Genomic DNA, 55,600 nt, shown 5'->3' on the forward strand with positions numbered 1-55,600 from the left:
GCTGCACCGCATGGACATCAGCACGAGCATGCTCACCGGCGACAATCCGCGCACCGCCGCCCACCTGGCCGCCGCCGCCGGGATCGACGATGTGCACGCGGAGCTGCGCCCGGAGGACAAGGCCACCCTCGTCGAGCGACTGGGCCGCCGCGGCCGGGTCGCGATGGTCGGCGACGGCATCAACGACGCCCCCGCGCTGGCCACCGCCGACGTCGGCATCGCGATGGGTGCGATGGGCGCCGACGTGGCGATCGAGACCGCCGACGTCGCACTAATGGGCGAGGACCTGCGCCAACTCCCCCGCACCCTGGCCCACGCCCGCCGGGCGCGGCGGATCATGCTGCAGAGCCTGCTGCTGTCCGGAGCGATCCTGGTCGTGCTCATCCCGCTGGCCGCCTTCGGCGTCCTGGGCCTGGGCACGGTCATCGTCACCCACGAACTGGCCGAGGTCCTCGTCATCGCCAACGGCGTCCGCGCCGGCCGGCTGAAGGCATCCCCTCGGCCGGCCAGCCAGGAGCCCGCGCTCCAGCCGCCGGCCACCGCGGATCACCAAAGGCAGCCGCTGGGCGCAGGCACTCGCCGGTGACCCGTACGCCTGGCCGAAGAACCGCCCCTTGCTCTCGCGCTGCGGTATCCAACCTCCTCACCACCGGCCGCCGTCATGTTGATCGGCACCGGCGAGTGGGGAAGCCCGTCGGCACCGGACACCGGCAGCGGATCCGAGACCGGCTCTGGCTCCCTCCATCGACGGCGCCTGCGCCCGCTCGAGTTCAGCGGCGCCCTTTCTCGTCCTCACCGCCGCTGGACACAAGTCCGTGACTACCGTCCCGTCCAGGTGCGGACGGCGGCGGCAGTGACTCCCGGGCCGACCCGCCGCGCGCTGCTCACGGTCGCGACCGCGGCGGCCTTCAGCGTTCTGGTCGGTTGCTCGGCCGGCGGCGGCGACCGGACGACGCCGGGCGCGCAGTACGAGTTCACCGGCGCCACGCCGACGGCCACCGTCCTTGATGCAGCGGCTCGAGCTCCGGCACCCACCTTCGACGGTGAACTGCTGGACGGCAGCCGGTTCGAGTCCTCCTCGCTGACCGGCGACATCGCCGTCATCAACTTCTGGGGCTCGTGGTGCGCACCGTGTCGGGTGGAGACCCCCGAGTTCCAGGCCGTCTACGCCGACGTCGCCGACCAGGGCGTGCAGTTCCTGAGCATCGACGTCAAGGACCAGCGCCAACTGGCCATCGCCTTCGTCGACAGCGTCGACGCGACCTACCCGTCGCTGTTCGACCCCCGCGGGGAGGTCGCCCTGGCCTTCCGCGGCTTCCCGGCCAACGTGGTCCCCTCCACCATCCTGCTGGACCGGGCGGGCCGGGTCGCCGCCGTCTGCACCGGCGCGGTCCGCGGCGATGACCTCCGCACGGCCATCGACCTGCTGCTCATGGAAGGGACGTAGTGAGCGACCTCGGGGCCACCTTCGCCGGCATCGTCACCGACGGATCGCTGTTGCTGGCGATGGCCGTCGCCGCGCTCGTGGGGCTGATCAGCTTCGCCTCCCCCTGCTGCCTGCCGCTCATTCCCGGTTACGTCGGTTACGTCGCCGGACTGGCCGGCGCTGATGTCACCGCTGAGAACCGCCCGACGGCGAACGCCACCGCCGAAGGCGCTCCCGGCACAGCCACGGTCGGTGTCTCTACACCGACCACAGCGGCGGCGACGACCCCCAGCCGGACGATGGCCGTGCCCAGCCGCCGCCGACTGCTGGCCGGCTCACTGCTGTTCGTTTCCGGCTTCAGCGCGGTGTTCATCTCCTTCGGCGCCCTCTTCGGTGGCCTTGGCCGGCTGCTCTACGAGTGGGCGCCCACCCTGACCCGGGTGGCCGGGGTCGTCACCATCGTCATGGGGCTGTCGTTCCTCGGAGCCTTGACCTGGTTCCAGCGGGAACGCCGCATCCACCGCCGGCCGCCGGCCGGCCTCGCCGGCGCGCCCGTTCTCGGCGTCGTCTTCGGCCTGGGCTGGACCCCCTGCCTGGGGCCGACCCTCGCCGCGGTCAACACCCTGGCCTACACCGAGGCCTCGGCTCTGCGCGGCGCCATCCTGGGCCTGGCCTACTGCCTGGGCCTCGGCGTCCCCTTCGTGCTGGTGGCCCTGGGCACGCGACGCGCGTTGCGGTTCTCCGCCTTCGCCCGGCGGCACGCCCGGACGGTCATGCGGGTGGGCGGGGTGGTGCTCATCGTCCTCGGGACCCTGCTGCTGACCGGCTGGTGGGACGCCATGATGATCTGGCTGCGGGCATGGCTGGCCACCACCGGGCTCGGCACGTCCTCGCTCTGATCCAGGCGATCGAACAGCATCGGACACCGGCCGCGCCGGGCTCCACGGACCTGCCGCCGATCGTCGCCCATCTCACGTGCCGTGGCCGCCGCTCGGACCGGCCACCAAACGGCCACTGGAGACCACTCCCCTCTTCAAGATCACGACCCGACACACCTCCTGCACCGAGGCTGAGCGAGAGGCGTCACGAGCACCGCCGTCCTGCTGGTACACACCCGGTACACGACAGGTCCGTACGGAAGCAATCCTGTCCAACGCCGATCAACGCCGGCTTCATCGACTGACCTGCGTATTCAGCGTCTGCCAACCTCAATCATGCTGCTTCGGAGGGCTCTCCGGAGGCGGGTGCGCAGGTTCGAATCCTGCCGGGGGCACCCACGCGAGAACGGCCCGGACGGTCCTCCGTCCGGGCCGTTCTCGGTTCCTGGTCTCCAGGCGACCGCGTCAGCGGTCCGGCGCCGTCTCGAGCGCCGGGGAGGCCGCCGGAGCGGCCCCCGTGACGGGTGCCTGCGCCGCCGGCTCCCGGTCGCGCAGGCTGCGCTGCGCCCGCGCCGCGCGGAAGCGCGACAGCGCGGCCCGCTGCCCGAACGCCCCGGTCAGCCGGTCGAGGAAGATCGCCAGCAGCACGACGGCGAGGCCGCCCTCGAAGCCGGCGGCGACGTCGAGCTGGGTCACCGCCCGCACCACCACCGCGCCGAGCCCCGCGGCCCCGAGCAGGCCCGCGGTGACCACCATCGACAGCGCCAGCATGATCACCTGGTTGACGCCCGCCATGATCGACGGCAGGGCCAGGGGCAGCTGCACCTCGCGCAGCACCTGCCCGGGCCGGGCACCGAACGCCCGCGCGGCCTCGACGACCTCGCGGTCGACCTGCCGGATGCCGAGCTCGGTGAGCCGGACCCCGGGTGGGATGGCGAACAGGATCGTGGCCACCACGCCCGGCACCACCCCGACGCCGAAGAAGAAGACGGCGGGGATCAGGTAGACGAAGACCGGTGTCGTCTGCATGAAGTCCAGGACCGGCCGGACGACGACGCTCACCGCACGGTTGCGGGCCGCGAGGATGCCCAGCGGGACCCCGATCGCCGCCGCGATGACTGCCGCGACGAGGACCAGCGCCAGGGTCTGCATCGTCTCGGCCCACAGCTCGAGCGACACCACCAGGAGGAACGCCAGCACGGTGTAGAGCGCCAGCCAGGGTCCGCGCAGGAGCAGCGCGACGACGGCGAAGACGACGATCCAGACCACCGGCGGCGGGGTGACCAGCAGGTCGGTCAGGCCCTCGACGAGCGCCGACATCACCGCCGAGACGGCGTCGAACAGCCACGGCACCGTGGCCAGCAGCCAGTCGATGAGGTCCGACACCCACCGGCCGAGCGGGACGTGTGGCATCAGGACCGCCTCCCCCGGGCCGGGACGGCCGACAGGGCGTCGAGCACCGCCGCCCGCGGGACGACGCCGAGCAGCCGGCCGTCGTCGTCGAGGACGCCCAGGGGCACCGTGTGCCGCCCGACCAGGTGCACGAAGTCCACGACGGGCCGGTCGGCGCCGATCGTCGCGTAATCGGGGACGAGCTCGCGCGGGCCGAGCGCGTCGCGGCCCTCCTGCACGGCGCGGGCCAGCAGGTCGTCCCGGGCGACGCCGGCCACCCGCCGGTCGCCGTCGAGGACGTAGACGCCGTTGGCCTCCGCAGCGCCCAGCCGCCGCAGCACCTCCCCCGGCGGGTCGCCGAGCCGGGCGGTCATCCGCGGCTCGCGCACCAGGTCACCGGCGGTCAGCACCCGGGTGCGGTCGACGTCGGAGGTGAAATCGGCGACGTAGTCGTCCGCGGGCGCGGAGATGATCTCCGGACCGGTGCCCAGCTGGACGGTGCGGCCGTCCTTGAGCATCAGGATCCGGTCACCGAGCCGCATGGCCTCGTTGAGGTCGTGCGTGATGAACACGATCGTCTTGGCCAGCTCCGACTGCAGCCGCTCGAGCAGGTCCTGCATGTCCCGGCGGATCAGCGGGTCGAGTGCGGAGAACGGCTCGTCCATGAGCAGCACCTCCGAGTCGGCCGCCAGCGCCCGGGCCAGCCCGACCCGCTGCCGCATGCCACCGGAGAGCTCCTCGGGCCGGGCACCGGCGCGGTCGATGAGGCCGACGGTCTCCAGTGCCCAGTCCGCGCGCTCGCGCTGCACGGCCGCGGGCGCCCCGCGGACCTTGAGCGCGTAGGCGGCGTTCTCCCGGACCGTCCGGTGCGGCAGCAGCGCGAAGTGCTGGAAGACCATGCTGATCTTCTCGTTGCGCACCGTCCGCAGCTCGGCGTCGTCGAGCGCGCGCAGGTCGCGGCCCTCGACCTCGACGGTGCCGGCGCTCGGCTCGATCAACCGGTTGAGCAGCCGCACCAGCGTCGACTTGCCCGAGCCCGACAGGCCCATCACGACGAACAGCTCACCGCGCTCGACGGCGAAGCCGACGTCGTGCACGGCGAGCGTCGCGCCGGTCCGGCGCAGGATCTCGTCGCGCCCGAGCCCCTCGCCGGCCAGCCGCAGCGCCTCCTGCTCCCGCGCGCCGAAGACCTTCGTCAGGCCCGTGACCCGCAGCACCGGGGCCGTCACGTCAGCCGATCCACTCGTCGATCTGGTCGGCGTTCGCGTCCACCCACTCGCGCGCCACCGCGGCCACGTCCTCGCCGTCGACGTCGACCCGCTTCTGCATCTCCTCCATCTCCTCGACGGAGATGCGGAAGTCCGTCAGCAGGTCGACGAACGCCGGCGCCTGCTCGCGCAGCTCGTCGCTGGCGGCGATGTTGGCGCTGTAGGAGGGCATCGCGCAGGCGCCGTCGCCGGTGGTCAGGCACCCGTCGCTGTAGGGCGTGGGCTCCTCGAGCTGCACCATGTCGTACTGCGCGAAGACCGCGTGCGGGTGGTACAGGTACAGCACGATCGGCTCCTCGCGGCTGTAGCTGTTCGCCAGCTGCGCGAGCTCGGCGGCCTCGCTGGACACCACGTGCTCGAGCCCGATGCCGTAGCCCTCGAGGCGCTTGGCGTTCTGCTCGGTGGTGATGTAGCCGGGGTCGGCGTCGTAGAACTTGTTCCCGAGCTGGTCGGCGTACTCGTCGAGCTGCGTGACGCTGGTCAGCCCCTCGAGCGGACCGCCCGGCTCCAGCGCGTACGCGGGGACGAACCAGCCCTGCGAGGCGTCCCCGTAGGTCTCCGACACGATCTCGACGCGGTCGGCGGCGGAGTCGGCGAGCTCCTGCTGGTTGGGCAGGGCGACCTCGGTGAGCAGGTCGATGTCCCCGCGCTGGGCGCCCGCCCACGCGGCGGCCGGGTCGAGCTGGGTGGTGGCGAGCGACGCGACCCCGAGGTCGGGGTTGTCGGCGGCGATCTCGCCGAGGATGCCGGTGGTCAGGCCGGCCGCGGTCCAGCTGAACTGCGCGGTCTGGACGGTGATCCCGTCGCCGCTGCCGGAACCGGCGCCCGAGTCGGGCTGCTCGCTGGTGCAGCCGGCGACGGCGGCGGCCAGGACGGCGGTGAGGGCCACCGCGGAGGCGCGGGGCCGGAGGGTCGTGCGCTGCATGGGGTCTCTTCCCTGGAGGTCGTCGGGCCCGGGAGGCCGCGGCGGACGGAGGCGCGCGCGACGAGGCGCAGGCCCCTCCCTGGGAAGAGCCTGCGCCTGAGGCGGCGGTCGTGCTGGGCGGGGGTGTCCCGCCGTCACCCGGCGGAGGGACCGACCGGGGCGTCGCCGCGCAGCGTGATGCGGTGCATGACACGGCGCTGGTCGCCGTAGTCGCGGTTGGCGTAGTGCACCGTCGAGCGGTTGTCCCACATCACGACGTCGCCGACCGACCAGCGGTGCCGGACGACGTGCTCCGGCTTGGTGATGTGCGCGTAGAAGAGGTCGAGGAGGTACCGGCTCTCGGCGTCGGACACGCCCTCGATGTGCGACACGAAGCCCGGGTTGACGAACAGCCCCTTGCGGCCGGTCTCGGGGTGCACGCGGACGACCGGGTGGGCGACCGGGACGAGGGCGCGGTACTCCTCGCCCTCCCACTTCGTGCGCTCCTCGCGCTGGGCGATGTAGTAGCCGAACTCGCGGGTGCCGTCGTGCACCGCGACGAGCTGGTCGGCCAGCCGCTGCACCGGCTCGGACAGGGAGCGGTAGGCCAGCTCCAGGTCGGCCCACTGGGTGTCGCCACCGGTGGGCGGGAGGACGACGGCGCGCAGCACCGACCCGAGCGGGGGCCGGCGGACGAAGGTGACGTCGGTGTGCCAGATGTCGGCGAACCCGCCGGTGGCGCTGTCGAGCGCGTAGATCTCGGGGTGCTCCTGGTCGACGCCCGGGACGACGGGGTGCGACTCGGTGACCTCGCCGAGCCGGCGGCCCAGCGCGATCTGGCTGTCGGGGTGCAGGTCGTGCTGGCCGGCGAAGAACAGCACCTTGTACTCGGCGAGCGCGGCCCGGACGGCCCGGACCTGCTCGTCGGTGGCGCGGGCGAGGTCGAGGCCGTGGACGCGGGCGCCGATGGTGGGCTCGAGGCGCTCGAGCTCGAGGGTGGCGACGTCACCGTGGACGTCGGCGGGCTGGGTCGGGGCTGCGGCGAGCAGGGTCATGCGAGGACTCCGGGGGATGCGGCGGGACGGGACGGGGGACGGTCCTCAGGCCCGACAGAGCGCGCTCGCGCACCGCAGCAGGTCGACGTGCCGGCGCTCGACGAGCGCCAACCGCACAATCCCGACCGACTGCATGGGGATTACCGTAGCGGTCGATCGGGTCCGGCGACACGCGGGTGCCCTCGTCCCGCCCCCTGGAGGACCCGTGCCCACCACCGTCCGCGCCTACGCCGCCACGTCGCCCACCGATCCGCTGGCGCCGACGACGATCGAGCTGCGGGACGTCGGCCCCCGCGACGTGCGCATCGACATCCGGTACGTCGGCATCTGCCACTCCGACATCCACACCGCGCGCAGCGAGTGGGGCGCCACGCGCTACCCCGTCGTCCTCGGTCACGAGATCGCCGGGGTGGTGGCCGAGGTCGGCGCCGAGGTGAGCCGGTTCCGCGTCGGCGACCGCGTCGGCGTCGGCTGTCTCGTCGACTCCTGCCGGGAGTGCCGCTACTGCCGGCGCGGGGACGAGCAGTTCTGCACCGAGGGCTACGTCGAGACCTACTCGAGCACCGGGCGGGACGGGCGGCCCACCCAGGGCGGCTACGCCGAGGGCATCGTCGTCACGGAGGACTTCGTCCTGCGCATCCCCGACGGCCTGGCGCTCGACGTGGCCGCCCCGCTGCTGTGCGCGGGAGTCACCGTCTACTCCCCGCTGCGCCACTGGGGAGCGGGCCCGGGGACCCGGGTCGCCGTCGTCGGGCTGGGCGGGCTGGGGCACGTGGCCGTCCAGGTCGCCGCCGCGCTCGGTGCCGAGGTCACGGTGCTGTCCCAGTCCCTGCGGAAGCAGGAGGACGGCCTGCGCCTGGGGGCGGGCCACTACGCCGCCACGAGCGCCCCGGACACCTTCGCCCGCCTGGCGGGCTCGTTCGACCTCGTCCTCAACACCGTCAGCGCGTCGGTCGACGTCGACGCGTACCTGTCGCTGCTCGACGTGGACGGCACGCTGGTCAACCTCGGGATCCCCGAGCACCCGCAGTCGCTGGACGTCGCCTCGCTGCTCATGCGGCGCCTGTCCTACGCCGCGTCGAACATCGGCGGCATCCGCGAGACCCAGGAGATGCTCGACTTCTGCGCCGCGCACGGCATCGCCGCGGAGGTCGAGACGATCGGCGTGGACCGCGTGGACGAGGCCTTCGACCGGGTGGTGGCCTCCGACGTGCGCTACCGCTTCGTGATCGACACGACCACCCTGGCGTGACGCGCCGGTAGCGGCCGGCACCGGGGGGTTGCCGATCTCCGGGACGGGGAACACCGGTATCGGACGACGCCGACCGGAACGAGCCGATGACCGCACGGAACTGGCCACGACGGCCCTGCCCCGAGACCACGGGGTCCCGCTACGACTACGAACTCGCCACCGCGGCACAGCTGCGCACCATGCGCGCCGGGCTGCGGGAGTGGCTGCCCGCCGTGACCAGCGACCCCGACCTGCTCGACGAGCTGCTCCTGACCCTCGACGAGCTGGCGTCGAACGGCCTGCGGCACGGGCTCCCGCCCGTGCGGGTCAGCGTCGCGCCCTCGGCGGGCGACCTGCTGCTCGCCGTCAGCGACGCCGTGCCCGAGTGCGCGCCGGAGCCGGCGACGGGGCGGGACCCCGCGCAGGGCGGGATGGGCCTCAACCTGGTGGCCGACCTGTCGATCGCCTGCGGCTGGGACGTCCACGACGGCCGCAAGCACGTCTGGGCCTGCCTGTCCCGGGGCTGACCGGAGGGCCGGCACCCCTCGGGAGGAGGACCCGCGGCGGGCCAGGAACGCGGGACGCCCGGCCCGGCGTTGTGCTCCCTGGACGACGCGCCCGCCCCCGGTGCGCGCCCGAGGAGGGGACATGGACTACCTCAACCGCCTGCGCTCCGAGCGCCCGGTGCTCTACTGGCTCGTCCTGCTGGTCGGGTTCTGGCTGGCCTTCCAGCTCCTCCTCGGCGTCGCGCAGCTGCTGCTGGGCGGCTTCGCCCTGCCGGCGTGGGCGCCCCTGGCGCTGGTGCTCGGCGTGCTCGTGCTCGTCGCCCGGCGCCAACAGGGACGCTGACCCACCGGTCAGGACACGGCGGCCGCCGGGGCCTCCGCCGGGAGGGCCGTCCGGCGGCGCGGGCGCAGCTGCACGACCACCACGGACGCCAGCACCAGCAGGCCGCCGGCGAGCTGGACCGGCGTCAGCGACTCCCCCAGCGTCACGGCGGCCAGCGCCGCGGTGACGAGGGGCTCGGCGGTGGACAGGATGGCCGCGGTCGACGGGCCGGTGCGACGCAGCCCGGCGAAGAAGGCCAGCATCGCGACGACGGTCGAGACGACGGCGATGCAGCCGACCCACAGCCACCCGGCCCGGCCGAAGCCGAGGTCCAGCCCGCCGCCGGCGACCGCCCGGCCGGTGAGCGCCACGGCGGCGCCGGCCATGACCAGCGCGGACAGCACCACCGGCGCCAGCCGGTGCACCACCGTGTCGGCCACGAGGATGTAGCAGGTGTAGGTGACGGCGGCGCCGAAGGCGAGGGCCACGCCCGTGCCGTCGAACCGCACGCCGCCCGCGCCGAGCAGGACCAGCAGCGTCCCGCCGGACGCGACCAGCAGCGCCGCGGCGCGCGCCGGGGTCAGCCGGTCGCGGCCGAGCAGCACCGCGGCCAGCGTGACGAGCGCCGGATAGGTGTAGAGCACGAGCGCCACCAGCGAGGCGTCGATCCGCTCGAGTGCGGTGAAGTAGAGGGTGGCCTGGGTGGCGTACCCGACGGCGCCGAGCGCCAGGGCGGTCAGCAGGAGCCGCCGGCCGAGCGGCCGCCGCGGCCCCGGGCCGCCCGACCGCAGCCCGGGCCGCAGCGCGAGCACGCCGGCCAGCAGCAGGGCGGCGAGGAGGAACCGCAGCGCGAGGAGCGCCTCGGGCCCGACCCCGGCGGCGTAGGCGAGCTTGCCGAACACCCCCATCGCGCCGAAGCAGGCCGCCGACAGCAGGCACAGTGCGAGACCCACGCCGGACAGCCTCGCCCGCACGTCCCGTCAGCTCCAGCGACGGTTCGTGGACCGCACTGGTTAGCGTCCCTGCATGGTCGAGTTCGATCTCCGCCGGCTGCGCGTGCTGCGGGAGCTGGAGCTGCGCGGCACCCTCGGCGCCGTGGCCGCCGGGCTCGGCTACACGCCGTCGGCGATCTCGCAGCAGCTGGCGGTCCTGGAGCGGGAGGCCGGGACGCCGCTGCTGGAGAGGGCGGGCCGGGGCGTGCGCCTCACCGACGCCGGGCGCCTGCTCGCCCGGCACGCCGGGGTCCTGCTCGCCGCGGCCGAGGCGGCGCGCGCGGACCTCGCGGCGCTCGGCGGCGAGGTCCGCGGCACGGTCCGGGCGGGCGGCCTGCAGTCGGCCACCCGCCGCCTGCTCGTCCCCGCGGTGGCCGGCATGCGCGGCGAGCACCCGCGGGTGCGGGTCGAGGTGTCGGAGCTGGAGCTCGAGCAGGCGCTGCCGGAGCTGCGGTCGGGCGGCCTCGACGTCGTCGTCAGCGACGAGTACGACGGCCACCCGCGCCCGCGGCCGGCGGGGCTGCGGTTCGCCGTGCTGCACGAGGAGCCGCTGCACCTCGTCCTGCCCGCCGACCACCCCGCGGCCGTCCCGGGAGGCCCGGTCGCCCTGGCGGACCTGCGCGACGACGCCTGGGCGGCCTCCGGCGCCGGGACCGGGCACACGGCGCTGGTCGTCGGCGCCTGCCGCTCCCTGGGCGGGTTCGAGCCGGACCTGCGGCACCGGTCCGACGACGCCGACGTCCAGCTGGAGCTCGTGCGCCGCGCCGGCGCCGTCGCCCTGCTGCCCGCGCTCACCCTGCCCGGGGGCGACCCGGCGCTGGCCGTGCGCGACGTCGCCGGGGCCGCCGTCCGGCGCCGGCTCGTGCTGCTCACCCGCGACCAGCCCGCTCCCCCGGCCCTGGCCGCCTTCCTCGACGCGGTGCGCGGCCGGGCGGAGCAGCTCGGCTGAGCGGGCCGACGGCGGTCAGCCCGGGTAGGCGACCCAGCCGCCCGGGAAGGCGTCGGGCGGGGCGAGCCCGGGCCGCGGGCCGCCGTCGAGGTCGTCGGCCGCCGCGACGACCTCCTCGGCGCCCACGCCGAGCAGCACCCGGGTGACCTGCTGGGTGGAGTCGAGCAGGTCGTCGAGGGCGCGGTCCACGTGCGCCCCGGTGACCACCTCGACCGGGTCCTGCTCGTGCAGCGCCTCGAGCACCGCGCGGCGCAGCAGCTCCTTGAGGAACGACGCCGTCACCCCGTCGGTGCGCTCGACGGCCCGCTCGACGTCGTCGCCGGTGAGCCGCAGTGGCACCGCCCGGCCGTAGAGCCGCAGCAGGTCGCGGCGGGCGGCGGCGTCGGGCAGGCCGACCTCGACCGCGACGTCGATGCGCCCAGGCCGCGCGGCGAGGGCGGGCTCGAGCAGGTCGGCCCGGTTGGTGGTCAGCACGAACAGCAGGTCGGCGTCGGGGGCGGCGCCGTCCATCGCGTCGAGCAGGTCGAACAGCACCGGGCTGCCGCCGGGACCGAACGAGCGCTCGGCGGCCACCAGGTCGACGTCCTCCAGGACGACGACGGCCGGCTGCAGCTCGCGGGCGAGCTCGGCGACCGCGCCGATCGCCCCGAGGGAGCGGCCGGTGAGCAGCAGCCGGGTGTAGTCGTCCATCCGGCCGAGCAGCCACCGCACGGTGTGCGTCTTGCCGGTGCCGGGCGGGCCGTAGAGCAGCAGGCCGCGCTTGAGGTGCTGGCCGGCGGCGCGCAGGCCCGCGCGGTGCTCGGCGACCCCGACGGCGTGCCGCTCGACCCGGTCCAGGACGACGGCGGGCAGCACGACGTCGTCGCGGGTCAGGCCCGGCGGCTCGAGGAAGGTGAGCTCGACGCCGCCCATCGGCGTCGGCGTCACCTCGACCAGCTGCCCGCGGTAGACGTTGCGCTCGCGGCGCAGCCGGTCGAGTTGGGCCAGCACCTCCTGCGCCGCGCGGACCGGCAGCCCCGCCACCTCCACCGACAGGGTGGGCCGGTGCTCGCCGGGGCCCTGCACGAGGAGCACGTAGTGCCCGCTGGCGTCGGTGACCAGCAGCAGCGCGAGCCGCAGGCAGGCGAGCGTCGAGTCGGGGCCGTCGGGCAGGTCGACCACCGCCGGGGCGGACAGCCGCACCGGCGGCAGCGCCTCGCCGGTCATCAGCTGCTGCAGCGAGATGTCGCCGTAGTGCGGCGGGAGGACGACGCCGTGCACCTCGACCGTGCGCCCCTCGGCGGCCGTCCAGGCGTCCAGCGCCGTCTGCAGGTTGACGTGCTCGAAGCCCGACAGCGTCCGGGAGACGACGGACTCCGCCAGCCCCGCCGCGCCGAGCGCCCCCCGCACGAGGGCCACGACCTCGTTGGCCCCCTGCGCCGGCGCGTGCAGCCAGTTCAGCAGCGACTGCAGGCCCTCGGCGAACCGCCGCGCCTCGTCGTCCGACGCTCCCGCCACGCTTCCCCCGCTCCGTCGGCCCGGCCGTGCCGGCGGAGCGTAGCGATCACCGGCCTGTGGCGCCTCAGCCCGCGGCGGGCAGCCGCACCAGGTCGAGCACCGCCCGGGCCGCGCTGCCCGGCGGCGCGAGCAGCACGAGCTCGCGGCCGTGCCCGGCGAGCTGATCGCGCACCCGGTGCAGGACCTGCACGCCCGCACTGGCCAGCAGGGTGACCGCGGACAGGTTGAGGGTCAGCGACAGCACGCCGCCGCGGGTGGCGGCCGCCACCGTGCGGTCGAGCTCGTCGACGCTGGTGACGTCGACCGGCCCGCTCACCCGCAACCGCACCGCGCCGGGGGCGCCGTCGGGCTCCTCGGGCACCACGCCGAAGGGCTCACGGGGCGGCGCGGCGGCGCCCGGGCCGGCGTCGGCGCCGAGCATCGCCGGCCGGTGGAGCCGGTGCCGGAGCGTGACCACGGTCCCCGCGCCGCCGTCGGAGCGCTGCACGTGCAGGGAGTCGGTGAGCTGCTGGGCGAGCAGCAGCCCGCGCCCGCGGTGCGAGGCGCCCGGGTCGGGGTCGCGCCACCGCCCCTCGTCGGCGACGCGGCACTCGAGCACGCCGTCGGGCAACAGCACCGCGTCGAGCCGGACCGGGCCGGTCTCCCCGCGCGGGTAGGCGTGGTCGACGGCGTTGGCCACCGCCTCCCACACGGCGAGCTCGACCGCGCCCCGGTCGTCGGCGGCCGGGTCCAGCTCGTCGAGCCACGCGTCGACGGTCCGCCGCAGCCGGCGCACCTCGTCGCGGGCCGTGCCGGAGTCGGCGTGCAGGGGCGGCACGGGCACCGGGAGGCGGTGCGCGGCCAGCGTGGTGACGTCGTCGTCGTAGCCGGTGCGGGTGAGCAGCTCGACGGTCAGCCGGCACAGCCGCTCGTCGGGGGTGCCCGGCGCGCCGAGCGGGAGGGCCCGGTTGGCGGCCGCGTCGGAGGCGACGCCGGCGAGCTCGGCCATGCCGTCGGCGATGCTGCGGAACGGCCGCTCGATGAGCCCGTCGCTGTACAGGAGCACCGTCTCGCCGGGCGCGAGGACGTCGTCGGTGATCTCGGGGACGGAGCCCGGGGCGGCGGTGCCCAGCGGTCCCGCCGCCCCGGGGGCGAGGAAGCGGGTCGTCCCCTCCCCGTCGACCACGAGGGGCGGCGGCTGGCCGCAGCAGGCGTAGCGGAGGGCGCCGGTCACCGGGTCCAGGACGACGAGCGCCACCGTCGCGGCGTGCAGCCGGGGGTTGCGCGCGGCGAAGGCGTCGGCCCGGGCGAGCGCCTCGGCGGGCCCGAGGCCGGCGAGCAGCGCGTCGCCGAGGACCGCGCGCAGCTGGCCCATGGCCGCCGAGGCCGCCACCCCGTGCCCGACGACGTCGCCGACGACGAGCGCCACGGTCCCCGCGGGCAGCGGGATCGCGTCGAACCAGTCGCCGCCGGCCACCTGGTCGCCCGCGGCCACCAGGTACCGGGCGGAGATCCGGGCGCCGGGCAGCACCGGCAGGGTGGCCGGCAGTAGTGCCTCCTGCAGCGTCGTGACCAGGGCCCGCGCGTCCCGGAAGCGCCGCTCGGCGTCGGCGGCCTGCTCCTGCGCCGCCTGCCGGGCGAGCACCTGCTCGGTGACGTCGTGGGCGAAGGTGGCCACGCCGTCGACCTCGCCGTCGGCCGAGCGGGTCGGCGCGAGGTGGAAGTCGAGGAAGACCTCCTGCAGCTCCCCGGTGCCGCCGGGGTCCACCTGCAGCCGCCACTCCCGGGCCACCCGGTCGCGGCCGGTCGTGAACACCTCGTCGAGCAGCTCGAAGATGTGCTGGCCCTCCAGCTCGGGCAGGGCGTCGCGGATCGGCAGGCCGACCAGGTCGTCGCGGCCGAAGAACGCCCGCATCGCGCCGTTCGCCGCGACGACGGCGTGCTCCGGGCCGCCGTAGACGCACAGGATCAGCGGCATCTGGTCGTAGGCGACGCGGACGGCGGAGGCGTCGCCGACCAGCCGGTCGGCGTCTGCTCCGCCGCGCTGCACCACTCGCCCACCCGCCCCGCGGTCCTCCGGCGCGAGCGCGCCGCGGCGCCCCCCTACCCCCCGGACCTGCGGGTCCATGCACCGTGCCGGTGCGCGGCACCCTGGCGGGCGGTCCTCCTGGCCCTGCGGCCCCCGGTGGTCGATGATCGGGTGATGACGGTCACCGCACTGCCCTCGCGCGGGAGGTGGGTCTGGGACGCGCGCGACCGGACGCGCGCGGTCCGCGTCTCGGCGCACGCCGCCCAGGGGCTGCTCAACCTGAGCATCTGGCGCGACGACGTGTGCGTCGGCACCGTGAAGCTGCGGCCCGACGAGGCCGCCGACCTGGTGTCCGGCCTGTCGGAGGGGCTCGCCCAGCTGGCCGCGGCACCGGCCCGCCCGGTCCCGGTCGACGCGCGGGTGCTCGACCTGGAGGCGCGCCTGGCCGCCGTCGAGTCCGCCGTCGGGGCACCGGGGGCCGCCCGCCGGTACCGCAGCGAGCCGCCAGCGCTGCGGGTGGCCCGCGCGCTGGCCCGCCGGGTGCAGCAGCGCCTCGCGCCCGGCCCCCGGGCCCGCTGACACCGGGCCGACCCGTGCGGGTCGTCTCCCTGCTCCCGTCGGCGACCGAGATCGTCTACGCCCTGGGCCTCGGCGAGCAGCTCGTCGGCGTGACGTTCGAGTGCGACGAGCCGCCGCGGGCCCGCGCCGAGAAGGCCGTCCTCGTCGGCGGGCTGGACACCGCGGGGATGACGCCGGCGGACGTCGACGCCGCCGTCCGCGCCCGCGTCGCCGCCGGGGAGGACCTCTACACGCTGGACGCCGGCGCCCTCGCGGCGCTGGACCCCGACGTCGTCCTCACCCAGGACCTCTGCCGCGTCTGCGCGCTGCCCGCGGGCTCCGTCGACGACGCGCTGGCCCACCTGGGCTGCCGCGCCGACGTGGTGACCCTCGACCCGCACACCCTCGAGGACGTCCTGGCCACCATCACCACCGTCGGCGAGCGCACCGGCACCGCACCGCGGGCCGCGGAGCTGGTGGCGTCGCTGCGCGCCCGGCTGGATGCCGTCGCGCGCCGGGTGGCCGGGCGGCCCCGTCCGCGGGTGGCCGTCGTCGAGTGGGTGGACCCGCCGTTCCCGGCCGGGCACTGGGTCCCCGACCTGGTCACCGCCGCGGGCGGGCAGCCGGTGGCGTGCCGCCCCGGGCAGCGGTCGGCGCCGGTCCCGTGGGCCGAGTTCACCGCCGCCCGCCCCGACGTCGTCGTGGTCGCGCCCTGCGGCTTCGGCCTGGACGGGGCCGCCGGGCAGGCGGCCGACGTCGCGGGCCGGCTGCCCGGCGTGCCGGTGTGGGCGGTCGACGGCAACGCGGTGGTCGTCCGCCCCGGCCCCCGGCTGGTCGACGGCGTCGAGGCCCTCGCCGCGCTCCTGCACGGCGGGGATCCACCACCGCACCTGGCGGTCCGGGTCGCCTGAGCGGCGGCCCCCAGGAGGAGGGCCGCCGCGCCGGTTCAGGCGGGAGGGGTGCGCCGGCGCGTGGTCCAGGCGAGCGCCAGGCCGGCGACGCCGGTGACCGCGCCGACGACACCGAGCACCAGCGCGGTCGTGGCGGTGCCGGAGCCGCCGTCCCCGCTCGCCGAGGCCTCGGCGACGTCGGTGGTCGCGGTGTCCCCACCGTCGGCGGCCGCGGCACCGGACAGCGTCAGCACCGGCGCCGGGTACTCGGGCTCCTCGCCGCCGACCGTGGGCTCGATCCAGGCGGCTTCCGTGCCGTCGCTGTAGGTCTGCACGGCCGGGTAGCTCACCTCGTCGGCGTCCGGGAACGGGCCGCCGGACAGCGCGAACTCCAGGAACTCACCGGGGCCGATGCCCTGGCCCTCCTCGGCGCGGAACTCGACGACGGAGACGTACTCGGTGATCTCCTGGCCGTGGGACTCCAGCGGCTCGGCCAGCTGCGCCCGGGTGGTCGACACCGTCCAGCCGGGCACCGGCATGGCCCGCAGCGAGGCCATCGCGGCCTCCTCCGGGACGGAGATGCGGACGGCCACGGTGCTGGCGGTGTCGCTCTCGTTCGGCACGCGGAAGGTCAGCTTCCCGTAGCCGCCGGCGGCCGCGTCCTGCGACGAGACGGTCACGTGCGCCGAGGCGACCCCGGCGGTCGTCAGGAGCGCGGCCAGGCCGGCCGCCAGGACGACGGCCAGCCGGTGGATGGTGCGGGACACGGTTCTCCTCGGGTCGGTGGTCGGGTGCGGCGGGCCGCACCTCTCCCCCCTCTGGTCGTCGCGCGCGCCGCCGCGGTTCCCGTGTGCCCGGTCACGCCCGGCTCCCCGAGCCCGCCGCCGGTCCCCCGCGCTGCCGCACTAGCGTGCGCGGCATGGAGCACACCGGGGTGCAGACCACCCGCGCCGGCGACGTCGAGATCGCCTACGAGACCTTCGGCTCGGCCGAGGACACACCGCTGCTGCTGGTCATGGGCCTGGCCACCCAGATGGTCGGCTGGCCCGACGGGTTCTGCCGGATGCTCGCCGACCGCGGCCTGTACGTCGTCCGGTTCGACAACCGCGACATCGGCCTGTCCACGCACCTCCACGACGCCGGCGCGCCCGACGTGCTCGCCGTCATGGGCGGCGACCACAGCCGCGTCGCCTACCGGCTGGCCGACATGGCCGACGACACCGCGGGCCTGCTCGACGCGCTCGGCCTCGACAGCGCGCACGTCGTCGGCGCCTCGATGGGCGGGATGATCGCCCAGACGCTGGCCATCCGGTACCCGCAGCGGGTGCGCAGCCTGACCTCGATCATGTCGACGACCGGCGACCCCGCCGTCGGCTCCCCCGCCGAGGCCGCGATGGGCGTGCTGCTCGCCCCGCCGGCCACCGACCGGGAGTCCGCGCTGCAGCGCGCCGTCGACACCTACCGCGTCATCGGGTCGCCGGGCTTCGAGTTCGACGAGGCCGGCCTGCGCGAGCGCGCCGGGCTGTCCTTCGACCGCGCCCACGACCCGGCCGGCGTCGCCCGCCAGCTCGCCGCGATCCTCGCCAGCCCGGACCGCACGGCCGACCTGGCGTCGGTCGCCGTCCCGACCCTGGTCGTGCACGGCGAGCAGGACGCGCTGGTCAACGTGTCCGGCGGCCGCGCGACGGCGGCGGCGATCCCCGGCGCCGAGCTGCTCGTCGTCGACGGGATGGGCCACGACCTGCCGCGCGAGGTGTGGCCGCGGATCGTCGACCGGGTCGCCGCGCTGGTCGACCGGGTCGAGCGGGCCTGACCTCCCGGGGCCCCGCCGCACGGCGGGGCCCCGGCCGGGCTCAGCTGGTGAGCATGCCGCCCTCCACCGGGATCGTCGTCCCGGTGACGTAGCCGCCGGCCTCGCTGACGAGGAAGACGAGGGCGGCCGCGAGCTCCATCGGGTCGCCGGCGCGGCCGGCGAGCACCCGGCCCATCTGCTGGTCGAGGTAGCCCTCGGGGTACTGGTCGGTCATCTCCGAGGCGAAGAAACCCGGCGCCAGCGCGTTGACCCGGATGCCCTTGCGTCCGGTCCACTGCTGCGCGAGGTCGCGGGTCAGGCCGATCAGCCCGGCCTTGCTGGCCGCGTACGCCGCCTGCGGCAGCCCGGCGGTGGTCAGCCCCAGCACGCTGGAGATGTTGACGATCGAGCTGCCCGGCTGCATGACGCGCCCGCACGCCTGCGCCATCCAGTAGCAGCCGTTGAGGTTCACGTCGATGACCGACCGGAAGTCCTCGGGCCTCTCCCGGGTGGCCGGCGCGGCGGTGCCGATGCCGGCGTTGTTGACCAGCACGTCGACACGCCCGAACTCCGCCATCGTCGCGTCGACCAGCGCCTGGCAGTCCTCCACCCGCGCGACGTCGGTGCGCACGGTGATCGCCCGCCGGCCCTCCGCCTCGACCGCCTCCCGCGTCGCGGCCATGCGGTCCTCGCGACGGGCACCCAGCGCCACGTCGGCCCCGGCCTGCGCCAGGGCCCGGGCGAACACCACGCCCAGCCCCGAGGACGCCCCCGTCACGATCGCCACCCTGCCGTCGAGCCGGAACATGTCCAGGACGCTCTTGTCCGCCACCGCGCACTCCCCTCGCCGCCATCCCGTCCCCGGGACCGTATCCGGACTGTGCGGTACATCACCGGCCGGGCGGGTAGGGGGTGCTGCGCGGGCAGCAGGACCCGCGGGGAGGGAGTCGGCATGACGTCGGCACAGCCACCGGGCACGCCGCTGTGGCGGCAGGCGTTCGACGCCGCCGAGAAGGCGGTGACCCCGCACGCGGAGAACCTGGTGCGGACCCCCGGGTTCGCCACCGGCGTCACGCTGCTGCGCCGCGCGCAGACGATGGCGCGCGACACCGCGCGCGGGGTGTCCGCCCGCGCCTGGCACCTGGTCAACCTGCCCGCCGGCAGCGACCTGGCCCGGCTGCGGGCGCAGATCGGCGCGCTGGACCGCGAGGTGCGCCGGCTGACCGTGCAGCTGGAGAACGAACGACGTGCCCGTGCCGCCGACCCCACCCCGGAGGAGCCCGATGCCGACGGTCCCCAGTCCCCAGGCGGTGCTCGACCGCGTGCGCCGCGACGTCGAGCGCAACGCCCTCCGCGCACGTAACGGGATCAAGCTCGCCGCCGGCGTCGACCGGCCCGGCGTCGGGCTCACGCCCAAGGACGTCGTCTGGCAGCGCGGCCGCACCCAGCTGTGGCACTACCGCAGCGAGAAGGTGCGGTACTCACCGCCGCTGCTCATCGTGTTCAGCCTGATCAGCCGCAGCTACATCCTCGACCTGACGCCGGGGAACTCCTTCGTCGAGCAGCTGCTCGACGCCGGCTTCGACGTCTACATGGTCGACTGGGGCGAGCCCGACGAGCGCGACGCCGAGAACCGCCTCGAGGACTACGTCGACGACTACGTCCCCGCGGCCGTCGACCGGGTGCGGGAGATCTCCGGCGCCGACGAGGTCAACCTGTTCGGCTACTGCTTCGGCGGCGACCTCTCGCTCCTCTACGCCGCGCACCACCCCGACGCCCCGGTGCGCAGCCTGAGCGTCCTCGCCACCCCCGTCGACTTCACGGAGATGGGGCCGATGGCCGACATCTTCCGCGGTGGCGGGATGGAGGTCGACGACGTCGTCGACGAGAACGGCAACGTCCCGCCGCGCATCGTCGTCCAGGGCTTCCGCACCCTCACCCCCACCGCCGAGGTCACCCGCTACGTGACGCTGTGGGAGCGGCTCTGGAACGACGAGTACGTGGCGGCCTACCAGGCGATGACCGGCTGGTCCGACGACCACATCCCGTTCCCCGGCGCTGCCGCGCGGGAGACCGTGCAGATGCTCGTGCGCGACAACGGCATGGTCACCGACCGGCTGACCGTCGGCGGGGACCGCGTGCACCTGTCCGACATCCGGCTGCCGTTCCTCACCGTGCGCGCCGACCGCGACCACATCGTCCCGCCGGCGGCCACGGCGCCCCTGATCGACCTGGTCGGGTCGGAGGACAAGCACGAGCTGCGGCTGCCCGCGGGGCACATGGGGCTGGTGGTCGGCCGGACGGCGGCCAAGACCACCGTGCCGGAGATCATCGGGTTCCTGCGCCAGCGCAGCGACGAGCACACGCCCGGCCGCGCCGCCGGGCAGGAGGGGTGAGCGTGGACGTCGTCGAGCTCGGCGAGGCGCACTGCGACGCGCTGCTGCGGTTCTTCCGGTCGCTGCCGGAGGAGGACCTCACCTTCATCGAGGAGGAGGTCACCGACCCCGACGTCGTCCGGTCCTGGGCGTCCGGCGGCGGGAGCGCCCGGCGGTTCGTCACCGTCGACGGCGACGACCCGGGGGGCGACGTCGCCGGCTACGTCGCGATCCGGCGGCTGACGGGCTGGTCCTCCCACGTCGGCGAGGTCCGGCTCGTGGTCTCCCCCACCCGCCGCGGCTCGGGCCTCGGCCGGGCGCTGGCCCGGCACGCCCTGGTGACGGCGGTCGGCGACGGGCTGACCAAGCTCGTCGTCGAGGTGGTCGCCGAGCAGGGCAGCGCGCTGGCGCTGTTCACCGGCCTGGGCTTCACCGGGGAGGCGCTGCTGCGCGACCACGTCCGCGACCGGGAGGGGCAGCTGCGCGACCTCATGGTGCTGGCCCACCACGTCGACGAGACGTGGTCGGGCATGGCCACCGTCGGCCTCGACGAGGCGCTCGGCCACGATCTGAGCTGACTCCCGCTCCCGTTTCCCGGCCTCCCTGCAGGGTCCCGCTCGCGAGCTCGCGAGCGGTGGGGGGCAGGGAGGTCCTTCGACTGAGCTGAGGTTCAGGACTCCGTGACCCGGCCGTCCTCGACGGCGAACCGGCGGGTGGTGGCCACCGCGTCGAGCATCCGGCGGTCGTGGGTGACCAGCAGCAGCGTGCCCGGGTAGGCGGCGAGGGCGGACTCCAGCTGCTCGATGGCCGGCAGGTCGAGGTGGTTGGTCGGCTCGTCGAGCACGAGCACGTTCACCCCGCGGGCCTGCAGGAGGGCCAGCGCCGCGCGGGTGCGCTCCCCCGGCGAGAGCGTCGCGGCCGGGCGCAGCACGTGCTCGGCGGTCAGGCCGAACTTGGCCAGCAGCGTGCGCACCTCGGCGGTGGGCCAGTCGGGCACCTCCGCGCCGAAGGCGTCCAGCAGCAGCCGGTCGCCGGTGAACAGCCCGCGCGCCTGGTCGACCTCACCCAGCCGCACCGCCGGGCCCAGCGAGGCGCTGCCGGAGTCCAGCGGCACCCGGCCCAGCAGCGCGCCGAGCAGCGTCGTCTTGCCCGAGCCGTTGGGGCCGGTGATGGCCACCCGGTCGCCCCAGTCGACCTGCAGGCTCACCGGCCCGAGGGCGAACCCGCCGCGGCGGACGACGGCGGCGCGCAGCGTGGCGACGACGGCGCCGGCGCGCGGGGCCGCGGCGATCGTCATCCGCAGCTCCCACTCCTTGCGGGGCTCCTCGACCACCTCCAGCCGCTCGATCCGCCGCTCGGTCTGCTTGACCTTGGCGCCCTGCTTCTCCGCCGTCGACCGGTTGTGCGCGGTGATGTGCTTGTCCGGGTCCTTCTTCTTCTTGACCGCGTCGCGCACGCCCTTGGCCAGCCAGTTGCGCTGCATGCGGGCGCGGGCCTCGAGGTCGGCCCGGGTCTCCGCGTACTCCTCGTACTCCTCGCGCGCGTGCCGCCGGGCCACCTCCCGCTCGACGAGGTAGGCCTCGTACCCGCCGTCGACCACCCGGACCAGCTGCTGGGCGAGGTCGAGCTCGACGACGCGGGTGACGGTGCGGGCGAGGAACTCCCGGTCGTGGCTGACCACGACGATGCCGGCGCGGTTGCCGGTGACGAACCGCTCGAGCTGGTCGAGCCCGGTGAGGTCGAGGTCGTTGGTCGGCTCGTCGAGCAGCAGCAGGTCGTAGCGGGACAGCAGCAGCGAGGCCAGCCCCACGCGGGCGGCCTGCCCCCCGGACAGCGCGGGCATCGGCGCGTCCGGCGCGACGCCGGGGGCCACCTCGGCGAGCACCGCGTCGAGCCGGTCGTCGAGGTCGGCGCCGCCCAGCGCCAGCCACCGCTCCAGCGCCTCGCCGTAGGCGTCGTCGGCACCGGGGCGCCCCTCGGCGAGGTCGGCGGTGGCGGTGTCGAGGGCGGCCTGCGCGGCGGCCACGCCGGTGCGCCGGGCGACGGCCGCGGCGACGGTCTCGCCCTCGCGGCGGTCGCGCTCCTGCGGCAGGTGCCCGACGGTCGCCGCCGGCGGGCTGAGCGACACCGAGCCGCCGCCGGCGGGCAGCTCGCCGGCCAGGGTGCGCAGCAGCGTGGACTTGCCGGCGCCGTTGACGCCGACCAGGCCGACGACGTCGCCGGGCGCCACGACGAGGTCGAGGCCGGAGAACAGGACGCGGGCGCCGTGGCCGGCGGAGAGGGCGCGCGCGACGAGGGTGGCGCTCATGGGGTGCTCCCGGGAGGACGGTCGGAGGAGGGACGACGTCGGGTCCGCGGGTCACAGCACGCCACCACGGTAGCGCGGGGGCGCTCAGCCGTCGTGCGGGTTCCCGGCGCCGTCCTCCCGGGCGTCGTCCTCGGCGTCGTTCTCGGCGTCGTCCACCGTGTCGTCCCCGGCGTCGTCCTCGGCGTCCTCGCCGGCGAGGACGTCGTCGGCCATCTCGTCGAGCATCGACTCCAGTGCGTTGTCCTCCTCCCCCGGCGGCCGGCGGCGCACCAGCCAGGGCTGCAGGTGGTCGTAGCCGCGCACCGACACCCGCCGGAGCGGGCGCACCCGGTACTGCCGCAGGCCGCGCAGGTGCCCGGCCAGCACGCGGTCGGCGAGCAGCGTGCCGGGCCGGGCCAGCGAGGTGAGCCGGCTGGCCAGGTTGACCACCGGCGAGTAGACGTCGCCGAGCCGCGTGAGCACGCGCCCGTACGCGACGCCCACCCGCAGCGGCGGGCGGTCCTCGGCGTCCCAGGCACCGGGCAGGGTCAGGCCGATCTCGACGGCGTCGACGGCGTCGACGGCGGTGTAGAGGACCCCGTCGCCGACGGTCTTGACCACCCGGCCCCGGTGCCGGGCGATGACCTCCGTCGCGGTGGCCTCGAACGCCTCCACCATCGCGCCGAGCTCGCGCCCGCCCATGCCGCGGGAGCGCGAGGTGTAGCCGACGAGGTCGGCGAACCCGACGGCGAGCTCGCGGCGGTCGCCGGGCGCCCCGGCCGACATCAGCCGGTCGACGTTGGCCGCCAGGTGCCGGCGCCACACGTAGTCCTGCGTGCGGGCCAGCAGCGGCAGCAGCGTCTCGGCCGCGGCGACGACGTCGACCGGCCCCTCCGCGTCCCGCCCCTGGCGCAGCAGCGCGGCGGCGAGCAGGTCGGTCTGCCAGTCGGCCAACCGCGACAGCGCCTGCCCGGTGGCCCGGGCGATCGACGCCTCGGTCCCGGGCTCGACGAAGCCGGAGTCGATGAGCGCCGAGACGGTCGCCAGCGCGCCGACGTCGGCGAGGGTGAAGGCCGGGTCGTCGTCGGCGACGTCGGGGAAGCCGAGCGCGCGCCACAGCCGCTGGGTCCGCTCCGGCGGCATGCCGGCCGCCGCCGCGACCTCCAGGCGCGTCAGCCGGCGCGGCCCGCCCAGCAGCAGGCGCTCCAGCGACTCCCGGACGTCGGGATCGGGGCCGGCGGGGTCCACGTCCGGCTCCGGGTCAGCCCGTCGTGTGGACGACGAGGACGTCGCAGGCCGAGCGCCGGGTGGCGTCGGCGGGGACCGAGCCCAGCAGCCGCCCCCTGATGCCGGCGAGCCCCCGGTTGCCGACGACGAGCAGGTCGGCGTCCTCGCGGCGGACCACGTCGAGCAGCGCCTCCACCGGCGAGCCGACGACGGCGACCGTGCGCACCTCCCCCGCGCCCGCGGCCAGCGCCGCCTCCCCCGCCCGGCGGACGGTGTCCTCGGCGGGGTGCGAGCCGACCACCTGGTAGGCCTCGTCGCGCAGCACGTCCCGGGCCCGCGCGAGCTCCCGGTCGTCCTCCTCCGTCGGCAGGTACGCGCAGGCCACCACGAGAGCGGCACCGCACGCGCCGGCCAGGGCGCCCGCGCGCGCGACGGCGCGCAGGGAGGAGTCCGAGCCGTCGGTGCCGACGACGACCGTCCGGTACGCGCTCACGGCCGCACTGTAGTGACCGGCCGGGCCGGCTGTGCCCGCGGTCACGGCCGCGCACCCGATCGGGGCCGCGGGGAAACGGCTGGTGGACGGCGGGTGGCCGGCCGGGGCGGGCCGCCGCGCCCCGCGGCCGGAGGGGTCGGAACCGTCGGCCGGGTGCGCTTGGATGACTGCCGTACGGGGAGCACGCACAGACGAGGAGGACCGATGCCCACCGGCACCACCGCCGGACCACGGCCGGTGCGGATCGAGGTCGCCGGCCTGACCAAGACGTTCGGCTCGGTCCGGGCGGTGTCCGACCTCGGGTTCACCGTCGAGCCCGGCGCCGTCACCGGCTTCCTCGGCCCCAACGGCGCGGGCAAGACGACGACGCTGCGGATGGTCCTCGGCCTGGTCACCCCCGACAGCGGCCGCGCCACCTTCGACGGCGTCCCCTACGCGGCGCTGCCCGACCCGGTGCGCACCGTCGGCGCGGTGCTCGAGACCGCCTTCCACCCGGCCCGCTCCGGCCGCGACCACCTGCGCGTCTACTGCCGCGCCGCGGGCCTGCCCGTCGCCCGCGCCGACGAGGCGCTCGAGCGGGTGGGCCTCACCGCCGCCGGGCGGCGCCGCGCCGGCGGCTACTCCCTCGGCATGCGGCAGCGGCTCGCGCTGGCCACCGCGCTGCTCGGCGACCCGCCGGTGCTGGTCCTCGACGAGCCGGCCAACGGCCTGGACCCCGAGGGCATCCTCTGGCTGCGCGGCTTCCTCCGGCACCTGGCCCACGACGAGGGCCGCACCGTGCTGGTGTCCAGCCACCTGCTCGCCGAGATGGAGCAGACCGCCGACCGGGTGGTCATCGTCGGCGCCGGCCGGCTGGTGCGGCAGGGCTCGATCGCCGAGCTGCGCTCGGGCACGCAGGGTGCGGGCACCGTGCTCGTCCGCAGCCCCGAGGCCGACCGGCTCGCCGCCGTCCTCACCTCCGGCGGGCTGTCCGCCGCCCGCGGCGACGACGGGCTGGTCACCGTCGAGGGCGCGAGCCCCGCCGACGTCGGGGCCCGGGCGTTCGCCGCGCAGGTGGAGCTGCACGAGCTGCGCGCCGAGAGCACCGGCCTCGAGGAGCTCTACTTCCGGCTCACCGCGGGCCAGGAGCAGTTCGCCGCCACGCCCGACCGGACCGCGACCACCACCGAGGAGGCGGCGCGATGACCGCGCTCGTCCGCGCCGAGTGGACCAAGTTGTTCACCACCCGCGTCTGGATCGGCCTGGCGCTCGGGGCGTGCCTGATGGCCGGGGGGTTCGCCGCGCTGTTCACCGGCCTGGCCGGCGTCGAGCAGAACGGCCAGCCGGGCCTGCCGCCGGTCGGGACGCCGCAGTACGAGGAGGTCGTCTTCTCCGTCGCGGCCAACGCCAGCGTCTTCCTGCTCATCCTCGGGATCATCGGGATGACGCAGGAGTACCGGCACCGCACGGCGACGCCGACCTTCCTCACCACCCCGCGCCGCGGCCGGGTCGTCGTCGCCAAGCTGCTGGCCTACGCGGCGGCCGCGGTGCCGGTCGCGCTGGTCGTGCTCGTCGTCGACGTCGTCGTCGTGCTGCTCTACGCCGGCGCCCGGGGCGCGGCGCCGTCGCTGGACGCCGAGAACCTGCGCACGCTCGGCGCGGCGGGCCTGGTGCTGGTCGTGTTCGCGGTCATCGGCGTCGGGGTCGGGGCGCTGCTGCGCAACCAGGTCGGGGCGATCGTCGGATCGCTGGTCTACCTCTACGTCGTCGAGCCGATCATCTCCTCGATCGGCGCGGTCCAGGGCGCCTACAAGTGGCTGCCCGGTGGCGCGGTGCAGGCCGTCACCTCCGACTTCCAGGCCCCCGACCTGCTCGAACCGTGGCAGGGCGGCCTGCTGCTGCTCGGCTACGGTCTGGTGGCGGCGCTGCTGGGCACCCTGCTCGCCGTCCGCCGCGACGTCAGCTGAGCACCGGCCACCCGCACCGACGTCCCGAGCACCGGCGCCGCCCCGGCCACGGGCACGGCGCCGCTCCCGCACACCACTCCCGAGGACGGGGAACCCCTGCATGACCACGCGCATGACGGTGCAGCGACTCATCCGGCTGGTGGAGGCCGGCGACCTCGGGGCGGTCCGCGCGGCCGTGGCCGAGGCGCCCCGGCTGCTGGCCGGCACGGTGGAGCGCGCCGGGGAGAGCGGCTGGACGCCGCTGCACGTCGCCGTCGCCTGCGGGCAGGCCGTCGCCGTCCGCGACCTGGCCGCGGCCGGCGCCGACCTCGGGGCGCGCACCGAGTCCGGCCGCACGCCGCTGCACGTCGCCGTCCTGGAGGCGCCGGACCTCGTGCCGCTGCTCGGTGAGCTCGGCGCGCCGGTCGACGCCCCGGCCGCGGCCTACCTCGACGACACCGCGCGGCTGTCGGCCCTGCTCGACGGCGGCGCCGCGCTCACCGACCCGGTCACGGGCCTGGACCTGCTGACCGTGGCCGCCGCCGGCGGCGCGGCCGGGGCGCTCCGGCTGCTGCTCGAGCGCGGGGCCGACCCCGACGGCGGTGCGCTCGCCGCGGCGGCCGCCGCCCGCCGGCCGGACCTGGTGCGCGCGCTGCTCGACGCCGGGGCCCGCGCCGACCGCCGCGACCCCGACACCGGGCGCACCGCGCTGCACGACGCGGTGTCGGCCGGGACGCCGGCGGGCGCGCCGGCCGGGCCGGGGACCGGGCCGGAGAGCGACGCGCCCGAGGTCGTGCGGCTCCTGCTGGCCGCCGGGGCCGACGTCGACGCCACCACCAGCGACGGCGCCAGCGCCCTCGACATCAGCCGGGTCGCCGCGGCCCGCCACCGGCGCGACGACGCAGGTCGGGCCGGTGCCCGCGACGCCCTGGTGGACCTGCTGGTGGCCGCCGGCGCGAGCAGCTGAGGGAGGTCGCGCGGGCCCTGCCGCGGGCCCTGCCGCGGGCCCGGCACACCGGCTCCGCACTGCAGGTCGGCCGGGAGGGACGGGCGTAGAGTCAGTCCCCGGTCCAGAGACGCCCACCGACGACGAAGAAGGCACTCGACCCCGTGTCACGCGACAACGCATCCCGGCCGTCCACCACCGGCGCCTCCTCGGCCGTGGCGGGCTTCGGCACCAACGAGTGGCTGGTCGAGGAGATGTACCAGCAGTTCCTCGCCGACCCGTCCAGCGTGGACCAGGCGTGGCACGAGTTCTTCGCCGACTACCGGCCGGGCAGCCCGGTCGCCGCCAGCGACGACCGTGAGCAGGCCCCGGCGCCCGCGCAGGCCGCCGCCCCGGCACGACCGCAGGCCTCCTCCCAGGCCGCTGCCCCGGCCTCCCCCCGGGCCGCCGCGCCCGCGAACGGCGCCGCGCGCCCGGCCGCCGCCGACGCCGCCGCCTCGGCTCCCACCGCGGCCGCGCCCGCCGCCCCGGCCACCCCCGCCCCGGCCCGGTCCACCCCGGTGCCCGAGCGCACCGAGGCCACCGTCGTCGACCGCGCGGCCGACCGCGCCGACCAGCGGACCGCCGCCGCCCCCGCGCCGAAGCCGGCGGCCGCGGCCAAGCCGGCTTCGCCGGCCCAGCCGGCGGGCGAGGGCCCGAAGCGCACGCCGCTGCGCGGTGCGGCGGCCAGCGTCGTCAAGAACATGAACGCCTCGCTCACCGTGCCCACGGCGACGAGCGTGCGGGCGGTGCCGGCCAAGCTCCTGGCCGACAACCGCATCGTCATCAACAACCACCTCAAGCGCTCCCGCGGCGGCAAGGTCTCCTTCACCCACCTGATCGGCTACGCGCTGGTCCGGGCGCTGGACGACTTCCCGAACATGAACGCCGCGTTCGCCGAGGTCGACGGCAAGCCGACCCTGGTGCAGCCCGAGCACGTGAACTTCGGCCTGGCCATCGACCTGCCCAAGGCCGATGGCTCGCGCTCCCTCGTCGTCGCCTCGATCAAGGGCGCCGAGGAGATGGACTTCGCCGCGTTCTGGGGCGCCTACGAGGACGTCATCCGCCGCGCGCGGGCGAACAAGCTGACGCTGGAGGACTTCTCCGGCACCACGATCAGCCTGACCAACCCGGGCACCATCGGCACCGTCCACTCGGTGCCGCGACTGACCGCCGGCCAGGGCGCGATCATCGGCGTCGGCGCCATGGAGTACCCGGCCGAGTTCCAGGGGATGAGCCCCGAGGCGCTCACCGACCTCGGCATCTCCAAGATCATCACGTTGACGTCGACCTACGACCACCGGATCATCCAGGGCGCCGAGTCCGGCGACTTCCTGCGCCGGCTGCACCAGCTGCTCCTCGGCGAGGACGGCTTCTACGACGACGTCTTCCGGTCGCTGCGCATCCCCTACGAGCCGGTGCGCTGGATGCCCGACGTGCGGGTCAGCCGCGAGGGGCAGATCGACAAGGAAGCCCGCGTCATCGAGGTCATCGAGTCCTACCGGCGCAACGGCCACCTCATGGCCGACACGGACCCGCTCGAGTTCAAGGTCCGCAGCCACCCCGACCTCGACATCCTCCAGCACGGCCTCACCCTCTGGGACCTCGACCGCCCCTTCCCCGTCGGCGGGTTCGCCGGCGAGAAGGTCATGCCGCTGCGCGACATCCTCGGCGTCCTGCGCAACTCCTACTGCCGCACCGTCGGCGTGGAGTACATGCACATCACCGATCCCGAGGAGCGCGAGTGGCTCCAGGAGCGGATCGAGGTCAAGCACGAGCAGCCCGACCGGGAGAAGCAGAAGCACATCCTCGGCCGGCTCAACGCCGCGGAGGCGTTCGAGACCTTCCTGCAGACCAAGTACGTCGGCCAGAAGCGCTTCAGCCTCGAGGGCGGCGAGTCGGTCATCCCGATCCTCGACGAGGTGCTCATCGCCGGCACCGACCACGGCCTCGACGAGGTGGCGATCGGCATGGCGCACCGCGGCCGGCTCAACGTGCTGGCCAACGTGCTCGGCAAGAGCTACTCGAAGATCTTCGGCGAGTTCGAGGGCAACATCGACCCCGGCACCGTCCAGGGCTCCGGCGACGTCAAGTACCACCTCGGCGCCGAGGGCACCTTCGCCAACCCGTTCCAGCCGGGCGCGGAGATCGCCGTCTCGCTGGCCAGCAACCCCTCGCACCTGGAGACGGTCAACCCCGTCCTCGAGGGCATCGTCCGCGCCAAGCAGGACATGATCGACAAGGGCGAGCAGGGCTTCACCGTCCTGCCGGTCCTGCTGCACGGCGACTCCGCGTTCGCCGGCCAGGGCGTCGTCGCCGAGACGCTGAACCTCTCGCAGCTGCGCGGCTACCGCACCGGCGGCACCGTGCACGTCGTCATCAACAACCAGGTCGGCTTCACCACCAGCCCGGCCGCGGCCCGCTCGAGCCTCTACTCGACCGACGTCGCGCGGATGGTCAACGCGCCGGTCTTCCACGTGAACGGCGACGACCCCGAGGCGTGCGTGCGGGTGGCGCGGCTGGCCGTGGAGTACCGGCAGGCGTTCCGCAAGGACGTCGTCGTCGACCTGGTCTGCTACCGCCGGCGCGGGCACAACGAGGGCGACGACCCCTCGATGACCCAGCCGCTGATGTACGACATCATCGACCGCAAGCGCTCGGTCCGGAAGCTCTACACCGAGGCGCTGATCGGCCGCGGCGACATCACGCTGGGCGAGGCCGAGGAGGCCCTGAAGGACTACCGCGACCAGCTGGAGCGGGCCTTCGCCGAGACGCACGACGCCACGGAGACCCCGAAGCCGCAGCCGGTCATGGACCAGCCGGCCCAGCAGGTCAGCACGGTCGCCACCGCCATCACCCCCGAGGTGATGAAGGCGATCGGCGACGCGCACGTCTCGCTGCCGCAGAGCTTCACCGTGCACCCGAAGCTGCAGCGGCTGCTGGAGCGGCGGGCGGCGATGGTCAGCGAGGGCGGCATCGACTGGGCCATGGGCGAGCTGCTCGCCTTCGGGTCGCTGCTCATGCAGGGCGTCCCGGTGCGGCTGGCCGGCCAGGACTCCCGCCGCGGCACGTTCGTGCAGCGCCACTCGGTGCTCATCGACCGGGAGACCGCCGGCGAGTACACGCCGCTGGCGAACCTGTCCGAGGAGCAGGCGAAGTTCTTCGTCTACGACTCCCTGCTCTCCGAGTACGCCGCGCTCGGCTTCGAGTACGGCTACTCGGTGGCCAACCCGAAGGCGCTGGTCCTCTGGGAGGCGCAGTTCGGTGACTTCGTCGACGGCGCGCAGATGGTCATCGACGAGTTCATCTCCTCCGGCGAGGCCAAGTGGGGCCAGCGCTCGGGCGTGACGATGCTCCTGCCGCACGGCCTCGAGGGCCAGGGCCCCGACCACTCCAGCGGCCGCATCGAGCGGTTCCTGCAGCTGTGCGCCGAGAACAACATGACGGTCGCCAACTGCTCGACGCCGGGCAACTACTTCCACCTGCTCCGCCGCCAGGCGCTCTCCGACGTGCACCGGCCGCTGGTCGTGTTCACGCCGAAGTCGCTGCTGCGGGCCAAGGCGGCGGTCAGCCCGGTCGCGGACTTCACCGAGGAGTCCTTCCGGCCGGTGCTCGGCGACCCGGGCGTGGGCGGCGAGCCGCTCGACGACGCCGCGGTGCGCCGGGTGCTGCTGTGCAGCGGCAAGGTCGCCTACGACCTGGTCGCCCAGCGCGAGGCCGAGGGCCGCGCCGACACCGCGATCCTGCGGGTCGAGCAGCTCTACCCGCTGCCGGCCGAGCAGATCGCCGAGGCGGTCGGCCGGTACCCGAACGCGCCGGACCTCGTCTGGGTGCAGGAGGAGCCGGCGAACATGGGCGGCTGGTCGTTCATGGCGCTCGAGCTGCCCGAGCACCTCGGCGGCCGCACGCTGCGCCGGGTCAGCCGCCGGGCGTCGGCCAGCCCCGCCGTGGGCTCGGCCAAGGTGCACGAGAGCGAGCAGAAGGCGCTGGTCGCCGAGGCCTTCGCGAGCTGACGTGTACTCCACGAGAGGACGTCCCGGCCGTGTACTTCACTGACCGGGGCCTGGAGGAGCTGGCCGACCGGCGGGGCGGGGAGCAGGTGACCCTCGCCTGGCTGGCCGACCAGCTGCAGGCGTTCGTCGACCAGAACCCCGACTTCGAGGTGCCGATCGAGCGGCTCGCCACGTGGCTGGCGCGCGGCGGCACCGACGACGTCGACGACGACTGAGCGCCGGACGCACGATCAGGTGAGTTGATCGTGCTGCGTCCTGGCTCACCTCCCACGGTGAGCCAGGACGCACGCCGGTGATCCCGGCTGATCGTCGCTACGGAGCGCCTCCGCCGGCGGCGCCCCACCAGGCGGGACGCTGCGCACGTGCTCGGTCACTCCCACGCGCTCTCCGGCCTGGCCGCCGGCGCGGCGACGCTCCCCTGGGCCCCGGTCGACGGCACCGTCGCGCAGGTCGCATGGGTGGCCGCCGCCGGCGGGTTCGCCATGCTCCCCGACCTCGACCACTCCGGCTCGACCGTCTCGGACATGTGGGGCCCGCTGACCGACGTGCCCTCCGGCGCGATCGGCCGGCTGTCCGGCGGGCACCGCTGGGGCACCCACGACGCGCTGCTGGCGCCGATCGCGTTCGGCGCGGTCGCGCTGGCCGCGGCCGACCTGTACTGGTCGAGCCTCGTGGTCATGGCGCTGGCGATCGGGCTGGCGCTGCGGGCGCTGCACTTCGTCATCCCCGGCCGGGCGGAGAACACCGTCGTCGGCAACCTCGCACTGTCCTTCGGCGGCGCGTGGGTGCTGCTGGCCCACTCGCCGCAGCCGACCTGGCTGCCGTGGGCGGTGGCGCTCGGCGTGCTCACCCACGTCGCCGGCGACCTGATCACCAAGCAGGGCGTGCCGCTGCCGGTGCTGTGGCTGCTCAAGCGCAAGCGGGTGGCCCTGACCCCGATGCGGACGGGCACGACGCTGGAGAAGGCGGTGCTGGCGCCGGCGTTCCTGCTGGTCGCGGTCTGGTTCCTCTACAGCAACACCGCCGCCCGCGACGTCGTCGACCCCTACCTGCAGGGGTTGCTCAGCCTGGGCTGAGCAACCGGGCAGCGCTAGGTTGCGCTCGCCATGACCGTCCTCCACACCGCAGCGCGCTGGTCGCTGCCGCTGCTGCGCCCCGTGCCCGGCGCGGTCGCCGCCGCGCTGTGGACCGCCGTCGACAACGGCCGCCCGCCGTGGCGGCCCCGCAAGCGGCGCTGGGACCGCCTGCTGCTGCTCGTCGTCGCGCTCGCCGGCTACGTCACGTGGCTGACGGCGTCGGGGGCGGGCGCCTCGAGCAGGCTCTCCAGCGGCCTGTTCCTGCTCACCGCGGCGCCGCTGCTGGCCGGGTTCGTGCTCGCGGTGCGCCGCCCGCTCGACGGCTGGCGGCTGTCGCTGCTCGGCCTCGTGCTCGTCGGCTACGCGCTGCCCCCTCCCCCGGCGCCCGCGCCCGTCCTCGAGGGCTGGCAGTGGACGCTGTGGTGCCCGGTGCTGCTCGCCGTCGCCTGGGCCTGCGCCCGGCGGGTGGCGCTCGGCGTCGCGGTGGTCTCGCTGGTGCTCGTGGTCGTGCTCGGCGCGACGACACCGTGGCCGGTCGACCTGCTGCTCACCCTGCCCGTGGCGTTCCTCGGCGTGCTGGCCCCGCTGGTGGTCGGAGCGAGCCTGGGCGCCCGGTGGGACGCCCGGCGCGCGCTGGAGGCCGAGCAGGCCCGGACGGCGGAGGCGCAGGCCGCCCGCGGCGCGCTGGCCGAGCGGGCCCGGATCGCGCGGGAGATGCACGACGTCGTCGCCCACCACCTGTCGCTCATCGCGGTGCGCTGCGAGACCGCGCCCTACCGCCTGGCCCCGCTGGACGCGCGGGCCGGCGCGGAGCTCGCCGAGGTGGCCGGCACCGCCCGCACCGCGCTCACCGAGCTGCAGCGGCTGCTCGGTGTGCTGCGCGCCGAGGACCAGGACGCCGAGCGAGCGCCGCAGCCGGGCACCGCCGACCTCGACGCGCTGTTCGCCGGCGTCCGCGCGGCGGGCACCGACCTGCGGGTGGAGGTCGCGGACCTCGACCTGCCCGCGGGCCTGGGCCTGAGCGTCTTCCGCATCGCGCAGCAGGCGCTGTCCAACGCCGCCCAGCACGCCCCGGGGGCGCCGGTGCGGGTGACGGTGCGGCAGGACGGCGGCGCCGTGCGGGTCGAGGTGGTCAACGGCCGCGGCGCCGCGCCGGGCACCCCCGGCGCCGGCAACGGCCTGACCGGCATGCGGGAGCGGGCCGAGCTCCATGGCGGGCACCTCGACGCCGGCCCCACCGCCGACGGCGGCTTCCGGGTGCTCGCCGAGCTGCCGCTGGAGGTCGCGCGCCGGTGATCCGGGTGATGCTGGTCGACGACCAGGAGATGGTCCGCGAGGGCTTCGCCGCGCTGCTCGGCGCCCAGCCCGACGTCGACGTCGTGGGCACCGCCGGTGACGGCGCGGCCGCGCTGGCCACCCACGCGGGCCTGGCCGCGGCCGGGCGGGCGCCCGACGTCGTGCTCATGGACGTGCGGATGCCGGTGCTCGACGGGCTGGAGGCCACCCGCGCGCTGCTGTCGGGCGACCCGCCGCACCCGCGGGTGCTGGTGCTCACCACCTTCGACCTCGACGACTACGTCTACGACGCGCTGCGCGCCGGGGCCAGCGGCTTCCTGCTCAAGCACGCGCCGGCCGCCGAGCTGCTGCACGCGGTGCGGGTGGTCGCGGCCGGGGACGCGCTGCTCGCGCCCGCGGTCACCCGCCGGCTCATCGCCGACTTCGTGGCCGCCCGCCCGGCCGCCGCGCCCGCCCCCCGCCCGCAGGTGCTGGCCGCGCTGACCGAGCGCGAGGCGGAGGTGCTCGCCCTGGTGGCGCGCGGGCTGTCCAACACCGAGATCGCCGCGCACCTGGTGCTCGCCGAGCAGACGGTGAAGACCCACGTGAGCCGCGTGTTCACCAAGCTGGGGCTGCGCGACCGCGCGCAGGCGGTGGTACTGGCGTACGAGACGGGGCTGGTCTCCCCCGGCTCCTGAGTACCCCGGTAGCACCCGCAGGTGGGCTCCCCGGTGTGACGATCCGGGAGCGCGATCTGCCTAGCGTCGGGCAGCGTGAGAAACCGGTGGACCGCCTCGTTCCTGCTGCTCAGCGTCCTGTGGACGGCGTCCGCGCAGCCGTCGGAGGCCGCCGTCCCGCCGCCCGTGCGGCTCGACGCCGCATGCGCCGCCGACCTCGCCGCGCGGCTCGGGCCGGTGGGCGTCCTCGGCTGCGACCCGGCCGGCCGGGGCCTCGCCGTCGTCGTCCTCGGCGACCTCGCGACGGCCCGGTCGGTGGCGGTGCTGGTGCCCGGGTCCGACACCGACCTCGCCCGGCTGCACGACCCCGCCTCCCCGCAGCGGCGCCCGTTCGGCTGGGCCCGCGCGCTCGCCGACGCCGGCGGCCCGGGCCTCGCCGTCGTCCTCTGGGTGGGCTACGTGACGCCGGACGGGCTGGGCGTGGACGCCGCGAGCGGGCGCCTCGCCCGCGCCGGGGCCACCGCGCTGGTGCGGTTCGTCGACGACCTGCGGGCCGGCCCGTCGGCGGCGGCGCACGTGACGGTGGTCGGGCACAGCTACGGCGCCGTCGTCGCGGCGCTGGCCGCGCCGGACCTCGCCGCGGAGGACGTGGTGCTCGTGGGCAGCCCCGGGGCGCGCGCCGGGTCGGTGGCGGACCTGGACACCCGCGCCCGGGTGTGGGCCGGGCGGGCGGACGCCGACTGGATCGGCCGGGTGCCGGGCGTGCGGATCGGCGACCTCGGGCACGGCCGAGACCCGGCCGGCCCCGGCTTCGGCGCCCGTCCGCTGCCGGTCGACGGCGTGCGCGGGCACGACGGCTACCTCGCACCCGGGACGGCGTCGCTGGACGCGATCGCCCGGATCGCCACCGCGCCCGCGGGCGGTGCGGCGTGACCCGCGACCGCGGCCCGGATCTGCTGCGCGCCCTGGCGCTCGCCGGCGTCGTCCTCGGGCACTGGCTGGTCACCGCGCCGGGGGCGCCCGGGGCGGTGGACGGGCGGGTGGTCACCGGCAGCCCGCTCGCGGAGATGCCCGCGCTGGCGCCGGTCAGCTGGCTGCTGCAGACGCTCGCCCTGTTCTTCCTCGTCGCGGGCTGGGCGGCGGCCCGCGGGACCGGGGCGCGGCGGTGGTCGCGGACGCTGCGCCGGGCCGCCGGGCCGGTGGTCGTCCTCGTGGCCGCGGTGGCGGCCCTCGCGACAGCGCTGGCCGTGGCCGGGGCGTCGCAGGGCGTCGTGCGGACCGTCGTCACGCTGTCGCTGCGGCCGCTGTGGTTCCTCGGCGTGTACCTCGTGCTGTCGCTGGCGACGCCGCTGGTGGTGCGGCTGGACGCCCGCCTCGGCGCCGCGGCCGCCGTCCTCCCGCTCGGGCTCGCGCTGGCCGCGCCGCTGGTGCCGGGGACCGCCGGGACGGTCGTCACCCCGCTGGCCGCGTGGTGGGTGCCGTGGCAGCTGGGCGTGGCGGCCGCCCGGCGCGAGCCCGGCCGGGGCACCTGCGCGGCGCTGCTGGCCGGCGGGGTGCTCGCCGTCGTCCTGCTGGTGACCGCCGGCGGGCTGCAGGCGACGGCGGTCGGCGTCCCGGGGGCCGGGGCCTCCAACCTGGACCCGCCGTCGGCGGCCGCGCTCGCCCTGGGGCTGGCGCAGGCCGGCGCGGCCGGGCTGCTGCTGCCGTTGCTGCGCCGGGCCCGCGGGCCGCTGGCCGACGCCGCGGTCGCCGCCGGGCGGTCGGCGCTGCCGGTGTTCCTGCTGCACCAGCCGCTGTTCGTGCTCCTGTGGCTCGGCACGCTGCCCGCCGCGCCACTGCCCGGCCTGCACGACCTGCCGGACGACCCCGCCTGGCTGGTCGCCCGCGCCGGCTGGGTGCTGGTCCTGGCCGGGCTGCTGACCGCGGCGGTGCGGGCGGTCGGGGCGCGCCCGGCCGCCGGCCGCTACGGTGCCCCGCTGTGACCGCCGTCGCACCGCGCCTGTCCCGGGGTACGCACCTGGGCTACGCCGTGGGCTCCATCGGCACCGCCGCGTTCGGCACCGTGCCCGGCCTGCTCCTCCTGTACTACCTGACCGACGAGCTCGGCGTGGCCGCCGGGCTGGCCGGCCTGGTCGTGTTCGCCCCCAAGGCGTGGGACGTGCTGCTCAACCCGTGGATCGGCAGCCGCTCGGACCGCACGACCGGCCGCTGGGGGCCGCGCCGGCCGTGGATGCTCGCCGGCGGGCTGGCCCTGCCGCCGCTGTTCGTGCTCGTCTTCGCCGGTCCCGGCGAGCCACCGGCGCTGGCCGCGGCCTGGGCGGCGGTCGCCTTCCTGCTCGCCGCCACCGCCTACGGCTGCTTCCAGGTGCCCTACGTCGCGCAGCCCGCCGAGATCACCGACGACCCGGGCGAGCGCGCCACGCTCATGTCGTGGCGGGTGGCCGCCCTCGCGCTCGGCATCCTGCTCGCGGGCGCCGGCGCCCCGGCGGTGGTCGACGCGTTCGGCGGCGGGCGCGGCGGCCACCTGGCGATGGCCGTGTTCGTCGCGCTGCTGCTGGCCGGCGGGATGCTCGGCGCGGTCGCCGGCACCCGCCACGCGCCCACCCTTACCCGCGTCACGAGCGAGGGCCGGCTCGGCGCCACGCTGGTGCTGGCCTGGCGGTCCCGGCCGTTCCGGGTGCTGCTCACCGGCTTCGTCGTCCAGGCGCTCGGCATCGGCGTGATGCTCGCCGGCGTCCCGTACTTCTCCGAGCAGGTGCTCGGCGACGCCGCCGCGGGGTCGCTGCTGTTCGCCGCGCTGGTCGGCCCGGCGATCGTCGTCATGCCGCTGTGGCTGCGGGTGAGCCGCCGGCTGGGCAAGCGCACCGGGCTGCTGGCGTCCTCGGCGCTGTTCACCGCGGGCGCGGCGGCCCTCGCGCTGGTCGGCCCGGGCGGCACCGGGGCCGCGCTGGCCCTCGTCGTCCTGGTCGGCGTCGGCTACGCCGGCATGCAGATGTTCCCGCTGGCGATGCTGCCCGACGTCGTGGCCGCCGACGAGGCCGCCTCCGGACAGCGGCGCGCGGGCGTGTTCACCGGCGTCTGGACGGCGGCCGAGACGCTCGGCCTCGCCGTCGGGCCCGGCCTGCTCGGGCTGCTGCTCGCGGCGGCCGGCTACGTCTCCTCCGCCGGCGGCGACGCCGTGCAGTCCGACGGCGCGGTGCTCGCCGTGCGGTTGGGTTTCTCCGTCCTCCCGGCGCTGTTCGTGCTGGCCAGCCTGCCGGTGCTGGCCCGCTACCGGCTCGACCCCGTCCCCACCCGGCCCCAGGAGGTCCCCGCGTGACGCCGCAGGAGGTGCTGGCCGAGCTCACCGCGCTGCAGGCCGGCGACGTGCCCACCCACGGGGGCTCGACGATGGCCTACGTCTACGACTCGGGACGGGTCGGCGTCGACCACCTCGCCGCCGCCGCGCAGGCCGCGTTCCAGTGGACCAACGCGCTGGACCCGACCGCCTTCCCGAGCGTCGCCCGCATCGAGGACGACCTGGTGGGCGCGGCGGCCGACCTCCTGGGTGGCGGCCCGGCGACGGTCGGCACGGTCACCAGCGGCGGCACCGAGAGCTGCCTGCTGGCGGTGCTGGCCGCCCGCGAGCGGTGGCGGGCGCGGGGAGGCGACCGGCGGAGCGGCAGCGGGCGGCCCCGGCTCGTCCTGCCGGTCACCGCGCACGCCGCGTTCCGCAAGGCCGCGCACCTGTTCGACCTCGAGGTCGCCGACGTCGCCGTCGACCCGGACACCTGCCGGGCGCTGCCGTCGGCGGTGGCCGAGGCGCTCGACGACCGGGCCGCACTGGTCGTGGTCAGCGCGCCGTCCTACCCGCACGGCGTGCTCGACCCGGTCGGCGAGGTGGCCGCGCTGGCCGCCGCCGCGGGCGTCCCCTGCCACGTCGACGCCTGCATCGGCGGGTGGGTGCTGCCCTTCCTCGACGACGTCCCCGAGCCGTTCGACCTGTCCGTGCCCGGCGTGACCTCGCTGTCGGTGGACCTGCACAAGTACGGCTACGCGCCCAAGGGCGTCTCGGTGCTGCTCACGGCCGAGCCCGAGCTGCGGCAGGGGCACTGGTTCAGCACCGCCGGCTGGCCCGGGTACCCGGTGGTCAACCCGACGCTGGCCGGCACCCGCCCGGCCGGCCCGATGGCCGCCGCCTGGGCGGTGCACCGCTGGCTGGGCCGCGACGGCTACGCGGAGCTCGCCCGGGCCACCCGGGCGGCCACGGTGGCGCTGGCCGGGGGCGCGGCGGCGATCCCGGGCCTGCGGGTGGTCGGGACGCCGGTGGCCACGCTGGTCGCGCTGGCGCAGGACGGCCCGGACGGCGTCGACGTGCTCACCCTCGCCGACGAGGCCACCGCCCGGGGCTGGCTGCTGCAGCCCCAGCCGCCGTTCGCCCAGCCCGGCGGCGCCGATCTGCCCGCCACCCTGCACCTCACCGTCACCGGCGCCACCGCGGGCCGGGTGGACGCCCTGCTCGCCGACCTCGCCGACGCCGCCCGGGCCGCCGCCGCGCTGCCCCGCCCGATCGCCGACCCGGACCTGGTGGCGGCCGCCGCGACGATCGACCCGTCCGCGCTCACCGTGGCCGAGGTCGACGCGCTGCTGGAGCTGGCCGGCGTCGGCGGCGGGCGGCTGCCCGAGCGGATGGCGCCGGTGCACGCCCTGGTCGCGGCGCTCCCCCGCCCGGTGGCGGAGCGGCTGCTGGCCGGCGTCCTCGACCTGGTCTACCGGCCCCGCCGGGCGGCGTTCAGCGGGTGATGCCCTGCGCCCGGGCGGTGGCGGCCACGGCCTCGGCGACCGCGGTGGCCACCCGCCGGTCCAGCGGGCTCGGCACGACGTACCCGGGCGCGAGGTCGTCGCCGACGACGCCGGCGATGGCCTCCGCGGCGGCCAGTTTCATCTCCTCGGTGATCGCCGTGGCGCCCGCGTCGATGGCGCCGCGGAACACCCCGGGGAAGGCGAGCACGTTGTTGATCTGGTTCGGCAGGTCGCTGCGCCCGGTGGCGACGACGGCGGCGTACCGCGCGGCCATCTCCGGGTCGACCTCCGGCGTCGGGTTGGCCAGGGAGAACACGATGCAGCCCGGCGCCATCGAGGCGATCGCGGCCTCGGGCACCGAGCCGCCGGACAGGCCCAGGTAGACGTCGGCACCCTTGAGCGCGCCGGTCATCGTGCCGGCGTAGCCCGCGCGGTTGGTGTTCTCCGCGACCCACCGCTTGACCGGGGTGAGGTCCTCGCGGCCGGGATGCAGCACGCCGCGGGAGTCGGCGACGCAGATGTCCCCGACCCCGGCGCCGAGCAGGATCCGCGTGCAGGCGATGCCCGCCGCGCCGGCGCCCGCCACCACCACCCGCAGGTCGGCCAGGGTGCGGCCGGTGACCCGGGCGGCGTTGCGCAGCGCGGCGAGCACGACGATCGCCGTCCCGTGCTGGTCGTCGTGCATGACCGGGACGTCGAGCCGCTCGCGCAGCCGGTCCTCGATCTCGAAGCAACGCGGGGCGCTGATGTCCTCGAGGTTGATGCCCCCGAACGACGGCGCGATGGCGGCGACGGTCTCCACGATCCGGTCGACGTCGGTCGTCGACAGCACGACCGGCACCGCCGACAGCCCGGCGAACTCGCTGAACAGGCAGGCCTTGCCCTCCATCACCGGCAGCGCCGCCGCCGGCCCGATGTCGCCGAGGCCCAGGACGGCCGTGCCGTCGGAGACCACCGCGACGACGCGGGAGGCCCAGGTGAAGCGGCGGGCCAGCTCCGGCTCGGCGGCGATGGCGCTGGAGACGCGGGCGACGCCGGGGGTGTAGGTGAGCGCGAGGTCCTCGCGGGACTCGATCCCGCGGGTGGGGCGCACCACGAGCTTCCCGCCCTCGTGCACCCCGAAGGCCGGGTCGGAGGCGAAGCGGTCCTCCGCCGGGGCCTGCGGCGTGCGGTCGGCAGCGGTCGCGGGCGAGCCCGTCTCTGCGCTCATGGACCCCGGAGGGTAGTGCGGCGCCGGGGGTCCCTCTGCCGCCGACCCCGGGCGCGCGGCGGCTCGCTACCGTGCCCGCCGTGGAGATCCGCGAGCTCGCCGTGCCGGACAGCTACGTGCTCGACCTGGTGCCGCACGGCGACGACCGCGGCCGGTTCACCGAGTGGTACCGCGCCGACGTGCTCGCGGCGGCCACCGGCTGGGCGCTGCCGCTCGCGCAGGCCAACCACAGCGTGTCGGCCCGCGGCGTGCTGCGCGGCGTGCACTTCGCGCTCGTCCCCCCGGGCCAGGCCAAGTACGTCTACTGCCCGGCGGGCCGGGTGCTCGACGTCGTCGTCGACGTGCGGGTCGGCTCCCCGACGTTCGGCGTCTCCGACTCCGTGCTGCTCGACGCCGCCGAGCCGCGCGCCGTCTTCCTCGCGGAGGGCCTGGGCCACGCGTTCCTCGCGCTGGAGGACGGCTCGTCGGTGACCTACCTGGTCTCCACCGGCTACTCCCCCGGCCGCGAGTTCGGCGTCTCGCCGCTGGACCCCGAGCTGGACCTGCCCTGGCCCGCGGACGTGGAGGTCCGCCTGTCGGACAAGGACCGCGCCGCGCCGACGCTGGCCGAGGCCCGCGCGCAGGGGACGCTACCCACGATGGAGCAGTGCACGGCCCACTACGCGCAGCTGCGCGCCGGGGGTCAGGCGGGCGGCTAGGCGGGCGGTTGGGCGGGCGGCTGGGCGGGCGGCGGCGGCGGCGGCCGCAGCCTCCCGGGCCGGGGGGACAGCCGGCCGACGACGCGGCCCACGGCGACGGCCGGCCCGAACGCCCGGCTGTCGTCGGTGACCAGCGGGTTGTCCCCGCGCACGTCGACGGCGCCGCCGTCGAGCAGCGCGTGCACCCGCTTGACGACGAGCAGGTCCGGCCGCGCGGGGAACCGCGCCAGGACGACGTCGCCGGGCGCCACCCGGCCCGCGCGCACCCGCCGGACGAGCAGCCGGTCGCCGTGCCGGACGGTCGGCGACATCGACGGGCCGCTCACCCGCGCCACCACCCACGCGCCGGCCAGCGGTGGGACGGGGCGCTCGCCGGGACGGGGGGTGATCACCGCGAGTAGGGTCGCAGACGACCCGATCCCGCGACATCCGGAGGAAGAGACATGCTGTTCAGCCGCGTGTTCTCCGCCGTGGAGGCCACCGCGCACTGCGACCTCCCCTGCGGTGTGTACGACCCGGCCCAGGCCCGCATCGAGGCGGAGTCCGTCAAGGCCATCCAGGAGAAGTACCAGGCCAACGAGGACCCGGCCTTCCGCACCCGCGCCATCCTGATCAAGGAGCAGCGGTCGGACCTGGTCAAGCACCACCTGTGGGTGCTGTGGACCGACTACTTCAAGCCGCCGCACTTCGAGAAGTACCCGCAGCTGCACGAGCTGTTCAACAAGGCGACCAAGCAGGCCGGCGCCGCCGGCGGCAAGGGCAGCATGGACCCGGCCGAGGGCCAGAAGCTGCTCGACTACATCGCCGAGATCGACAAGATCTTCTGGGAGACCAAGGCCGCGGCCTGACGAAGGACCCCCTCGCCCCCACCGCTCGCTGACGCTCGCGGCGGGACCCCACGAGGGGGCCGACGGCACGTCCCGACGGCCGGTGGGCACCCGCCCACCGGCCGTCGGCGTCCCCGCCCCCGGGCCGGCGGCGCGGACCGAGCGCGCCGGTGGCGGGTGCCCGGGCCCGCGGAGGGGCCCCGGTACCGTCGCACCTCGATGCGCATCGACCGGGCCGGGTGGCCCTTCATCACCGGACCCCTCGGCCCGGCCGCCGTGCTGGCCGCCGCCGGCGCGCGGACCGGACGCCGCTGGGCGCGTGTCGCCGCCTGGCCGTTCCTCGCGCTCTCGGCCTACATGCTGCTCTTCTTCCGCGACCCCGAGCGGCCCTGCGACCGCGTCGAGCCACCGGCCGACGTCGTCCTGTCCCCCGCCGACGGGATGGTCATGGTCGCCGGGGAGCCGCAGGAGGGCGTGGCGCCCGAGCCCGCGCCGCCGGGCGGCTGGCAGCAGGTCAGCGTCTTCCTCTCCGTCGTCGACGTGCACGTGAACCGCTCGCCCTACCGCGGTGAGGTGGTGGAGAGCTCCTACCGCAAGGGCAGCTTCCTGGCCGCCTACCGGGCGGAGTCGGCGCACCGCAACGAGCGCAGCGAGCTGTGGCTGCGGGACGGCGACCGGACCGTCGTCTTCCGCCAGCTCGTCGGGGTGCTCGCCCGGCGCATCGTCACCCGCACCGGCGTGGGGCAGCGGCTGGCCACCGGCGAGCGGTTCGGGCTGATGAAGTTCGGCTCGCGGATGGACGTCTTCCTCCCCGCCGAGTGCGAGATCACCGTGCGGAAGGGCCAGCGCGTGCGCGGCGGGGACACCGTCATCGCCCGCTGGCCCGCCGCCGGCTGAGGGCCCCCGGTGCCCAGTTCCGCGTCGGGCGAGGGCCGCGCGCCCACCCGGCGGCTCGCGACCGTCGAGTTCGTCCGCGGCTCGGTCCGGGGCAGCCGCCGCCGGGCCCTCGCCACGCTCCCCAGCCTGTTCACCCTCGGCAACATGATGTGCGGCTTCGCCGCGATCCTGGTGTCGATCCGCGGGCAGTTCTCCCTCGCCGCGGTGCTCATCGGCCTGTCGGTGCTCTTCGACATCGCCGACGGCGCGGTGGCCCGGCTGGTCCGCGCGGTCAGCGCCTTCGGCCTGCAGTTCGACTCGCTCGCCGACCTCGTGTCCTTCGGCCTGGCCCCGGCGCTGCTGGCCTTCACGCTGTTCTCCGAGGGCCGCGACGAGTGGGACCCGCTGGGCTGGGTCGTGTGCTTCCTGTGGGTGGCGTGCGCGGCGATCCGGCTGGCCCGCTTCAACACCACGGTCGACCCGACGGCCGACAAGCGGTACTTCACCGGCATGCCCAGCCCCGGCGCGGCCGGCGTCGTGCTGGCCTCGGTGTTCGCCTTCGGCGACCAGATGCAGGGCCGCGACCGGCTGTGGGTGCTGCTCATCGTCGCCGTCCCGGCGCTGCTGATGGTCAGCACCGTCCGGTTCCGCTCGTTCCGGTCGCTGGTGAGCCCGAAGAGCGGCCGCCCCTACGGGCTGGTCGCCGCCGCCGTCGCGCTCGTCGTCGGCTTCGTCACCGTCCCGGTGGTCACCGGCTGCGTGCTGGCCTACGGCTACCTGCTCGCGCCGGTGCTCAACCCGGTGCTGTCCCCGCTCGGCCGGCTGGTCCCGGAGCGGGTGCGGGAGGTGCTCACGTGACCGTCCGCCGCATCGAGCCCGGCGACGTCGCCGCCGTCGTCGGCCTGGTGCGGGAGCTGGCCGAGTACGAGGAGTCCGCGCACGAGGTGCGGCTCACCGAGGAGCAGCTGTCCGGCGCGCTGTTCGGCGACTCCCCCGCCCTGTTCGGTCACGTGGCCCTCGGCCCGGACGGCGCCGTCGTCGGCACCGCCCTGTGGTTCCTCAACTTCTCCACCTGGCGCGGCACGCACGGCATCCACCTCGAGGACCTGTACGTGCAGCCGCGGCACCGCGGGACGGGCCTCGGGCGGGAGCTGCTGCGCACGCTGGCGGCCACCTGCGTCGAGCGCGGCTACGACCGGCTGGAGTGGTCGGTCCTCGACTGGAACGAGCCCTCGATCGCCTTCTACCGGGCGGCGGGCGCGGTGCCGATGGACGGGTGGACGGTCTTCCGGCTCACCGACGACGCCCTGACCGGCTTCGCGGCCGATCGGCGCGGTACGGCAGGCTGAGCGCGTGACGATCGAGCGCGGGCCCGCCGAGTGCTGGCTCACCGACATGGACGGCGTCCTCGTGCACGAGGGTCAGGCGCTGCCGGGGGCGGCGGAGTTCCTCGCCCGGCTGGTGGAGCGGCGGCGCCGCTTCCTCGTCCTCACCAACAACTCGATCTTCACGCCGCGCGACCTCGCCGCCCGGCTGTCGCGGTCGGGCCTGCAGGTGCCCGAGGAGTCGATCTGGACGTCGGCCCTGGCGACGGCGGACTTCCTCGCCACCCAGCTGCCCGGCGGCTCCGCCTACGTCATCGGCGAGGCCGGCCTGACGACGGCGCTGTACGAGGCCGGCTACACCCTCACGGACACCGCGCCCGACTTCGTCGTGCTGGGCGAGACCCGCACCTACTCGTTCGAGGCGATCACCCGGGCGATCCGGCTGGTCGACGCGGGCGCCCGGTTCATCGCCACGAACCCCGACGTCACCGGCCCCTCTCCGGAGGGCCCGCTGCCCGCCACCGGGTCGGTGGCCGCGCTGATCACCGCCGCCACCGGCGCCAAGCCCTACTTCGTCGGCAAGCCCAACCCGATGATGTTCCGCAGCGCCATGAACCGCATCGAGGCGCACTCGGAGACCACCGTGATGATCGGCGACCGCATGGACACCGACGTCGTGGCCGGCATCGAGGCGGGCCTGGAGACGTTCCTCGTGCTCACCGGCTCCACGACGGCGGCCCAGGTGGCGCAGTTCCCGTTCCGGCCGAGCCGGGTGCTCGACTCGATCGCCGACGTCGTCGACCTGGTCTGACGGCCCGCGCCGGCGGTCAGCGGTCAGCGGTCGAGGAACGCCAGCCGCGCCTCGGGGGTGGCCAGCAGGTACAGCTCGGTCAGCGCCAGCACGATGAGCGGGATGCCGAGCAGCGGCTGGCCGCCGGGGAACGCGGTGCTGTAGCCGAACAGGCCGAGCAGCAGCTGCAGGACGACGACCGGGCCGCGGGACCACCCCGCCAGCCGGCGCAGCCCCGCCGCGGCGAAGGCCAGGGCGACGCCGAAGAGGGCCACGTAGACGACCTCGGCCAACGCCCGGCCGACGCTGTCGGGGTCGCTGGTGAGGGTCAGCCAGAGGATCACCAGCGCGCCGCCGAGCAGCAGCGCGGCCTCGACGGCGGCCACCAGCGCCGCGCGCCGCACCGCCGGCGGGGCCTCGGGCGCGGGCGGCCGGGGCGGGCGCGACGAGGGCTGCGCGGCGCCGCCGAAGAGCCGTTCGGCCCGGCCGGGGCGGCGCGGGGTGTCCTCCTCCGTCACACGAGCGAGGCTACGCGTCAGCAGGAACGCACCGGCCGCGTCCGTGCCGGTCAGCGGCCCGTGTGCTGGTTAGCCTGACCACATGCGTGCGCTCGTGGTGGCCAACCCCGCGGCGACGACGACGAACGGCCGGGTCCGCGACGTGCTCGTTGGCGCGCTGGCCAGCGAGCTGAAGGTCGACCTCGCGGAGACCACCCACCGCGGGCACGCCCGCGAGCTCGGGCACCAGGCGCTGGCCGAGGGCTTCGACGTCGTCGTCGCGCTGGGCGGCGACGGCACCGTCAACGAGGTCGTGAACGGCCTGCTGACCGACGGCCCGGGCGCGCACGTGCCCACCCTCGCCGTCGTCCCCGGGGGCTCCACCAACGTGTTCTCCCGGGCGCTGGGCCGCTCCCGCGACCCGGTCGAGGCGACCGGCGAGATCCTCGACGCGCTGCGCGCCGGCCGGACGCGGCGGGTGTCGCTGGGCACCGCCCGCGCCACCGGCACGAGCACCACCCCGGCACGCGGCGTCGACGAGCGCGTCGCCGTGGCCGCCGCCGAGGCCGGCGCGGCCGAGCACGACGGGTGGACCGAGCCGCGGTGGTTCGTCTTCGCCGCGGGCCTCGGCTTCGACGCCGACGTGATCGCCCGTGTGGAGGCGCAGCGGGCGCGCGGCCGGCGCTCGACCGGGGCGCTCTACGTCCGGGAGGCCACCCGCGCGTTCGTGCTCGGCCGCGAGCGGCGGCGCCCGGCGATGACGCTGACCCGGCCCGGCGAACCCGACCTCGACGGGCTGTTCCTCTGCCTGGTCTCCAACGTGAGCCCGTGGACCTACCTGGGCGCCCGGCCGGTGAACCCCAGCCCGCAGGCCTCCTTCGAGACCGGGCTGGACGTGTTCGCCATGGGCCGGATGGGCGTCCTGCGGATGCTGCACCACTCCCGCCAGGTGCTCGCCCGCCGTCCCGACGCGCGCGGCCGCGGCGTGCACCGCCTGCACGACCTCGACGGGGTCACCCTCACCGCGTCCCGGCCGCAGGGCTGGCAGCTCGACGGCGACCACCTGGGCACCGCGACCGGCCTGCGCGTGCGCTCGGTGCCCTCGGCGCTGTCCGTCGTCGCCTGATCCCCGCGCCGGGCGTCCGGGCTCGCTGCTCGGCCCGGCCGCGGCCTCCCGCGGCCCTGTCCGACCTCGCGCCGCGGTGCCCGACCTCGCCCCGCAGCGCGGGGTCGGGCACCGTGTGGCGAGGTCCGCGCGGACGGGCGGCGGAGGGACGGCGGGCGTTCCTCACGCACGTCGCGGAGCGCCCGTCAACGACCCCGGTACCGCCGAGTGGCGGCCCTAGCACGCCCGTGGTGAGGTTGCTCACGCGGGGTCGACCCGAGACCCTCACGCGCTTGACACGCGGTCCTCAAGTGAAAACATCGCGAGAGGAAAGCAACCTGCCGGTAACAAACGGCAGGCGGTCGCTGGAACGAGGCGCTGGGCAACCGGTGTCGCGCCCGCGCGAGCGGCCCGTGGTCAGCGATCTGCACGCACAACGTAGTCGACACCGAGGAGTGCACCGACATGGACTGGCGCCACCGCGCCCTCTGCCGGGACGAGGACCCGGAGCTGTTCTTCCCCATCGGGACGACCGGCCCCGCCCTCGTGCAAGTCGAGCAGGCGAAGGCCGTGTGCCGTCGCTGCTCCGTCGTGGAGTCCTGCCTCGACTGGGCCCTGCGATCCGGCCAGGACTCGGGCGTGTGGGGCGGGCTCTCCGAGGACGAGCGGCGCGCGCTCAAGCGCCGCCAGTCCCGGACCCGCGTCCGCGCCTGACACACCCGCACCACCACGCCGCGAGGCCGGTTCCCCACCCGGGGGACCGGCCTCGCGGCCGTTTCAGCGGCGGTCGCGGCCGGCGTTGGGGAGCTCGAGCACGACCTCGGTGCCCGGACGGCCGGGCCCCGGCGGGTCGGCCGGGGTGGTGGCGTGCAGCGCGCCGCCGAGCTCGCTGGTGACCAGCGTCCGCACGATCTGCAGGCCCAGCCCCTCGCTGTGCGCCGGGTCGAACCCCTCGGGCAGCCCCTGGCCGTCGTCGCGCACCCGCACGACCAGATCGTCGCCGTCGCGCTCGGCCACCAGCTCGATCGAGCCGGGCGGGCCGTCGGCGGGGAACGCGTGCTCGGCGGCGTTCTGCAGCAGCTCGGTCACCGCCATGACCAGCGGCGTCGCCGTCGCCGCCGGCAGCTCACCGAAGCGCCCCACCCGCCGGGTGCGCGCCGCCGGGCCGATCGAGGTGAGGTCGCCGAGCATCGGCAGCACCTGGTCGATGACGTCGTCGACGTCGACCACGTCCTCCCGGCTGCCGGCCAGCGTCTCGTGCACGACGGCGATCGACGCCACCCGGCGCACCGACTCCTCCAGCGCAGCCCGCGCCGCCGGCTCGGTCATCCGGCGCGCCTGCAGCCGCAGCAGCGCGGCGACCGTCTGCAGGTTGTTCTTCACGCGGTGGTGGATCTCGCGGATCGTCGCGTCCTTGGTGAGCAGGGCCCGGTCGCGGCTGCGCAGGTCGGTCACGTCGCGCACCAGGACCAGCGCGCCCTCCTCCGCGCCCGGCGCCTGCAACGGCAGCGCCCGCACCAGCAGCACCGCCGAGGCCCCCTCGACGTCGGTGGGGTCGGGGAACCGTCCCGCCACGGCCGCGGTGATCCCCGCCGCGGCGGCCTCGCCGGCCACCCGGTCCCAGGCCGCCGACCGCGTCAGCCTCGCCAGGTCCGCCCCGACGAGGTCGCCGGTCACCCCGAGCCGCCGGTAGGCCGACAGGGCGTTGGGGCTGGCGTAGACGGCCCGCCCGGACGCGTCCAGGCGCACCAGCCCGTCGCCCACCCGCGGGCTCATCTCGGCGTCGAGCAGCTTCTCCGGCGGGAAGGTGCCCGCCGAGACCATGAGGCAGAGGTCGGCGGCGATGTCGAGGTAGGTGAGCTCCAGCGTCGACGGCGACCGGGTGACGGCCAGGTTGGTGTCCTTCGCCAGCACCGCGACGACGACGCCGTCGTGCCGCACGGGGATGATCTCCCGTCGGCGCGGCGCGGTGCCCGACCAGTCGACGTCGCCCTCGGTCACCGGGCGGCCCTCGCGGTGCGCCAGCCGGAACGCGTCGGCGCCGGGGCCGTCGACCTCGCTGCCCACCAGGTCCTCGGGCTGGCTGGTCGGCGCGGTGAGCGGCCGCACCTGCGCCACGCACCACCACGCGCCCGTGCGCAGGGGCACCCACAGCGTGAGGTCGGCGAAGGCCAGGTCGGCCAGCAGCTGCCAGTCGGCCACCAGGCGCCGGGCGTGGTCGACCTGCGAGGGGGCGGTCGCCGAGCCGCGGTGCAGGCGTTCGGAGAGGGTGCTCATGGTGCCCCCGAGCGTAGGTGGGGCCGCTGCCTAGGCTCGGCGGACGTGGCGCTCCCCTCCCCGCTCCCCTCCGCCGTGCCGTCCCCCGTGCGGGTCGAGGACGCCGTCCCCGCCGACTGGCCGCGCATCGCGGAGCTCACCGCCGGCGTCTACCGCGACGAGCGCCTCGCCTCCGACGAGTACCAGGCGGAGCTGGCCGACGTCGCCGGGCGGGCGGGCCGCTCGCAGCTGCTCGTAACCCGCGACGGCGGGGTCGTGGTGGGCGCGGTGGCCCTCGTGCTGAAGGGCGACTTCGGTGAGGTCACCGGCTCCGACGACGAGGCGGCGTTCCGCATGCTCGTCGTCGACCCCGCGGCCCGCGGGCGCGGCGTCGGCGAGGCGCTGGTGCGCACCTGCCTCGACCGGGCGCGGGCCGCCGGCAAGCGGCTCATGGTGCTCTCGACCGACCCGCGGATGACCGCCGCGCACCGCATCTACGGCCGGCTGGGCTTCACCCGGCTGCCGGAGCGCGACTGGAGCCCGCGCCCGGGCATCGACCTGCTGGTGTACGCGCTGGAGCTGTGAGCCTCAGGCGTCGCCGACGGTGGCGATGAGGTCGCCCTCCTGCAGCACCTCGCCCTCGACGACGTGCAGCTCCTGCACGACGCCGGCGCGCTCGGTGAGCACGGGGATCTCCATCTTCATCGACTCGAGGATCACCAGCGTGTCCCCCGCCGCGACCTCGGTCCCCGGCGCGACGAGGACCTTCCAGACGCTGGAGACCATCTCGGCGTGGATCTCCTCGACCGCCACGCGGCACCCCCTCGGCTCGGAGACCCCATCCAACCAGGCCGGGTACCCGGCGGCGGCGGGAGCGGGCCTCAGGCGCCCGGCGCCGGGTCGCCCGCGGCCAGCCGGTCGAGGACCGCGCACACCTCGGCGCCGTCGTGCGGGACGCCGGCGTCGGGGAGGTCCGACAGGGCCACACCGGCGGCGCGGGCCGCGGTGGCGGTGTCGGCCGCGCCGGCGCTGACGGTGGTCAGCAGCGCGTCGTACCAGGGGTCGAGGCGGTCGCCGGGGTCGTAGCCGCTGACCGCGACCAGCTCGGTCTCGCCGGCGGCGCCGCGCAGCCGCCCGGAGGCGGGCAGCCGGCCGGTGACCCGGCCGGCGCGCCCCGGCGCCAGCGTGGAGCGCAGCTGCACGGCGACGGCGGCCCGCGGCGGGTGCTCCTCGGCCGTGCGGCGGCGCGGCGCCCGGCGGCCCGCGGCGGTGGCCAGCGCCAGGTCGACGGCGTCGACGCGGTGCGCGCGTTCCAGGACGGCCATGTCGAGGGAGAACCCGGCCGCGACCTCGCCGAGCTCGCCGTCCTCGGAGACGCCGACGGTGACCAGCCCCCGCCAGCCGACGTCGACCAGCCGCTTCGCGCCCAGCGGCACCTCGCCGGCCGGGTCGGGCGTCCAGGACACGCGGGCGATGCCGGCGGCGCGGTCACGGGCGACCGCCGTCGGGTAGCGCAGGCCCTCCTCGGTGACCAGCGCCAGCAGGCCGTGCTCGCTGGCGGGCTCCACGCCGTCGCCGCCGAGCCGCTCGAGCACCTCCGCCGGCGGCCCGACCCAGGTCAGCCCGGCGGCGGCGACCTCGGCGGCCAGCGACGCGTTGCCGGCCAGCGCCGGCGGCACGGGCAGCACCGCGCCCGCGCCGCTGCGGCGGGCGGCCTCGACCACCCGGTCGACGGCGAGGTAGGACTCCGCCGCCGGCGCGGGGCCCAGCAGCACGGCGTCGTCGGCCAGTCGGACGTGCCGGGCGCTGCGCTCGGCCTCGGAGTAGACGGCCACCGCCTTGACCCCGAGCCGGGAGCAGGCCGCGATCACCGCACAGGCCGCGGGGCCCCGCCCCGCCACGAGCACGCTCTCGATCCCGTGCTGCGCCACGCTCCGGTCCTCCCCGTCCCGAGCCGGGTCCCCGTCGTCCCGGCTGCCCTCATCGTGCCCTCCGCCCCCGACACCCGCCGCACCGGCCGGGGCGCTCTCCCCCGCCTGTGGGACCCTGGGGGCAGACCCGGCGGTCGCCTCCCGGCGCACCGCGACCCGACGACGGAGGAAGGAGGGCAGCGATGTCCAAGCGCGGACGCAAGCGTCGCTCCCGCAAGGGGAACAAGGCCAACCACGGCAAGCGCCCCAACGCCTGAGCGCGAACGCAGCAGCGCCCCGCACCGGAGTCCGGTGCGGGGCGCTGTCGCGTGCGGGGTCAGTCCTCGAGGTCGGCCCGGACCACCTCGGTGCTCACCTGCTCGACGCTGACGTGCGTGCCGTCCTCGTCGAAGGAGACCGTGGTCAGCTGCAGCTTGATCCGGTCGCGCAGGCCCAGCGGCGTGGGGTCGCCCCCGCAGCGGCGGCGGACCAGCGCCTTGAACTCCTGCTCGATGCCGAACTGCCGCAGGCACGGCGAGCAGTCCTCGAGGTGCTCGGCGATGACGGCCCGGCGGGCGTCGTCGGTCTCGTGGTCGAGGAACTCGAAGACGTGCGAGAGGACGTCGTCGCAGGAGGTGGCGTGCTCGTGGTCGGTGGTCACGACCGGCCCTCCTCGGCGGCGCCGGCGCGGACGAAGCCGCGCTCGCGGGCGTAGTCGGCCAGGAGCTTCTGCAGGCCCCGCCGGCCGCGGTGCAGCCGGGACATCACCGTGCCGATGGGCGTGCCCATGATCTCGGCGATCTCCTTGTAGGCGAAGCCCTCGACGTCGGCGAGGTACACCGCCAGGCGGAAGTCCTCCGGCAGCTGCTGCAGGGCCTCCTTGATGTCGGAGTCCGGCAGGTGGTCCAGCGCCTCGATCTCGGCCGACCGCAGCCCGCTGGAGCTGTGCTCCTCGGCGGCGTACAGCTGCCAGTCCTGCACCTGGTCGGTGGGGTACTGCTGCGGCTGACGCTGCTTCTTGCGGTAGCTGTTGATGTAGGTGTTGGTCAGGATCCGGTACAGCCAGGCCTTGAGGTTCGTGCCCTCGGCGAACTGGTGGAACGCGGAGTAGGCCTTGACGAAGGTCTCCTGGACCAGGTCCTCGGCATCGGCGGGGTTGCGGGTCATCCGCAGCGCCGCCGGGTAGAGCTGGTCGAGGTAGGGCAGCGCGTCGCGCTCGAAGCGGGCGTCGCGCTCGGCCCGGGTCTCGGCGACCTCGGTGCGGCTGCCGCCCTCGCGGGCCTCCGGCACCTCCACCGGCGCCCCCGGGACCTGCGTCTCGACGGGCTCGACGGCGGGGTTCCCGCCCGCGGACTCCTCAGGCACCGACCGTCCTCTCTGCGGCGCCCGGGTGCGGGCGACCACGTCAGACGATCCTAGTCGCGCGGCGTCGGGCCGGCCCGGGGGCCGCCGGCGCGAGGCCCGCGTGCGGGCGAGGGAGACGGTGCTGCTCACGGTCGCTGCAACGGTCGTCCCGGGGGCGTCATTCCCCGCCGGGCTCCCCACCTGCGGAACCCGGCGGCGCCGCGGGGAGGCGCTGACTACGCTGCCCGGCCGTGGCGGCGACCCCCGCGGTGCGGGCTCTGGAGAAGGCCGGCGTGGCGCACACGCTGCACCCCTACGACCCGGAGCACCCCTCCGACCAGGGGCACGGCGAGGCCGCGGTGGCCGCGCTGGGCGCCGACCCGCGCCAGGTGTTCAAGACGCTGGTCACCCGCGTCGACGGCGTCCTCACCGTCGCAGTCGTCCCGGTGGCCGGCACCCTCGACCTCAAGGCGCTCGCCACCGCGGCCGGCGGGCGGAAGGCCGCGATGGCCGACCCCGCCGACGCCGAGCGGACCACCGGCTACGTGCTGGGCGGGATCAGCCCGCTCGGCCAGCGCAAGGCGCTGCCGACCGTGGTCGACGACTCGGCGCTGGGGTTCGCGACGGTCATGGTGAGCGCCGGCCGCCGCGGCCTGCAGGTGGAGCTGCCGCCGGCCGAGCTGGTGCGCCTCACCCGTGCCCGCACCGCGCCGATCGCGAAAGGACCCCTCGCCCCCCACCACTCGCACGCTCGCGGCGGGCCCCTGCGCGGGGCCGACTACGAGTCCGGGGCGCCGTAGGGGGTGAGCAGCTGGTCGACCGGCGCGGCGTCGTCGGTGAGCACCCGGGCGTCGCCGGCGAAGGCGGCCACCTCGTCGGCCGAGGCCACCTGCCACGTGGAGTCCTGGGCCAGCAGGGCCTCGGCCAGCGCGGCCTCGTCGAGCGGCCGGTGCGACGCGACGGCGACCAGGTTGCCGCCGTCCTCCCCCGCCAGCACCGGCGCCCGGGCCAGCAGCAGCACGGACGGCCACACCTCGCGCATGGTGGCCAGCTCCGCGCGGACGAACGACAGCGGCGGGTGGTCGATGAGGTTGGCGACGTAGACGCCGTCGTCGGTGAGCGCGCGGTCGACCAGCCCGAGCGCCTCCACGGTGGTCAGCTGCCACGGGACCGACAGCCCGCCGAACGCGTCGCCGACGACGAGGTCGCGGGTGCCGGCGTCCTCGTCGGCCAGCCCCACCCGCGCGTCGCCGACCCGCACCTCGAGCACCGCGGACTCCTCGAGCCCGAGCCGCTCGCGGTCGATCTCGACGACGCCGGGGTCGACCTCCAGCACCCGGCTCGTGGTGCCCGGCCGCACCTCGGCGAGGTAGCGCGGCACCGTGGCCCCGCCGCCGCCGAGGTGCAGCGCCGACAGCGGCTGCCCGGCCGGGGCGAGGACGTCGGTGACCGCGGCGATCGCGCGGACGTACTCGAACTCCAGGTACGTCGGGTCGGCGAGGTCGACGTAGCTGTGCCGCAGCGTGTCGAGCACCAGCACCCGGCCGGTCTCGCGCTCGGGGTCGGCCACCACGCGGGCGCAGTGGTACGCGGTCTCCTCCTCGCACGGCGTGGGCGCGACCGCGGCCAGCAGCGAGCCGGCCACCGCGAGCAGCAGCAGCGCCGCCGGCAGCCGCCCGGCGCCGGCGGGGGCCGAACGGCGCAGCAGCACGAACACCGCGATCCCGGCGAGCACGGTGACCAGCCCGGTGCCCACGAGGATGCCGCTGCTCGGGAACACCGCGACCAGCACGAACCCGGTGGCGAAGGTGGCCGCGATCCCGCCGAGCGTGCCGATGCCCGACAGCTTCCCGACCACCGCGCCGGTCTCGGCCAGCGAGGCCAGCTGCAGCTTGACCACCATCGGCGGCACCGCCGACAGCAGCGCCGCGGGCACCACCACGGCCACGGCGGCCAGCAGCAGCACGCTCCCGGCGTCGGCGCCGGTGAGGAACGACCCGGCGAAGCGCACCAGAGGCAGGACGGCGACCACCAGCGCGCCGCCGGCCACCAGCAGCGGCGCGATGAGCTGCCGGGGGTCGCGCCGGTCGGCGGTGGCACCGCCGGCCCACGCGCCGATCGCGATGGCGGCCAGCGCGAAGCCGATGACGGCGGTGTTGGTCTGCAGCGTGATGCCGACGTAGGGCGCGATCAGCCGCAGCCCGACGATCTCGAGCACCAGCACCGCCCCGGAGGACAGGAAGGTGACCCCGGCGGCCACCCACCCGGGCAGCGCGGCGCCGGCCGGAGCGGGCGGGTCGGTCGACGGGACGGCGGGCGCGCGCTCGCTCAGGGCAGGTCTCCTCAGAAGAGCGCCGGCTGGTCGGCGGGGGCGCTGGTGCCCTCCACCCGGGTCAGCAGCTCGGTGCCGTTGTTGCGGACGTTGTTCACCGCGGTGCCGACGGGGCGCAGCTCCAGCGCCTCGACGACCTCCGGCGGGGTCGGCTCGGTGAGCGCCTCGACGTCGTCGCGGGACGGGTCGAGCCAGTCGGCCCAGCGCTCGCGGGGCAGCACCAGCGGCATCCGGTCGTGGATGTCGGTGAGCGCCCCGACGGCGGGGGCGGTGACCACGGTGCAGGTGTAGAGGCGGTCCTCGCCCTTCCCCCACACCTCGTACAGCCCGGCCATGGCGAGCGTCGACCCGTCGGCCGGGTGGATGAAGAAGGGCTGCTTGCCCGGGGAGTCGAGCCGCTTCTGCCACTCGTACCAGCCGTCGGCCGGCACCAGGCAGCGCCGGGAGCGGGCGGCCGAGCGGAAGGCCGGCTTCTCGGTGAGCGACTCGACGCGGGCGTTGAGCAGCCGGTTGCCGATCGAGGCGTCCTTGGCCCACGAGGGCACCAGGCCCCAGCGCACCGCCCGCAGCTCGCGGTGCCCGGCGCCGGTGGGGCTGCCCTCGGCGTCGCGCTCCCGCTTGGTGCGGACGACGTACACGTCCTTGGTGGGCGCGACGTTGAAGTCGGCCCGCAGCGGCTCCTGCCCCTCGGCGGGGACGGCCTCGAACTCGACCACGAGGTCCTCGGGACGGCGGCTGGCGGCGTAGCGACCACACACGGCTGGTCCTCCCGGCGGCTGTCGGGCCCGGACGGCGGGCCCGTCGCACCCGACTCTAGGTGGGGGGACCGACGGCGCGACTGCCCCGGGCGGCCGCGGGTAGGCCGGGGGTGGAGTCGACGCCGACGAGAGACGAGGATCACCCAGGTGACCGCCACCCAGAACCCCACGCACGAGCAGCCGAAGACCGCGAGCGAGTCCGCCGAGCGGCGCTACGCGACGGTCAACCCCTTCACCGGCCAGGTCGAGAAGGAGTTCGACTTCACGCCGACCGACGCCATCGACGGGATCGTCGGGAAGGCACACGCCGCCTACCAGGAGTGGCGGGAGCGGTCGGTGGAGGACCGCGCCGCCGTGGTCCGCCGCGCCGCCGAGCTGATGGACGAGCGGCGCGAGGAGCTCGCGTCGCTCATCACCACCGAGATGGGCAAGCGCCGCGACGAGGCGACCGGGGAGCTCTACCTGTGCTCGATGATCCTCAAGTACTACGCCGACAACGGCCCCGGCTTCCTCGAGCCCACGTCGATCACGCCGCTCATGGGCAAGGGCGAGGCGGTCGTGGAGACCCGGCCGGTCGGCGCCCTGCTGGCCATCGAGCCCTGGAACTACCCCTTCTACCAGGTGGTCCGCGTGGCCGGCCCCAACCTGGTGCTGGGCAACACCGTCATCCTCAAGCACGCCGAGATCACCCCGCAGTGCGCGGTGGCCATCGAGCAGCTGTTCACCGACGCCGGCGCGCCCGAGGGCGTCTTCACCAACACGTTCCTGCGCATCGAGGACGTCGAGCAGGTCATCGCCGACCCCCGCATCCAGGGCGTCACGCTGACCGGCAGCGAGCGGGCCGGCAGCGCGGTGGGCGCCCTCGCCGGCAAGCACCTCAAGAAGTCGG

General features: G+C 76.0%; 60 protein-coding genes and 1 tRNA gene (1 of these 61 cut by a window edge). 38 read left to right on the top strand and 23 right to left on the bottom strand.

The features are described from left to right. From WA616_RS04225 to WA616_RS04240, 4 genes are all read left to right on the top strand, one after another. Positions 1-586: HAD-IC family P-type ATPase (locus WA616_RS04225; RefSeq protein ID WP_336027589.1), on the top strand; the 586-nt coding region annotated here is incomplete at its 5' end. A 267-nt stretch (positions 587-853) separates the two neighbouring features. Beyond that, positions 854-1,447, top strand: coding sequence for a TlpA family protein disulfide reductase (locus tag WA616_RS04230; protein ID WP_336027591.1), 594 nt, complete (start codon positions 854-856; stop codon positions 1,445-1,447). After that, entirely contained in the window at positions 1,447-2,325 is an 879-nt protein-coding gene (locus WA616_RS04235) for a cytochrome c biogenesis CcdA family protein (protein ID WP_336027593.1), read from the top strand. Before WA616_RS04230 ends, WA616_RS04235 begins: the two co-directional genes overlap by 1 nt. Before the next feature lie 302 nt (positions 2,326-2,627). Beyond that, positions 2,628-2,699 (top strand) — tRNA-OTHER (locus WA616_RS04240). A gap of 70 nt (positions 2,700-2,769) precedes the next feature. Here the strand turns inward: WA616_RS04240 and WA616_RS04245 are convergent. The 5 genes from WA616_RS04245 to WA616_RS24445 form a co-directional block, all read right to left on the bottom strand. Further along, complete coding sequence (locus WA616_RS04245; RefSeq protein WP_073421682.1) at positions 2,770-3,717, bottom strand: ABC transporter permease; 948 nt, start codon at positions 3,715-3,717, stop codon at positions 2,770-2,772. Continuing rightward, positions 3,717-4,925: a quaternary amine ABC transporter ATP-binding protein gene (locus WA616_RS04250; protein ID WP_336027598.1), complete on the bottom strand. Its 1,209-nt coding sequence runs from the start codon at positions 4,923-4,925 to the stop codon at positions 3,717-3,719. Before WA616_RS04250 ends, WA616_RS04245 begins: the two co-directional genes overlap by 1 nt. 1 nt (position 4,926) lies before the next feature. Next, entirely contained in the window at positions 4,927-5,889 is a 963-nt protein-coding gene (locus WA616_RS04255) for a glycine betaine ABC transporter substrate-binding protein (protein WP_336027600.1), read from the bottom strand. A 134-nt stretch (positions 5,890-6,023) separates the two neighbouring features. Then, positions 6,024-6,923: a TauD/TfdA dioxygenase family protein gene (locus WA616_RS04260; protein ID WP_336027601.1), complete on the bottom strand. Its 900-nt coding sequence runs from the start codon at positions 6,921-6,923 to the stop codon at positions 6,024-6,026. A 45-nt stretch (positions 6,924-6,968) separates the two neighbouring features. Then, positions 6,969-7,058 carry a putative leader peptide gene (locus WA616_RS24445; RefSeq protein ID WP_425432424.1) on the bottom strand — a complete coding sequence of 30 codons (90 nt, stop codon included), beginning with the start codon at positions 7,056-7,058 and terminating at the stop codon, positions 6,969-6,971. A 70-nt stretch (positions 7,059-7,128) separates the two neighbouring features. Between WA616_RS24445 and WA616_RS04265 the strand changes: the two genes are divergently transcribed. The 3 genes from WA616_RS04265 (at position 7,129) to WA616_RS04275 (ending at position 9,003) form a co-directional block, all read left to right on the top strand. Then, complete coding sequence (locus WA616_RS04265) at positions 7,129-8,175, top strand: NAD(P)-dependent alcohol dehydrogenase (RefSeq protein ID WP_336027603.1); 1,047 nt, start codon at positions 7,129-7,131, stop codon at positions 8,173-8,175. Between the two features lie 86 nt (positions 8,176-8,261). Next, a complete protein-coding gene (locus WA616_RS04270) occupies positions 8,262-8,681 on the top strand; it encodes an ATP-binding protein (protein ID WP_336027606.1) in 420 nt (139 codons plus the stop codon). 121 nt (positions 8,682-8,802) lie between these two features. Beyond that, positions 8,803-9,003, top strand: coding sequence for a hypothetical protein (locus WA616_RS04275; protein ID WP_073421677.1), 201 nt, complete (start codon positions 8,803-8,805; stop codon positions 9,001-9,003). 8 nt (positions 9,004-9,011) lie between these two features. Here WA616_RS04275 and WA616_RS04280 read toward each other — a convergent pair whose 3' ends face one another. After that, a complete protein-coding gene (locus WA616_RS04280; protein WP_336027610.1) occupies positions 9,012-9,935 on the bottom strand; it encodes an EamA family transporter in 924 nt (307 codons plus the stop codon). 73 nt (positions 9,936-10,008) lie between these two features. Between WA616_RS04280 and WA616_RS04285 the strand changes: the two genes are divergently transcribed. After that, positions 10,009-10,923: a LysR family transcriptional regulator gene (locus WA616_RS04285; protein WP_336027612.1), complete on the top strand. Its 915-nt coding sequence runs from the start codon at positions 10,009-10,011 to the stop codon at positions 10,921-10,923. 15 nt (positions 10,924-10,938) lie between these two features. On the opposite strand, the gene WA616_RS04290 is transcribed toward WA616_RS04285, so the two are convergent. Both WA616_RS04290 and WA616_RS04295 read right to left on the bottom strand, forming a co-directional pair. Beyond that, positions 10,939-12,420 (bottom strand): ATP-binding protein, encoded by a 1,482-nt coding sequence (locus WA616_RS04290; RefSeq protein WP_336027614.1) that lies wholly within the window; start codon positions 12,418-12,420, stop codon positions 10,939-10,941. A 64-nt stretch (positions 12,421-12,484) separates the two neighbouring features. Further along, positions 12,485-14,452: a SpoIIE family protein phosphatase gene (locus WA616_RS04295; RefSeq protein ID WP_336027616.1), complete on the bottom strand. Its 1,968-nt coding sequence runs from the start codon at positions 14,450-14,452 to the stop codon at positions 12,485-12,487. Between the two features lie 150 nt (positions 14,453-14,602). On the opposite strand from WA616_RS04295, the gene WA616_RS04300 reads away from it, so the two are divergent. Both WA616_RS04300 and WA616_RS04305 read left to right on the top strand, forming a co-directional pair. Then, positions 14,603-15,007, top strand: a complete 405-nt coding sequence (locus WA616_RS04300) for a hypothetical protein (RefSeq protein ID WP_336027617.1) — start codon at positions 14,603-14,605, stop codon at positions 15,005-15,007. 14 nt (positions 15,008-15,021) lie between these two features. Beyond that, positions 15,022-15,897, top strand: coding sequence for a cobalamin-binding protein (locus tag WA616_RS04305; RefSeq protein WP_336027620.1), 876 nt, complete (start codon positions 15,022-15,024; stop codon positions 15,895-15,897). A 35-nt stretch (positions 15,898-15,932) separates the two neighbouring features. On the opposite strand, the gene WA616_RS04310 is transcribed toward WA616_RS04305, so the two are convergent. Beyond that, on the bottom strand, positions 15,933-16,643 hold the full coding sequence (locus WA616_RS04310) for a YcnI family protein (RefSeq protein WP_336027623.1): 711 nt from the start codon (positions 16,641-16,643) through the stop codon (positions 15,933-15,935). Positions 16,644-16,795: 152 nt separating this feature from the next. Between WA616_RS04310 and WA616_RS04315 the strand changes: the two genes are divergently transcribed. After that, positions 16,796-17,689 (top strand): alpha/beta fold hydrolase, encoded by an 894-nt coding sequence (locus WA616_RS04315; RefSeq protein ID WP_336027625.1) that lies wholly within the window; start codon positions 16,796-16,798, stop codon positions 17,687-17,689. Positions 17,690-17,729: 40 nt separating this feature from the next. Here WA616_RS04315 and WA616_RS04320 read toward each other — a convergent pair whose 3' ends face one another. Beyond that, on the bottom strand, positions 17,730-18,500 hold the full coding sequence (locus tag WA616_RS04320; RefSeq protein ID WP_336027627.1) for an SDR family NAD(P)-dependent oxidoreductase: 771 nt from the start codon (positions 18,498-18,500) through the stop codon (positions 17,730-17,732). Between the two features lie 120 nt (positions 18,501-18,620). Between WA616_RS04320 and WA616_RS04325 the strand changes: the two genes are divergently transcribed. Genes WA616_RS04325 through WA616_RS04335 form a run of 3 tightly spaced genes read left to right on the top strand, consistent with a single transcriptional unit; the run spans position 18,621 to position 20,621 of the window. After that, positions 18,621-19,031 carry a hypothetical protein gene (locus WA616_RS04325; protein WP_336027629.1) on the top strand — a complete coding sequence of 137 codons (411 nt, stop codon included), beginning with the start codon at positions 18,621-18,623 and terminating at the stop codon, positions 19,029-19,031. Next, positions 18,952-20,064 carry a PHA/PHB synthase family protein gene (locus WA616_RS04330; RefSeq protein ID WP_336027630.1) on the top strand — a complete coding sequence of 371 codons (1,113 nt, stop codon included), beginning with the start codon at positions 18,952-18,954 and terminating at the stop codon, positions 20,062-20,064. The genes WA616_RS04325 and WA616_RS04330 overlap by 80 nt, the downstream gene beginning before the upstream one ends. A gap of 2 nt (positions 20,065-20,066) precedes the next feature. Then, positions 20,067-20,621 (top strand): GNAT family N-acetyltransferase, encoded by a 555-nt coding sequence (locus WA616_RS04335; protein ID WP_336027631.1) that lies wholly within the window; start codon positions 20,067-20,069, stop codon positions 20,619-20,621. A 92-nt stretch (positions 20,622-20,713) separates the two neighbouring features. Here the strand turns inward: WA616_RS04335 and WA616_RS04340 are convergent, their stop codons facing one another. From WA616_RS04340 to WA616_RS04350, 3 genes are all read right to left on the bottom strand, one after another. Then, complete coding sequence (locus WA616_RS04340; protein ID WP_336027633.1) at positions 20,714-22,351, bottom strand: ABC-F family ATP-binding cassette domain-containing protein; 1,638 nt, start codon at positions 22,349-22,351, stop codon at positions 20,714-20,716. A gap of 84 nt (positions 22,352-22,435) precedes the next feature. Further along, positions 22,436-23,578 carry an adenylate/guanylate cyclase domain-containing protein gene (locus WA616_RS04345; protein WP_336027635.1) on the bottom strand — a complete coding sequence of 381 codons (1,143 nt, stop codon included), beginning with the start codon at positions 23,576-23,578 and terminating at the stop codon, positions 22,436-22,438. 13 nt (positions 23,579-23,591) lie between these two features. Continuing rightward, positions 23,592-24,050 carry a universal stress protein gene (locus tag WA616_RS04350; RefSeq protein WP_336027637.1) on the bottom strand — a complete coding sequence of 153 codons (459 nt, stop codon included), beginning with the start codon at positions 24,048-24,050 and terminating at the stop codon, positions 23,592-23,594. Between the two features lie 204 nt (positions 24,051-24,254). On the opposite strand from WA616_RS04350, the gene WA616_RS04355 reads away from it, so the two are divergent. From WA616_RS04355 to WA616_RS04410, 12 genes are all read left to right on the top strand, one after another. Continuing rightward, positions 24,255-25,235 carry an ABC transporter ATP-binding protein gene (locus WA616_RS04355; protein WP_336027638.1) on the top strand — a complete coding sequence of 327 codons (981 nt, stop codon included), beginning with the start codon at positions 24,255-24,257 and terminating at the stop codon, positions 25,233-25,235. Then, positions 25,232-25,996 (top strand): ABC transporter permease, encoded by a 765-nt coding sequence (locus tag WA616_RS04360; protein ID WP_336027640.1) that lies wholly within the window; start codon positions 25,232-25,234, stop codon positions 25,994-25,996. The genes WA616_RS04355 and WA616_RS04360 overlap by 4 nt, the downstream gene beginning before the upstream one ends. Positions 25,997-26,096: 100 nt before the next feature. After that, complete coding sequence (locus tag WA616_RS04365; protein WP_336027641.1) at positions 26,097-26,942, top strand: ankyrin repeat domain-containing protein; 846 nt, start codon at positions 26,097-26,099, stop codon at positions 26,940-26,942. Between the two features lie 143 nt (positions 26,943-27,085). Beyond that, complete coding sequence (locus tag WA616_RS04370) at positions 27,086-30,973, top strand: multifunctional oxoglutarate decarboxylase/oxoglutarate dehydrogenase thiamine pyrophosphate-binding subunit/dihydrolipoyllysine-residue succinyltransferase subunit (RefSeq protein WP_336027642.1); 3,888 nt, start codon at positions 27,086-27,088, stop codon at positions 30,971-30,973. A gap of 29 nt (positions 30,974-31,002) precedes the next feature. Beyond that, positions 31,003-31,188: a DUF6104 family protein gene (locus WA616_RS04375; RefSeq protein WP_073421659.1), complete on the top strand. Its 186-nt coding sequence runs from the start codon at positions 31,003-31,005 to the stop codon at positions 31,186-31,188. Between the two features lie 147 nt (positions 31,189-31,335). After that, positions 31,336-32,049, top strand: a complete 714-nt coding sequence (locus tag WA616_RS04380; protein ID WP_336027645.1) for a metal-dependent hydrolase — start codon at positions 31,336-31,338, stop codon at positions 32,047-32,049. Positions 32,050-32,079: 30 nt separating this feature from the next. Continuing rightward, positions 32,080-33,345 (top strand): sensor histidine kinase, encoded by a 1,266-nt coding sequence (locus WA616_RS04385; protein ID WP_336027648.1) that lies wholly within the window; start codon positions 32,080-32,082, stop codon positions 33,343-33,345. Then, entirely contained in the window at positions 33,342-34,022 is a 681-nt protein-coding gene (locus tag WA616_RS04390) for a response regulator transcription factor (protein WP_336027650.1), read from the top strand. The genes WA616_RS04385 and WA616_RS04390 overlap by 4 nt, the downstream gene beginning before the upstream one ends. 75 nt (positions 34,023-34,097) lie before the next feature. Next, positions 34,098-34,934: an alpha/beta hydrolase gene (locus tag WA616_RS04395; protein WP_336027651.1), complete on the top strand. Its 837-nt coding sequence runs from the start codon at positions 34,098-34,100 to the stop codon at positions 34,932-34,934. After that, complete coding sequence (locus WA616_RS04400; RefSeq protein WP_336027653.1) at positions 34,931-35,983, top strand: acyltransferase family protein; 1,053 nt, start codon at positions 34,931-34,933, stop codon at positions 35,981-35,983. The genes WA616_RS04395 and WA616_RS04400 overlap by 4 nt, the downstream gene beginning before the upstream one ends. After that, entirely contained in the window at positions 35,980-37,320 is a 1,341-nt protein-coding gene (locus tag WA616_RS04405) for an MFS transporter (protein ID WP_336027656.1), read from the top strand. Before WA616_RS04400 ends, WA616_RS04405 begins: the two co-directional genes overlap by 4 nt. Further along, complete coding sequence (locus tag WA616_RS04410) at positions 37,317-38,783, top strand: pyridoxal phosphate-dependent decarboxylase family protein (RefSeq protein WP_336027658.1); 1,467 nt, start codon at positions 37,317-37,319, stop codon at positions 38,781-38,783. The genes WA616_RS04405 and WA616_RS04410 overlap by 4 nt, the downstream gene beginning before the upstream one ends. On the opposite strand, the gene WA616_RS04415 is transcribed toward WA616_RS04410, so the two are convergent. Next, positions 38,773-39,993, bottom strand: coding sequence for an NAD(P)-dependent malic enzyme (locus WA616_RS04415; RefSeq protein WP_336027660.1), 1,221 nt, complete (start codon positions 39,991-39,993; stop codon positions 38,773-38,775). The genes WA616_RS04410 and WA616_RS04415 overlap by 11 nt on opposite strands. Positions 39,994-40,073: 80 nt before the next feature. Between WA616_RS04415 and WA616_RS04420 the strand changes: the two genes are divergently transcribed. Beyond that, positions 40,074-40,691: a dTDP-4-dehydrorhamnose 3,5-epimerase family protein gene (locus tag WA616_RS04420; protein WP_336027663.1), complete on the top strand. Its 618-nt coding sequence runs from the start codon at positions 40,074-40,076 to the stop codon at positions 40,689-40,691. Here WA616_RS04420 and WA616_RS04425 read toward each other — a convergent pair. Then, entirely contained in the window at positions 40,688-41,083 is a 396-nt protein-coding gene (locus tag WA616_RS04425) for a S26 family signal peptidase (RefSeq protein ID WP_336027665.1), read from the bottom strand. The two genes, WA616_RS04420 and WA616_RS04425, sit on opposite strands and share 4 nt — an antisense overlap. Before the next feature lie 51 nt (positions 41,084-41,134). On the opposite strand from WA616_RS04425, the gene sodN reads away from it, so the two are divergent. The 5 genes from sodN to WA616_RS04450 all read left to right on the top strand — a co-directional run bounded on the left by sodN (position 41,135) and on the right by WA616_RS04450 (position 44,530). Further along, positions 41,135-41,539 carry a superoxide dismutase, Ni gene (sodN, locus tag WA616_RS04430; RefSeq protein ID WP_073421650.1) on the top strand — a complete coding sequence of 135 codons (405 nt, stop codon included), beginning with the start codon at positions 41,135-41,137 and terminating at the stop codon, positions 41,537-41,539. A gap of 198 nt (positions 41,540-41,737) precedes the next feature. Then, positions 41,738-42,415, top strand: a complete 678-nt coding sequence (locus WA616_RS04435; protein ID WP_073421649.1) for a phosphatidylserine decarboxylase — start codon at positions 41,738-41,740, stop codon at positions 42,413-42,415. A 9-nt stretch (positions 42,416-42,424) separates the two neighbouring features. Beyond that, positions 42,425-43,252, top strand: a complete 828-nt coding sequence (pssA, locus tag WA616_RS04440) for a CDP-diacylglycerol--serine O-phosphatidyltransferase (protein WP_336027666.1) — start codon at positions 42,425-42,427, stop codon at positions 43,250-43,252. Next, positions 43,249-43,743 (top strand): GNAT family N-acetyltransferase, encoded by a 495-nt coding sequence (locus WA616_RS04445; RefSeq protein WP_336027668.1) that lies wholly within the window; start codon positions 43,249-43,251, stop codon positions 43,741-43,743. The genes pssA and WA616_RS04445 overlap by 4 nt, the downstream gene beginning before the upstream one ends. Before the next feature lie 4 nt (positions 43,744-43,747). Next, complete coding sequence (locus WA616_RS04450; protein ID WP_217651295.1) at positions 43,748-44,530, top strand: HAD-IIA family hydrolase; 783 nt, start codon at positions 43,748-43,750, stop codon at positions 44,528-44,530. Between the two features lie 23 nt (positions 44,531-44,553). Here the strand turns inward: WA616_RS04450 and WA616_RS04455 are convergent, their stop codons facing one another. Then, positions 44,554-45,027 carry a hypothetical protein gene (locus tag WA616_RS04455; protein WP_336027671.1) on the bottom strand — a complete coding sequence of 158 codons (474 nt, stop codon included), beginning with the start codon at positions 45,025-45,027 and terminating at the stop codon, positions 44,554-44,556. Positions 45,028-45,109: 82 nt separating this feature from the next. On the opposite strand from WA616_RS04455, the gene WA616_RS04460 reads away from it, so the two are divergent. Together WA616_RS04460 and WA616_RS04465 are read left to right on the top strand one after the other, a co-directional pair. Beyond that, a complete protein-coding gene (locus WA616_RS04460; protein ID WP_336027672.1) occupies positions 45,110-46,132 on the top strand; it encodes a diacylglycerol/lipid kinase family protein in 1,023 nt (340 codons plus the stop codon). Between the two features lie 444 nt (positions 46,133-46,576). Then, positions 46,577-46,825, top strand: coding sequence for a WhiB family transcriptional regulator (locus WA616_RS04465; protein WP_073421644.1), 249 nt, complete (start codon positions 46,577-46,579; stop codon positions 46,823-46,825). A gap of 63 nt (positions 46,826-46,888) precedes the next feature. On the opposite strand, the gene WA616_RS04470 is transcribed toward WA616_RS04465, so the two are convergent. Beyond that, positions 46,889-48,388 (bottom strand): sensor histidine kinase, encoded by a 1,500-nt coding sequence (locus tag WA616_RS04470; protein ID WP_336027676.1) that lies wholly within the window; start codon positions 48,386-48,388, stop codon positions 46,889-46,891. Between the two features lie 45 nt (positions 48,389-48,433). Here WA616_RS04470 and WA616_RS04475 point away from each other — a divergent pair, with 45 nt between their 5' ends. Further along, positions 48,434-48,952 (top strand): GNAT family N-acetyltransferase, encoded by a 519-nt coding sequence (locus WA616_RS04475; protein ID WP_336027678.1) that lies wholly within the window; start codon positions 48,434-48,436, stop codon positions 48,950-48,952. A 3-nt stretch (positions 48,953-48,955) separates the two neighbouring features. Here the strand turns inward: WA616_RS04475 and WA616_RS04480 are convergent, their stop codons facing one another. Together WA616_RS04480 and WA616_RS04485 are read right to left on the bottom strand one after the other, a co-directional pair. Further along, on the bottom strand, positions 48,956-49,180 hold the full coding sequence (locus WA616_RS04480; protein ID WP_073421641.1) for a biotin/lipoyl-binding carrier protein: 225 nt from the start codon (positions 49,178-49,180) through the stop codon (positions 48,956-48,958). A gap of 68 nt (positions 49,181-49,248) precedes the next feature. Continuing rightward, positions 49,249-50,298, bottom strand: coding sequence for a biotin carboxylase N-terminal domain-containing protein (locus tag WA616_RS04485; RefSeq protein ID WP_336027682.1), 1,050 nt, complete (start codon positions 50,296-50,298; stop codon positions 49,249-49,251). Between the two features lie 182 nt (positions 50,299-50,480). On the opposite strand from WA616_RS04485, the gene WA616_RS24450 reads away from it, so the two are divergent. Continuing rightward, positions 50,481-50,555 carry a 50S ribosomal protein bL37 gene (locus tag WA616_RS24450; RefSeq protein WP_014377707.1) on the top strand — a complete coding sequence of 25 codons (75 nt, stop codon included), beginning with the start codon at positions 50,481-50,483 and terminating at the stop codon, positions 50,553-50,555. A 59-nt stretch (positions 50,556-50,614) separates the two neighbouring features. Here the strand turns inward: WA616_RS24450 and rsrA are convergent, their stop codons facing one another. Together rsrA and WA616_RS04495 are read right to left on the bottom strand one after the other, a co-directional pair. Beyond that, entirely contained in the window at positions 50,615-50,938 is a 324-nt protein-coding gene (gene rsrA, locus WA616_RS04490; protein ID WP_336027685.1) for a mycothiol system anti-sigma-R factor, read from the bottom strand. Then, entirely contained in the window at positions 50,935-51,642 is a 708-nt protein-coding gene (locus WA616_RS04495) for a sigma-70 family RNA polymerase sigma factor (protein ID WP_073421638.1), read from the bottom strand. The genes rsrA and WA616_RS04495 overlap by 4 nt, the downstream gene beginning before the upstream one ends. A gap of 230 nt (positions 51,643-51,872) precedes the next feature. Between WA616_RS04495 and ybaK the strand changes: the two genes are divergently transcribed. Beyond that, positions 51,873-52,421 (top strand): Cys-tRNA(Pro) deacylase, encoded by a 549-nt coding sequence (gene ybaK / locus WA616_RS04500; RefSeq protein ID WP_336027689.1) that lies wholly within the window; start codon positions 51,873-51,875, stop codon positions 52,419-52,421. On the opposite strand, the gene WA616_RS04505 is transcribed toward ybaK, so the two are convergent. Both WA616_RS04505 and WA616_RS04510 read right to left on the bottom strand, forming a co-directional pair. Next, positions 52,400-53,881 (bottom strand): fused MFS/spermidine synthase, encoded by a 1,482-nt coding sequence (locus tag WA616_RS04505; protein ID WP_336027691.1) that lies wholly within the window; start codon positions 53,879-53,881, stop codon positions 52,400-52,402. The two genes, ybaK and WA616_RS04505, sit on opposite strands and share 22 nt — an antisense overlap. 83 nt (positions 53,882-53,964) lie before the next feature. Next, positions 53,965-54,711, bottom strand: a complete 747-nt coding sequence (locus WA616_RS04510; protein WP_336027693.1) for an SOS response-associated peptidase — start codon at positions 54,709-54,711, stop codon at positions 53,965-53,967. 147 nt (positions 54,712-54,858) lie between these two features. Here WA616_RS04510 and WA616_RS04515 point away from each other — a divergent pair, with 147 nt between their 5' ends. Continuing rightward, on the top strand, positions 54,859-55,600 hold the 5' portion of the coding sequence (locus WA616_RS04515; RefSeq protein ID WP_336027695.1) for an NAD-dependent succinate-semialdehyde dehydrogenase. 722 nt of this gene lie beyond the right edge of the window; the window shows 742 of its 1,464 coding nt (coding positions 1-742); it begins with the start codon at positions 54,859-54,861; the stop codon falls past the right edge of the window.

It is taken from the genome of Geodermatophilus sp. FMUSA9-8, from assembly GCF_037034165.1.
Taxonomy (GTDB): domain Bacteria; phylum Actinomycetota; class Actinomycetes; order Mycobacteriales; family Geodermatophilaceae; genus Geodermatophilus; species Geodermatophilus nigrescens.

Coding starts and splice junctions, on each gene's coding strand:
- WA616_RS04465 (WP_073421644.1), top strand. CDS start 46,577: ATGGACTGGCGCCACCGCGCCCTCTGCCGGGACGAGGACCCGGAGCTG.
- WA616_RS04275 (WP_073421677.1), top strand. CDS start 8,803: ATGGACTACCTCAACCGCCTGCGCTCCGAGCGCCCGGTGCTCTACTGG.
- WA616_RS04340 (WP_336027633.1), bottom strand. CDS start 22,351: ATGAGCGCCACCCTCGTCGCGCGCGCCCTCTCCGCCGGCCACGGCGCC.
- WA616_RS04285 (WP_336027612.1), top strand. CDS start 10,009: ATGGTCGAGTTCGATCTCCGCCGGCTGCGCGTGCTGCGGGAGCTGGAG.
- WA616_RS04355 (WP_336027638.1), top strand. CDS start 24,255: ATGCCCACCGGCACCACCGCCGGACCACGGCCGGTGCGGATCGAGGTC.
- WA616_RS04470 (WP_336027676.1), bottom strand. CDS start 48,388: ATGAGCACCCTCTCCGAACGCCTGCACCGCGGCTCGGCGACCGCCCCC.
- sodN (WP_073421650.1), top strand. CDS start 41,135: ATGCTGTTCAGCCGCGTGTTCTCCGCCGTGGAGGCCACCGCGCACTGC.
- WA616_RS04330 (WP_336027630.1), top strand. CDS start 18,952: ATGCCGACGGTCCCCAGTCCCCAGGCGGTGCTCGACCGCGTGCGCCGC.
- WA616_RS04435 (WP_073421649.1), top strand. CDS start 41,738: ATGCGCATCGACCGGGCCGGGTGGCCCTTCATCACCGGACCCCTCGGC.
- WA616_RS04325 (WP_336027629.1), top strand. CDS start 18,621: ATGACGTCGGCACAGCCACCGGGCACGCCGCTGTGGCGGCAGGCGTTC.
- WA616_RS04460 (WP_336027672.1), top strand. CDS start 45,110: ATGCGTGCGCTCGTGGTGGCCAACCCCGCGGCGACGACGACGAACGGC.
- WA616_RS04245 (WP_073421682.1), bottom strand. CDS start 3,717: ATGCCACACGTCCCGCTCGGCCGGTGGGTGTCGGACCTCATCGACTGG.
- WA616_RS24445 (WP_425432424.1), bottom strand. CDS start 7,058: ATGCAGTCGGTCGGGATTGTGCGGTTGGCGCTCGTCGAGCGCCGGCAC.
- WA616_RS04315 (WP_336027625.1), top strand. CDS start 16,796: ATGGAGCACACCGGGGTGCAGACCACCCGCGCCGGCGACGTCGAGATC.
- WA616_RS04415 (WP_336027660.1), bottom strand. CDS start 39,993: ATGAGCGCAGAGACGGGCTCGCCCGCGACCGCTGCCGACCGCACGCCG.
- WA616_RS04385 (WP_336027648.1), top strand. CDS start 32,080: ATGACCGTCCTCCACACCGCAGCGCGCTGGTCGCTGCCGCTGCTGCGC.
- WA616_RS04300 (WP_336027617.1), top strand. CDS start 14,603: ATGACGGTCACCGCACTGCCCTCGCGCGGGAGGTGGGTCTGGGACGCG.
- WA616_RS04255 (WP_336027600.1), bottom strand. CDS start 5,889: ATGCAGCGCACGACCCTCCGGCCCCGCGCCTCCGCGGTGGCCCTCACC.
- WA616_RS04365 (WP_336027641.1), top strand. CDS start 26,097: ATGACCACGCGCATGACGGTGCAGCGACTCATCCGGCTGGTGGAGGCC.
- WA616_RS04270 (WP_336027606.1), top strand. CDS start 8,262: ATGACCGCACGGAACTGGCCACGACGGCCCTGCCCCGAGACCACGGGG.
- WA616_RS04260 (WP_336027601.1), bottom strand. CDS start 6,923: ATGACCCTGCTCGCCGCAGCCCCGACCCAGCCCGCCGACGTCCACGGT.
- WA616_RS04360 (WP_336027640.1), top strand. CDS start 25,232: ATGACCGCGCTCGTCCGCGCCGAGTGGACCAAGTTGTTCACCACCCGC.